This is a genomic window from Herbaspirillum chlorophenolicum, assembly GCF_001189955.1.
Lineage (GTDB): Bacteria > Pseudomonadota > Gammaproteobacteria > Burkholderiales > Burkholderiaceae_D > Herbaspirillum > Herbaspirillum chlorophenolicum.
In genome coordinates this window covers 166,077-222,194 of record NZ_LFLT01000003.1, presented here as the reverse complement: position 1 = coordinate 222,194, position 56,118 = coordinate 166,077, and the positions used below count along the sequence as shown (strand labels likewise).

The following is a 56,118-nucleotide window of genomic DNA, read 5'->3' as shown; positions in this document are numbered from 1 at the left end:
CGAGGAACCGCTGCAGCGCGCGGAAGCGGCCGGGGCGGCCGAGCAGGCGGCAGTGCATGCCGATCGACAGCATCTTGGGCGAGGCCTCGCCTTCTTCGTACAGGACATCGAAGCTGTCCTTCAGGTACTGGTAGAAATGCTCGCTGGTGTTGAAGCCTTGCGGCGTGGCAAAGCGCATGTCATTCGAGTCCAGCGCGTACGGCACCACCAGGTGCGGTTGCGTGTTGCCGTCGCTGGTCTGGACCTGGGTCCAGAAAGGCAGGTCATCGCCGTAGTAGTCGGAGTCGTAGGCGAAGCCGCCGTGTTCGACCACCAACTGGCGGGTGTTGGGCGAGTCGCGGCCGGTGTACCAGCCCAGCGGGGGGGCGCCGGTCAGTTCGCGGAAGATCTTCACGGCCTCTTGCATATGGGCGCGTTCGGTCTCGATGTCCATGCTCTGGTAATGGATCCAACGCAGGCCGTGGCAGGCGATCTCGTGGCCGAGTTCGATGAAGGCTTGCGTCACATCCGGGCAGCGCTGCAATGCCATGGCGACGCCGAATACCGTCAGCGGCAAGCCGCGCTTTTCGAACTCGCGCAGGATGCGCCATACGCCTGCGCGTGAGCCGTATTCGTAGATCGATTCCATCGACATGTGGCGCGCCGGATAGGCGGCGGCGCCGACGATTTCGGAGAGGAACTGTTCGGAGGCAGGGTCGCCGTGCAGCACGCAGTTCTCGCCGCCTTCTTCGTAATTCAGTACGAACTGCAGGGCCACGCGCGCCTGGCCGGGCCATTGCGCATGCGGCGGGTTGCGGCCGTAGCCGGCCAGGTCGCGGGGGTAGTTTGCTTGCAAAGACATGTCGTTCAATCAGGTTGCGGTAATAATCGCGCGGCCTGGCGCACAGGGGCTGGCATGCCCCGCGCCCGGACGCAGGGGAAATCTACAGTCCCTTGCCGAGCACGGCGCGCAGGTCGAACTGGTCGTCTGCGTCGGGGCGTACCCGGTCCTCGCACAAGTGCAGGTGATGTGCCATATGTTCCTGGGCGGCTTCGACATCGCCGCTTTCCAGCGCCTCCAGTACGGTTTCGTGTTCATCGAAGGAGCAGGCGTTGTGGCCCGGCGCTTCGGTCTTGGCAATCATCAGCGTGGTGCGTGAAACCAGTTTGCGCAGCGTGTCCACCAGCAGCGCATTGCCGGTCAGTTCGGCCAGCGCCAGGTGGAACTGCGCCGACAGGCGGATCCAGCGCGGCCGGTCGCCGGAGAGGTAAGACTCGCGCTCTTCCTCCACCATGCGCCGCAGACCGGCGATCTGGCGGGTGCCGGCTTCGCGGCCGACTTTTTCCAGCACGGCGTGTTCGAGGATATTGCGCAGCTCGAACATGTCGCGTACCTCGGCATGCGAAGGGCTGGCGATGAAGGCGCCGCGGTTGGCCTCAAGGTCCACCATGCCTTCGGTCGCCAGGCGCGAGAGCACCTTGCGGACGGTGTGGCGCGCCGTATCGTAGATCTGGCAGAGCGTCTGCTCGGTCAGCTTGGTGCGCGGCGGCAGGCGGTGCTCCATGATGGCGTCGTAGATGTCCTGGTACATGCGTTCCTCGACTGCCATCGAACTGTCGCGCTCGCGTGCGGCGGCCGCCGCGCGGCTGGCAGTGGGAGAGGATGGTCGGGCCGGTTTGCTGGCTTTGTTCATGATGCCCATGCTGTCAATGTGAAGTCCATCTGTGTGGATGCCGTGGCCGGTATCCGCCCGTATTATCGATCAACAATGCTGTTGGTGATCGTCGACAATCAATGGCAGCGATTTGTAACAAAATAGGGCTATTCTGCACCAAAAAGAACGCCGTGCGCTTCGATTTGGATCGTGTTTCAGCCCATTTTTGATGCTGCAACGCCGTGCAGAGCCGGTTCTTGCCTCCATGCGGTGTGGCAGGTTGCGCTGCACAGGATTGTCGCCAATTCTGTTTGCAAGAAGCGTGCTTGCCTGTCCGGCTGGGCCGAGACAAGACTGTGGACAAGAAAAAGCCCGCCTCAAGGGGCGGGCCATGCGCGGCGCACAGAGTGCTGTTTTCAGTGTTTGGCGGCGTACTGCTCCAGCTCCTGCAGCAGCGTGGCCTTGTCTTCCTCGGACAGGAAACAGGCCTCGATACCGTTGCGCGCCAGTTGCAGAACCTGTTCGCGGCTCAAGTTGAGCGCACCGGCCACGGCCTGGTAGTTGGCGGTCATGTAGCCGCCGAAATAGGCCGGATCGTCCGAATTGACCGTGACTGCGAGGCCGGCATCCAGCAGGCGGGCCAGGTTGTGGTCGGCCATGTCCTTCACCACGCACAGCTTGAGGTTGGACAACGGGCACACCGTCAGCGGAATGCGTTCCTGCGCCAGGCGCTTCATCAGCGCCGGATCTTCCTCGCTGCGCACGCCGTGGTCGATGCGTTCCACCTTGAGCACATCGAGCGCGCTGATCACATAGGCCGCCGGGCCTTCTTCGCCGGCGTGGGCCACCAGGCGGAAACCCAGTTCGCGGCAGCGCGCGTAGACGCGTTCGAATTTTTCCGGCGGATTGCCGCGCTCGGAAGAGTCGAGCCCGATACCGGTCCACAGGTCCTGGTACTGGTCACGCAGCGGCAACGCCGCTTCCAGCGTGGCGAAGGCGTCTTCTTCCGAGAGATGGCGCAGGAAGGACATGATCATGGTGCCGCCGAAACCGTCGCGGCGGCGCGCATCGCGCAGCGCGGCGGCAATGCCGGCGAACACGGTGGCGATCGGGATGCCGCGTTCGGTATGCGTCTGCGGGTCGAAGAAGATTTCGGCATGGCGCACCTTGTCGGCCTGGGCGCGCGCGATGTAGGCGGCGGTCATGTCGTAGAAATCCTGCTCGGTGCGCAGGACGTTGGCGCCGGCGTAATAAAGGTCGAGGAAGGACTGCAGGTCGCTGAAGTTATAGGCCGCGCGCAGCTCGTCGACCGAGGCATACGGCAGCGCGACCTGGTTGCGCTGGGCCAGCGCGAACATCAGTTCGGGTTCCAGCGTGCCTTCGATGTGCAGATGCAGTTCGGTTTTCGGCATGCCGGCGATGAAGCCCTCGAGCGCCTTGCCCGACGCGGATGGAGAAATGACTGCTGAGTTCATGGCTGACTACCCTTCAAGAATGGCGAGAACGATGGAAACGGCTATCGCCAAGGATACCCGCTCCAGAAACTTTGCATTATCACGCAAATCCCATACCGGGCCTACCCGGCCGCCGCCGGGGATGAACCTTATCGCCGTCGCATGTTCTGAACAGCAGGCCGCAAGGGTGGGCCGATATTGGAGATGTGAGCGGTGTAAAGATTTGGTGAAAACGCTTGTGCGCCGACAAAGCGTGTTTAAATGCAAACCTTCATGGGGGAAATGCATGCGCAAGACGATTCGGGGTTCGTTGCAATTGCTGGTGTGCACAACGGTGCTGGCCGGTATGTCCGGCTGCACCTGGATGCCGTGGACGGAGAAGGAAGATCCGACGGTGGTGCCGTTCAAGACCATCATGAGCGGTTCTTACCAGGGCTTCCTCAAGAATTGGGACGACAACCGGCAGCCGGTTTTCTGCGCGCTTATCCGCAGCCGGGCTGAGTGGGACTACTGGATGGAGCCGGCGCCGGTGATGGAAGACAAGCGCCCGGTCGGGCCCTCGACCGCGCATTTCGACACCAAGCAATATCTTGTGGTGGCCCGCACCATGCAAGCTCCTGATGCCGCCGAGCGTCCGCATGTGTTCACGCCGCTGTCGGTCAGGCTGCGCGACGGAGGGCTGCGAATCAACTACCTTTATCGCAGGCCGGCCTCCGGCGCTTCCTACCGCGTCAAGGACTACCTGATGCTGGCCATTCCCAAGGAGCGCTATACCACCGGGCCGGTGGTGTTCTACGAGAACGACCGCAAGGTGTGCGAGCTGGACCGCTGATCGCGGCGCACACAAAAAAAGCCGGAAGCGCACAACGCGCTTCCGGCTTTTTTCATGCGTCGATGCGGGATCAGGCGCCTTGGGTCATGCCGATAAATTGTTGCAGTTCCGGCGTCTTCGGATTGGTGAACAGCTCTTCCGGCGGGCCGATCTCATGCACCTTGCCCTGGTGCATGAAGACCACGCGGTCGCACACTTCGCGCGCGAAGCGCATCTCGTGCGTCACCATCAGCAGGGTCATGCCTTCCTTGGCTAGGCTGCGCACCACGGCCAGCACTTCATTGACCAGTTCCGGGTCCAGCGCCGAGGTAATTTCATCGCACAGCAGCGCCTGCGGTTCCATCGACAGCGCGCGGGCGATCGCCACGCGTTGCTGCTGGCCGCCGGAGAGCATGTCCGGGAACTCGTCGAACTTGTGGCCAAGGCCGACTTTCTCCAGGTTGGCCTTGGCCGTCACCATGGCTTCGGCTTCCGACGTGCCCTTGACGATCATTGGCGCGATCATCACGTTACGGCCCACCGAAAGATGCGGAAACAGGTTGAACTGCTGGAAGATCATGCCGACCTTCAGGCGCAGGTTGCGCAATTCCAGTTCGGAGGCGCCCAGCTTGGCGCCGGCCACGCTGATGTTGCCCTCGTCGATGGTTTCCAGGCCGTTGATGCAGCGCAGGAGGGTGGACTTGCCCGAGCCGCTCTTGCCGATGATGGCGATCACTTCGCCAGGCTCCACGTCCAGGCTGATGCCCTTCAAGACCTCGTTGTCGCCGAAGCGTTTCTTGACGTTATCAATGGCGATGAGCGGCATTGTATTTCCTTTCTAAAGACTGGCTGTACTTGGACAGCGGCCAGCAAAGCACGAAGTAGAAGAGGCCCACGATGGCAAACACCGTGAAGGGGCGGAAGGTGGCATTGGTGATCACGGAGCCGGCCTTGGACAATTCGATAAAGCCGATGATGGAGGTCACCGCGGTCGACTTGATGATCTGCACGCCGAAGCCCACGGTCGGCGCGATGGCGATACGGAAGGCCTGCGGCAGCACGATGTGGCGCATCTGCTGGAAGTAGTTCATGGCCAGCACCGACGACGCTTCCCATTGGCCCTTGGGGATCGCCTCCACGCAGCCGCGCCAGATCTCGGCCAGGTAGGATGCGCTCCAGAGGGTCAGCGCCAGGCCGGCGGCCAGCCAGGCCGGCACTTCGACGCCGAACAGGGCGATGCCGAAGAACACCAGGAACAATTGCATCAGCAGCGGGGTGCCCTGGAACAGTTCGATATACAGGCGGGCGATCTGGCGCAGCCAGTTCTGGCGCGAGGTGCGCATGAACAGGATGATCAGGCCCAGGGTGCCGCCGAGCACGAAGGTGACCAGCGACAGGACGATGGTCCAGCGCCACGCCAGCATCAGGTTGCGGACGATGTCCCAGGTGGTGAAAGAGATCATGCGTTCCTCCGGGCGGTGATGAAGTATTGGCCGATCAGGTGCAGCAGCTGGCGCAGCAGGATCGCCAGCACCAGGTAGATCAGGGTGGCCACGATATAGGCTTCGAAGGCGCGAAAGTTGCGGCCCTGGATGAAATTGGCGGCGAACGACAGTTCTTCCACCGCGATCTGCGAGCACACGGCCGAACCCAGCATGACGATCACGACCTGCGAGGACAGCGCCGGCCAGATCTTTTGCAGCGCAGGGCGCAGGATGATGTACCGGAAAATCTGCATGCGCGACATCGACAGCGACAGCGCCGCCTCGATCTGGCCCTTGGAAACGGCTTGCACGCCGGCGCGGATGATCTCGGTGCTGTAGGCGCCGAGGTTGATCACCATCGCCAGGATGGCGGCCTGGATTTCGCTGATGTGGATATTGAGCGAAGGCAGGCCGAAGAAAATGAAGAACAGCTGCACCAGGAAGGGCGTATTGCGGATGATCTCGACATAGCCGCTGACGATGGGCTTGAGCCATGCCGGCCCTTGCGTGCGCGCCCAGGCGCCGAAGATGCCGACTGCTATGCCCAGCACCCCGCCGATGGCGATCAGTTCGATCGTCGTCAGCACGCCTTTGACGATGACGTCGCCGTAGTCGAAGGTTGATAGGAAATCGAATTGATAGGCCATGTCGTGTTTGCTGCCTCAGTGTTGCTTGGGTCGCCGCGTTGCTGCTGCGGCGTTCCGGTTGTCCGCCTGCCTCCGTTTGCTGCCATTGCCCGCATCGTCGGCGCCAGGCGAAATCGCGCCGGCGATGCGTTATTGCTTTAACTCGGCTCCAGCAAGTTACAGGCCAGCCGGCAGCGGCAGGCCCAGCCACTTCTGCGAGATGGCGTTCAGGCTGCCGTCCTTCTTGGCGTCGGCCAGGATGGCGTCAACCTTGTCCTGCAGCTTCTTCTCGCCCTTGTTCAGGCCGATGAAGCATGGCGAATCCTTGATCAGGAACTTGGTTTCCGGCTTCTTGGGCGGGTTCTTGGCGATGATGGCCGCGGCCACTACGTTGCCGGTTGCCACCAATTGCACCTGGCCCGAGAGGAAGGAGCTGATGGTGCTGTTGTTGTCTTCGTAGCGCTTGACGGTGGCATCGGCCGGGATGATCTTGGTCAGTTCCAGGTCTTCCACCGAGCCGCGGGTCACCGCGATGGTCTTGCCGGCCAGGTCGGCCGCGCTCTTGACGGTCATGTCGGCCGGGCCGAACACACCGTTGAAGAACGGCGCGTAGGCGGAAGTGAAATCGATCACTTTTTCACGCTCGGCGTTCTTGCCCATGCTGGAAATCACCAGCTCCACCTTCCTGGTGGTCAGGTAAGAAATGCGGTTGGCGCTGGACACCGGAATCAGCTCCACCTTCACGCCCATTTTCTTGGCGATCAGGTTGGCCACGTCGATGTCGAAACCCTGCGGCTTCAGGTTGGAGTCGACCGAACCGAATGGTGGGAAGTCGGCCGGCACCGCCACGCGCAGCGTGCCGTTCTTATGGATATCGTCCAGCGCATCGGCGCGCGCGGCGCCGGCGGAGAACATCATGGCGCCGGCCATCAGGCCGAGCAGGAGTTTGGATAATTTCATGGCAGGTTCCCTTTACTTGACGACGTTGATGAGCGGCCCTCTCACTGCGGCCTTTTCGGTGGATGACGATGAGACATGATGTCGGTGACGGCCGCCATCTTCACGGCCCCCTCATGCGACACCGGTGCAAGTGCCTGCCGCAGCGGTTCCAGGGGATCGCTGCTGCGCACCTGATTCAGGCCGGACTCAACATGCAGCAGATGCGCCTGCATCAGTTGTTCCGCTTGTTCCAGATCGCCGCGCTCCAGCGCCTCGACGATCAGCACATGTTCCGAACACGAATCCTCCGCCTGCTCCGACGACTGGTGCAGCATGGCCGTCAGCGTGGTGCGCGCCGTCAGGTCGCGCAGCGTTTCCGACAGCAGCGAGTTGCCCAGGCATTCGCACAGGCAGACGTGGAAGTCGCCCAGCAGGTAGCTGCGCGCACCGACGTCGGCACCGGCAATCGCCGCTTCTTCACGCGCGATGTGCTCGCGCAGCTGCCCTACCGCAGCCTCCGGGATCGGCCGCATGCGCGCCTGGCGCAACAGGCCAAGCTCGATCACGCGGCGCGCCTCGAAGGCTTCGCGTGCTTCTTCCGGCGTCGGCTCGATCACGAACCAGCCGCGCCGCGCGCTGACGGTAACGATGCCGCGCGCCATCAGCCGCGTCAGCGCCTCGCGCACCAGGGTGCGCGACACGCCGAACAGGTCGGCCAGCTGCTGCTCGCCCAGGCGGGTGCCCGGCGCAAGCTGCTTGGCCAGGATCGCCTCGGTGATGCGGATCGCGATCTGCGAAGAAGATTTGACGGAAGGATTTGTGCCCATGTCCACTCATCAGCAAGTTGCGTGCCACACTGATATACAAGATTGGAATACAAAACTGCGCGACGATTATTGGCGGCGAAAGCCTTGTGTGACAAGGATTTTCAGACGGCAACGCATGTGCGAACGCACAAAATTTCCAAAAGGAAAGTTTTGTGGCGCAAATTGGCGACGTGTGGGAAAGGAGATGGTGGCGCCTTCTGGTGCGGGCCTGCGGCGGTGGTGCGCACCGTCTTTGTGCAGTGCTTCTGGAAACGAAAGAATTGTTGACTGTGCAACGAAGGCGGGCTTTTCCGCGGCAGGAAGAAACGCTCGTTCAGCCCGGGATGCCCAGCCGCCTGCTGGCCTGCCGGTATTCTTCACGGAGCTGTTCGACGATCTGCGCCGCCGGCAGTATGGCCGAGATGGCGCCGATGCCCTGGCCGCTGCCCCAGATGTCCTTCCAGCGCTTGGGCTTGCCGAAATCGACCGCCTGCTTGTCTTCCTTGACCAGGTGGTCCGGGTCGAGCCCGGCGGCGCGGATGCTCGGCTTGAGGTAATTGCCTGGCACCCCTGAAAAGTGCGGCGTATACAAAATGTCGTCGGCCGTGCCGTCGACGATCATCTGCTTGTGCAGCGGCGCGGCCGAGGATTCTTCCGAGGCGATGAAGCGCGTACCCATATAGGCCAGGTCGCACCCAAGGGCCTGCGCCGCAAGGATGCCCTGGCCGTGGCTGATGGCGCCGGCCAGCACCAGCAGGCCGTCGAAGATGGCGCGCACTTCGGACGCCAGCGCGAACGGGCTCAAGGCGCCGGCATGGCCGCCGGCCCCGGCGCAGACCAGGATCAGGCCGTCCACGCCCGCGCCGATCGCCTTCTTCGCATGCCGCAGCGTGGTGACGTCATGCAGCACGATGCCGCCATAGGCATGCACCTGTTCCACCACCCGGTCGGGCGCGTGCAAGGAGGTGATCACGATGGGCACGCGATGGCGTACGCAGGTGGCGAGATCGTCTTCCAGGCGCTGGTTGGATTGGTGCACGATCAGGTTGACCGCATAAGGCGCCACCACCGCCAGCGGGTTCCGGCGCCGGTAGGCGGCGAGTCCCTCGGCGATGCCGGTCAGCCAGGCATCCAGCTCTTCCTGCGGCCGGGCGTTGAGCGCCGGGAAGGACCCGACCACGCCGGCGCAGCATTGGGCGATCACCAGTGCCGGATTGGACACCAGGAACATCGGCGAACCGATCACGGGCAGGCGCAAACGGCCGGGCAGGGCGGCGGGCGAAGAGAGCAGCAGTTCAGTCATGGCACGGTAGGGGAAAAGTCATTTCTTGCCGAAAGCGGCGATGCGCTCCTGCATGTCCGGCCCTTTGCCGGCGTTGCGGAACACTTCATGCGCCAGCCCTGCCTCCAGCGGCAGGCCATCGGTCTCCAGCAGCAGGCGCTTGTTGGCGCGATGCGAGAACCAGGAGCCGGCCAGCAGTTCACGCGCCAGCGCTTCGACCTCGGCGTCGAACTCCTCATCGGCGAAGCAGAAGTTGGCCAGGCCGATCGCGGCCGCCTGGGCGCCGGAATAGGTGCGGCCCAGCAGCATCATCTCTTTCGCACGGGCATCGCCGACCCGGCGCGGCAGGCGCTGGCTCATGCCCCAGAGCGGCGTCAGGGCCCACTTGGCATGGGTGTCGGCGAACCTGGCCGACTGCGCGGTGGCGATCAGGTCGCCTGCCAGCGCCAGCTCCAGCGCACCGGTGTAGCAGTGGCCATGCACCGCCACGATCACCGGCTGCGGCAGGCGCGCCAGGCGGTCGATGGTGTGCGCCTGCAAATGCGGCCGCGGCAATGGCTGGCCGGCGGCGAGGTCGCGCAGATCGTTGCCGGCCGAGAAGCAGCGGCCGGCACCGCGCAGCAGCACCGCGCCGATGGTGTCGATCTGCTGCTCCAGCGCCGCCACGTGCTCGTGCAGTTCGAGGAACATCTGCACGGTGAGCGCATTCATCTTTTCCGGACGGTTCAGCGTCAGCGTGCAAAGGCCGTCGCGATCCTCGCGCAGAACCTGTACGCTCATGGCTGCGCCGCCTGCGAGGATTGCTCCTGCTGCTGGCGCGCGCCTTCATGGGTGAGCACCAGCACATCGCTGTCGCCTTCCTGCGCCACTTCGCCGCGCTGGTTGAGCAGGCGGAAGCGCCGCCCCAGCTTGCCGCTGCGGCCGCTCTTGCCGGGCTCGACCGACAGGATCTCCAGCTCCAGGTGTACTGTGTCGCCGACCACGATGGGCTGCTTGAAATTCCACTCGCGCAGGCCCAGCATGGCAATCACCGATTTCTCGAAGATGCCGATCTGGTGCAGCATCCCGGTACAGATGGCAATGCCCAGCGTGCCATGCACCAAGCGCTGGCCGTAACGCGTGCCGCGGGCGAATTCGGCGTCGGCATGGATCGGGTTCCAGTCGCCCGAGATCATCGAAAACATGGTCAGGTCGGCCTCGGTGATGGTGCGGCCGCTGCTGGTGAAAATCTGGCCGGGCTTGAAGTCTTCCAGGTAATACGAACTCATGCTGTGCTCCCTTGTTGTCGATCAGGCCGCTTCGACCAATCGTTGCAGTGCCATGTCGCGCAGTTTTACGCGCTGGATCTTGGTGCCGTTGGAACTCTGCGTGGTGGGGAATTCGTCCACCAGCCAGATGCGCGCCGGCACCTTGAAGGCGGCCAGCGCGGCCGCTGCGGCACGCACCATCTCTTGCTCCGCCGGCAGGCTGCCGGGCGTGGCAATGACGAAGGCCACCGGCCGCGCCTGGTTGGCAATGTCGACCGCCACCACCTGCACATCGGCCACGCCGGGAACGGTCTTGATCACATCTTCGATTTCCACCGGGCTGACCAAGTAGCCGCCCAAACGCATGGCATCGCCCTGGCGGGTCTGGTAGACGAAACTGCCATCCTCGCGCAGGTAGCCGACATCGCCGGTGCGGAAGAACTCCTCTGCATCGAGGGCCTTGGCGGTGGCTTCCGGGTTGTTGAGGTAGCCGATGAAGTTGGTATCGCTGCGGATTTCGATGGCGCCGCTCTGGCCAACCGGCAGCAGTTCGCCGCTGTCGACATCGCGGATACGTACTTCGGCGCCGATGCCATGGCTGGCCGGCATGCCGCCGCCCTTGATGCGTTCTTCCAGGGGCAGCGCGCGCTGCTGCAGCGAGAACAGCGCCTGCACTTCGGATGAACCGTACAGGCCGATCATCGGGATACCGCGCGCCCAGGCAGCCTGGGTATATTCGACAATGCCGGGATGGAAGCAGGCGAAGCCGAACACGCGCGCGCTGGGGAAGGGCTTGTCGCCTTGCCCGTTCTCGATGATGCGGCGGAACATCTCGTCGCTGCCGAACACATGCGTGACATGGTGGCGGTTGATCAGCCGCGCCGCGCCGGGGCCGTCGAAGGTGTCCATCACCACGATGGGCTTGCCGACGGCAAACGCCGCCATCGCCGCATTGAAGCCGAACACGCCGGCGAACGGCAGCGCCGCCAGCAGGCGCACGCCTTCTTCCGCGAAGCCGTAGGCCGGTGCCACCCGCTGGCTGTGGAGGGTTACCGTGCGCTGCGGATGCAACACCAGCTTGGGACCGGAGGTGGTTCCCGAGGTGGTGAACAGGATGCTGTGGGCGTCGGGTGACGAGACGTCTGGCGCTTCGGCGTCCGGCAGCCCGGAGAGATCGAAGGCGACAGTGGGCTTGCCCAGCACTTCAGGCGGCATGGCGGCGCCGGCAGCATCGACCACGACCACCTTCTTCAGCGTGCGGGCCGATTCAGCCGGCACGTCGTGCAGCACGGCGGGGAAATCGATCTTGCGGAAGTTCAGCTGCAGCACCAGCATGCAGGCTTCCGAGCGCTCCAGGATGTAGGCCAGCTCGTGCGAACGGTAGCGCGTGTTGACCGTCATCATGGCCGCGCCGATCCTGGCCAGGCCGAAGTACATCGCCAGCCATTCCATGCGGTTGACCAGCCAGACGGCCACGCGGTCGCCGGGCTGGATGCCTTGTTGCTGCAGCCAGGCCGCGGTGCGCGCGGCCATGCGGTCGAATTCGCGGTAAGTGATGTCGCGCTCGCCATCGATGAAGGCGACGGCATCGCCGCGTTCGGCGACATTGCGCGCCAGCAGCGCTGGCATGGTGAGGAGAAGGTCGGTAGCGGGCATATCAGTACAGCTCCATCAGTTTCGCGTTGTCGTTCAGTTCCTCGGGCAGCGCTTCGCGGATGATGGCGCCGGACTTCATCACCACCACGCGGTCCGAGATCTTCAGGGCTTCTTTCACGTTCTGTTCCACCAGCAGGATCGCCATGCCGGTGTCGCGCTGCAGTTGCCGGATCGGCTGCAGCAAATCCTGGAACAGCTTGGGCGCCAGGCCGATGGAAGGTTCGTCCATCAGCAGGCAGCGCGGGCGTGAGAGCAATGCGCGCCCGATCGACACCATCTGCTGCTGGCCGCCGGAGAGGGTGCCGGCGCGGCGTTCGTAGAACTGCTTCAAGGCCGGCAGCACCGACATCACCCAGTCCAGCCGCGCCGCGCGTTCGCCTGCGGGGACCCCGGCCGACCACAGGCCCATCTTCATGGTCTCGGCCACCGTCAGGCCGGGGAAGATGCCGCGGCCTTCCGGCACCAGCGAGATACCGGCGGCAGTCAGGCGGCGCGGCTCCACGCTCTCCAGCGCCTGACCGTCCAGCAGGATCTGGCCTTCCTGGCGCTGCACCAGGCCGAATAAAGTCTTCAACAGCGTCGACTTGCCGGCGCCGTTATGGCCGATCAGGCACAGCACTTCGGCCGGACGCAGGCCGAAGTCGAAATCGCGCAGCACCGGGCGGCCGCCATAGCCGACGACCAGGCCGCGCGTTTCCAGTACCAGCGGTTGCGGTTCGTGATTGGGTTGCGCGCTCATGTGTTCTGGTCTCCGAAATAGATGGCCGCCAGGTGCGGGTCCTTGAGCACCACCTCGGGCAGGCCGTCGGCCAGCAGTTTGCCCTGGTCGAGGAAGGCGATGCGGTCGGAAATGCCGACCACGATGTCGAGGTTGTGTTCGATGATGCACACCGTCACGCCCTTCTTCACCTCGGTGCGCAGCAGGTCGAGGAACAGTTCATAGGAACTGCGGTCCAGGCCCGAGGCCGGTTCATCGAGCAGCCAGATTTTCGCGTCGGCAGCCATGATGCGCGCCATGCTGAGGAACTTGCGCTCGGCATAGGCCAGGTCGATGGCGCGCGTATGCGCCTTGGCGGCCAGGCCGGTGCGCTTGAGGATGGCCTGTACCTTCTCGCGCCGTTCGTTGCGCGCGGCGCGCCCGCCCGGCTGCCAGATCCAGGAAGTCGGCTCCATCACGGTCAGCACGTTTTCTTCCACCGTCATGTGGTTGAACAGGCGCAGGTCCTGGAAGGTGCGGGCGATGCCCATGCGGCTGATCTGGAAATGCTTCTTGCCGACCACCGACTGGCCGCGCCAGAGGATGTCTCCCGATTCCGGCACCAGGTGGCCGGTGATCTGGTTGAACAGCGTGGTCTTGCCGGCGCCGTTGGGGCCGACCAGTGTGGTCACGATGCCTGCGCGCAAATCCAGCGAGACATCGTTGGTGACCTTCAGCCCGCCGAAGCTCTTGTTCAGGTTGCGGATCGACAGCAGCACTTCCCCGCCCGGATTCGGTCCGGCGGCCTGCAGCGCGCCGTGGTCGTGTTCGATGATGGCGTTCATGCGGCTTTCTCCTTGGCGGCGCGGGGTTTGCCGGAACCGACGATGCCGCCCGGCCGGTAGATCATCAGCAGCACCATCGCCAGCCCATAGGCGATCTGCTGGATCGAGCCGATTTCAGTCTGCGGCAGGAAGGACATGTAGCTGAACACGCCCGGCAGCAGCATCAGCAGCACGGTGCCCACGATCGGCCCGAGCAGCGTGCCGGTGCCGCCGATGATGACCATCGCCATCAGCAGCACGGACGTGTCCAGCATGAAGCTCTCGACGTTGATGAAGCCCATGTAGAACGCGTACAGCGCACCGGCCACCGCCGCCAGCATGGCAGAGATCACCACCGACATGGTCTTGATGACGGCCACGTTCTTGCCGAAGGCGTGCGCTGCGGATTCGCTGTCGCGGATGGCCTTGAGGTTGCGGCCGAAGGAGGACCGCAGCAGCACGCTGGTGACCAGCAGCACCGGGATCAGGCAGCACACCGCCAGCAGCAGGAACTGCACCGGGTCGGCCACGGCATGGCCGAAGATGTCGGCCGGCGGGATGCCGATCATGCCGCCCAGGCCGCCGGTGACCGACTTCCATTCGGAAAACACCGTCACGCCCAGCACCTGCAGGCCCAGCGAAGCGGCCACGAAGTATTCGCCGCGCACACGCAGCGCCGGCAATGCCAGCACCAGCGACAGCAGCCCGGCCACCACCATCGCCACCGGGATCACCAGGAAGATGGAAGCGCTCACGTTCAGCGCGAAATACGCCGCGCTGTAGGCGCCCACGCCGAAGAAGATGGCATGCGCGATCGAGAAGATCCCGGCATAGCCCATGATGAAGTTGAGCGTGATCGCCAGCACCGCGTTGATGCACATGAGGGTGGCGAGATTAAGGAGATAGGCGAGCATGGCAACCTCAGCTTGCAGTGGCCCGGCCGAAGAAACCGGAAGGGCGGAACAGGATGAACAGGAACAGCACGATGAAGGTGATGGCTTCGCTCCACTGCGGCTCGAACCAGGCCAGCGCCAGGTTTTCGGCCAGCCCCAGCAGCAGGCCGGCACAGGCCGCGCCGCGCAGGCTGCCGACGCCGCCGACGATGGTGGCGGCCAGGCTGATGAGCATGACGTGGTGGCCGATGGCCGGGTTCAGCCCGGAGCCGGCCGCCGACAGCAGCGCCGCCGGCACCACCAGGAACGAGCCCAGCGCAAACACCGTCATCGACAGGCGCCGCGGCGACAGGCCGTAGGCGCGCACCAGCTCGGGGTTTTCGGACAGCGCGCGCATGGCCATGCCGGTATGGGTGCGCATCAGGAACAGTTGCAGCGCGAAGAAAAACACCAGCGCGATGACGATCGCGATGCCGGCCAGCGGCGAGACGAACAGGCCGGGCAGCATTTCGATGCTGCGCGAGAGCGGCGTATTGACCGACACGAAGCTGCGCCCGAACAGCATGCCGCACAGGTTTTGCACCACGATGCCCACACCGAAGGAGGCGACGAAGACGGTGAAGAAGGAGCCTTCGTGCTTCTGGATCGGCACGTAGACGAAGCGGTTCAGCGCCAGGCCGAACAGGACCGCCGCCGCGCAAGCGCCCAGTACCGCGACCGTCCAGTGCAGCTGCATGATCGCCAGCAGGTCGTAGAACACATAGGCGGCGATGGTGAAGGTCGAGCCGTGCGCGAAGTGGAAGATGCGGGTGGAACCGAAGATCAGCGAAAAGCCGACCGCGATCAGCGCATACAGCGCGCCTACCTGCACCCCATTGATCAATAGCTGTAGCAGCAGCATGTCTTTGTCCTTGCACCGCCGCCCCGCATGTGCGGGGCCGGCGGCATCATTGCATCCGAAGCGGAATGGTCCTGGTCACTTGGCCGCGGCGCTGACCACCTTGCCGCCCTTGCCGTCGATCTCGTTGATTTGCATCGGCATGGTCACGGTGCCGTTCTCGGCGAAGGTCACCTTGCCGCCGACCAGGTCGAAGGTCTTGGTTTCGATACGCTGCTTCAACAGGTTCTCGCCGGTGACCGGCTGGCCCTTCTTGACCAGTTGCTGCGCCAGCAGGCCGAACATGCGCACCGCGTTGTAGTAGTTGGCGATGTAGGCGGTCGGCATCTTGTTGTACTTCTTCTTGTAGTCGTCGACGAAGCGCTTGGTCACCGGATCCTGCGAATTCCAGTCGATGTTCTGCGAGGTATAGAGCGAACCGGCAGCCTCAGGCTGGGCATTGATCTCGGGGATCGAGAAGGCCGTGTAGCTGGCGAACTGCTGCTTGATGCCGTTATCGCGGAATTGCTTGACGATCTGCGACTGCTGCGACCCGTAGGAGGCGATGTAGATCACGTCCGGATTGGCCGCACGCACGCGCGCGGCGATGCCGCCGAATTGCTGCGCTGTGGCGGGGACGGACAGCGCTTCGACCAGCTTGCCGCCGGCGGCGGGCAGCGCGCTTTCCATTTCCTTGCGGATGGCTTGTCCGAGCGGGTCGTCGATATAGACCAGCACGAAGTTCTTCATCTTGCGCTCGTTGACCAGATACGGAATGATGGCGCGCACTTCATAGTTGGCCAGCGGGATGATGTTCCAGAAATAGGGACCCAGTTCCGCCAGGTCGGGGCCGACGCCGCCGCCGTTGACTGCCACCGTCTTGGTGCGGCTGGCGATGGTGGAGATCGCCTTGGATACGCCGGTGAACGCCGACAGCACGTACGGCACCTTCTGCACGTTGACCAGTTTGTTCATGCCGATCACGCCCTGCTGCGGCAGCGCCTGGCTGTCTTCGTACTGGATAGCCAGCTTGCCGCCCAGGAGATTGTCTGCATTGATGTGCTCGGCCGCGAGGTTGGCGCCGGAGCCGAAGATGTCGCCGTAAGAGGCGTTCGGGCCGCTCATCGGGAACAGTGCGCCGATGGTCACATCGGCGGCATGGGATGCGGCCGAGGCCGCCAGTGCGCAGGCCAGGACGCCCGCTTGGATTGCCTTGCTGAACTTGATCATCTTCATCTCCTTTTGTGGTCGGCGCCGTTCCCGCGGCAGCCGTCTTTTTCTTCATGCCCGGCCAGGCGATTGCGTGCCGCGCCGGCCAATTGCCGTTGTACTTGCTGCTGTCTTTGCTGCTGCCTGCGGTTTACCGTCCTTTGAATACGGCACTGCGCTTTTCGCGGAATGCGGCCGCGCCTTCCTGGTAATCGTCGGTATCGCCGAGCAGGCGCTGCGATGCCGTTTCCAGATCCAGTTGCTGCGCCAGGGTGTTGGTCTGGGCCGCGTAAATGGCTTGCTTGGTCAGGGCCAGCGCGCGCGTGGCCGATTGCGCCAGTTGCGCCACCAGTGCACGGCTGGCGGCGTCGAATTCCTCATCCGGCACGCAGCGCCAGATCAGGCCCCAGTCGGCGGCTTGCTGCGCATCCAGCTTGTCGTTGAGCAGGCACAGCGCCATCGCGCGCGCCGTGCCGATGCGCTGCGGCAGGAACTGCGAGCCGCCGCCATCGGGCATTAAACCCAATTTGGTGAAACCCTGCAGGAAGTAGGCCGACTGTTTGGCGATCACGATGTCGCAGGCCAGCACCAATGTCGCGCCCACGCCCACCGCCAATCCGTTCATGGCGCACACTACCGGCGCCGGCAGCGCGCGCAGACGCAGCATCAGCGGCTTGTAATAACGTTCCAGCGCCGCGCCCATGTCGCGCTTCTGGCCTGGCGGCAGCGGCTTGCGGTCGCCCTGGTCCTGGCCGGCGCAAAAGGCGCGGCCGGCGCCGGTGATGACCAGCACGCGCAGCGCCGGGTCATGCTCGATGCGGTCGAGAAAAGCAGCGATGGCATCGTGGATCGCATCGTTGACGCTGTTGAGCCGGTCCGGCCGGTTCAGCGTGATCGTCGCCACGCCATCGGCGAACTCGCACAGTACGGGAGGCTGCTCCATATTCCTGGCTCCGTTCTCAGCCGCGCAAGTGAGCGCTGGCGCGGTCTTCGATTTCATGCCACAACTGGTAGGACATCGGCGACTGCGATTCCTCCAGGATGTGGCCCACCAGGCCAATCGCGCGCGCCATCACGCCGAAGCCGCGCACGATCTTCCAGGGGAAGCCGAACTCGCAGCAGATCGCACCCAGCGCGCCGGTGGCGTTGATCGGCAAGACCTTGCCGGTGGCGCGTTCGGCTTCAACCTGGATCAACTGCACCAGCTTGATGTACTTGCCGGCCATGCCATTTTCTTCGGCAAGCTGGAACAGGCGCGGCGTGCGCGGATCGATCGGCTTGTGTACCGGATGGCCCAGGCCGGGGATGGCCTGCTTGCGGGCGCGGAAGTCGGCCACGGTCTTTGCGGCCAGCGCCTGCAGGTCGGGATGGTCGCCCGCACCGTCAAAGGCTTCATACAGCATCTTTGCCGAACCTTCGGTGGTGCCGACGAACACCGTGCCCAGCCCGCACAGGCCCGCGGCCACCGCCGCCTGCAGCGATTCGGGCGCGCCGGCGTAAGTCATGCGGGCGGCGATGGCGCTGGGGGTGATGCCGTGCTCGACCAGCGTGATCAGCAGCGCGTTGAACATGCGCGACTGCTCCGGCGTGGCGGTCTTGCCGGTCAGTTGCAGATAGGCGAAATCGCCCAGGTTCATCTTGCCGAGAATTTCGTTGGGAAGATCCTTGCCGCGCACCACGATGCGGTCGGGGGTGCTGTAGGCGATGTCGGATCTGATGTCTGCTGTCTTGCCGGTCATGTCGTTCTCCGTTGTTCTTGCGATGTAGGGGGATCAGGCGGCGATTTCAGCCGTGCCGTTGGCTAGCACGACCTGGTTGCGTTCGACCGCGCGCGACTGGAACTGCAGTTGCGCGCCGTCGCGCCAGATCTCGGTCCTGATGGTTTCGCCGGGATAGACCGGCGCTGAAAAACGTGTGGCGAGCGCGCGCAAGCGGCTGGCGTCGTAACCGCAGCAGCTGCGCACCAGCGCATGGCAAGCCACGCCGTAAGTGGCCAGCCCATGCAGGATGGGTGAAGAAAAGCCGGCGCGGCGCGCGGTCTGCGGATCGGCATGCAGCGGATTGCGGTCGGCCGACAGGCGATAGACCAGCGCGCTTTCGGGGCGCGTCGGCAATTCGCACACCAGGTCGGGCTCGCGCTGGGGCACGGCCGGCATGGCGGGCGGCGATTCGTCGCTCGGCTGGCCCTGTTCGGCAAAGCCGCCATCGCCGCGGCAAAAGCTGGTCTGCTCGACGGTGGCCAGCAACTCGCCAGACCGGTCGCGCAGTTCGCGCTCGACGATCAGCAGGGCGCCCTTGTCGCGGCCCTTGTCGATCACCGACTTCACGCGCGATACGCCGGTGCCCGTACCCGCCGACGGCAGCGGGCGATGCAGGCGCAGGCGCTGCTCCCCGTGCACTACCTTCAGCAGGTCGACGCCGGCTTCCGGCGCGCCCATCCACAGGCCGGGGTGCGCCAGTATCACGGCCATGCTGGGCATGGCCTGCAGGTTTTTCTCATAGACGAAGCGCAGCGCGCCTTCGCCATCATGCGACGCCGCTGCGGCGCCGACGCCGATGCCCAGCGCGTACAGCATGCTGTCGTCTTCGCCGTAGCTGTGCTGCAGCACCGGGAAGTTCCAGTTCTTCAGCTTGTGATAGTCGATGGCCATGGGCGTCGTCCTTGTGATCGAGAATGACGGCGGCTTATACCGGGTCCCACTGGAACACGTCGGCCGAACGGTCCAGCGGGATGAAGCAGGCCTTCAACGCCGGGATCGCATGCTCGGCTACCGTCTGCGGCGTCCAGCCTTCGGCGCGGTGGATCGAGCGCAGCGGGCGCGGCTGGCTCATCAGGAAGATCTCGTTGTTGCGCACCGTGAAGACCTGGCCGTTGACATCGGCCGCGGCATCGCTGGCGAGGTAGGCCGCCAGCGGCGCGATTTTGTCCGGCGTCATCTGCTTGATCTTTTCCACGCGCGCCTGCTGCTCTTCGTTCTTGACCGGGATCGAGCTGATCATGCGGCTCCAGGCGAAGGGGGCGATGCAGTTGGAACGCACGTTGAATTTCTGCATGTCCAGCGCAATCGATTTGGACAGCGCGGTCAGGCCCAGCTTGGCGGCCGAATAGTTGGCCTGGCCCAGGTTGCCGATCAGGCCGGAGGTGGAGGTCATGTGCACCAGGCTGCCCGATTGCTGTTCGCGGAAATGCACGGCGGCGGCGCGGCTGACGTTGTAGGCGCCGTATAGGTGCACCTTGAGTACGGCATCCCATTCGTCGCCGCTCATCTTGTGGAACAGTGCATCGCGCAGGATGCCGGCGTTGTTGACGACGCAATCGATGCGGCCGAAGGTTTGCACTGCCTGTTCGACGATGCGTTCGGCGCTGGCGGCATCGGCCACGCTGTCGGTGTTGGGCGCGGCGCGGCCGCCGGCGGCCTTGATCTCATCGGCGACCTGTTGCGCGGGGCCGGTACTGGCGCCCTCGCCGGTGAGCGAAGCGCCGATGTCGTTGACCACCACGGCGGCGCCCTGACGCGCCATCGCCAGCGCGATCTCGCGCCCGATGCCGCCGCCCGAGCCGGTGACGATGACTACCTTGCCTTCCAACATGCGTGTATTGCTCATGGCTGTCTTTCCCTGTTCGGAAACGATGGGCAAGGCTGCGCCCTGCGGGCGTTCTCGCATTCTCGTTTCGGTTGGCTGGTGGCGGCGGCGCGCCTGCATGGATTGCCGCCTTCGCTTCTTCCGCGCTGCTGTCGGGCGGAAAAAACGTGTCTCTCTTGCGATGTTTCTTGGTGTTCTGCCGGCGGGTAGTGCGGCGTCGTCATGGACGCTTCCGGTGCTGCGATGTGCGTATAGTCTGGAAGCGGGGAAAGGGTGTCAAGCAGGGTTTTGACGGTGTTCCGTACAACGAAATATCGTTAGCCCTTCCAAAACATGATGTGACAGGTTCGGGTATTGCATCGCTGCATCGTGCACTGCGGGATAAACCGGTGGAGACGGCGTGAATTGAATAAAGGCAGGCGCTATGCGGGCCTGTTGCGGCTTTTTCCGTTGCTGGTACGACGACTGGCGCGGCGCAGCAAGGCGTGTTCGCCATTCAAAACGGTATTGAATATTTCAAAGTACGGAACATAAAATATTCATTGGTTGACCCTGCCGCGGCGGCTGCCGCATGGTGTCGGCAGAGCGCGAAAAATACGCTTGCAGGTTCGCGTGCGGCAGCGCGCGGAAAAAACGGACGCGCATCCACACGCAGATGCGCGGCAAGGAGACTCAATGAATTTCGCCATCTTGTTTGCACCGCATGGCTTGCGGCATGAAGGGCGCGCATGAAGACGGCCGTGCGCAAGCCGGCGCGGCGCGTCAAGGATGTGCGCATCGTGCTGCGTGCGCCCAATCCCCCTGAATACCGCGACGGCAATACCCCGGTGCGGGCCGATGCGTCGGCACAAGGCACCATCAAGCCGATCGAACGCGGCTTTGCCGTGCTCGATGCCTTTCTCGGCGAGGCCGACTGGCTGGCCAACCAGGACATTGCGCTGCGCACCGGTTTGCCCAAGGCCACCGTCTCGCGCCTGGCACAGACCCTCACCGCGCTGGGCTACCTGACCTACAGCGAGCAGCGCCGCAAATACCGGCTGGCGGTATCGGTGCTCACGCTCGGTTTCGCCGCCATGGTCGATACCGACGTGGTGCTGCAGGCGCGCCCGCTGATGCAGAAACTGGCCGACGACAACGGCGTGTTCGTCGCGCTGGCCGGCCGCGACGGCCTGGACATGATCTTCTTTGAAAACTGCCATAGCGCATCCAATACCGCCACCGTCGGCCTGGGCGTGGGCGAACATATGCCGATGGCGTCGTCGCCGGTCGGGTGGGCATTGCTGGCTTGCCTGCACGAGAACGAGCGCGGCTACCTGCTGGACCACATGCGGCCCTACCACAAGCGCGACGAGTGGATGGCGGTGCGCCAGAAGCTGACCGATGCCGAAACCCAGATCGGCGAAAAATCGTATTGCGTCTCTACCGGCGACTGGGGGCCGGACATCACCGTGGTGGCCACGCCGCTGAAACTGGCCGACCGCTTGCCGATGGTGCTTCTGTGCGCCGGGCAGTCGCGCACGCTGACCAAGGCGCGGGTGGAACAGAAGGCCGGCCCGCAATTGCTGGCGATGCGGCGGAAGTTGCAGGAAATGGAGGCGCAGCGTGCGCAGGCTTGATCTATCGAAGCGGCACAATGGGCGCGCCGAAGACGCCGCCTTGCCCGATGTGGTGCATGACGATGCCGCGGCCGGAACGGAAGCATCGGCCGGCACCCATACGCTGGAGCGCGCACTCAAGCTGCTTAAGGTATTCCATGGCAGCGCCAAGCCGCTCACACATGCCGAACTGGTACGCCGTACCGGCTATTCGAAAGCGTCGGTGTCGCGCCTGACTGCGACCCTGGTGGCGCTGGGCTACCTCGACCGCGCTCCGGACGGCGTGCGCGTGCAGATTGGCGTGCGCGGCCTGCGGCTGGGCCATAAATATCTCGCCAACAGCCCGGTGCCCGAGATCGCGCGACCCATCATGCAGGATTTCGCCGACCGCTATGACATGTCGGTCGGATTGGCCGTGGCCGACCAGCTCGACATGGTCTACATCCAGTACTGCAACAGCAGCAAGATCGCCACCCTGCGCTTGGGCGTGGGGCGGACGGTGCCGATGGCGCTCAGTTCCATCGGCCGCGCCTATGTGTGGTCGCAGCCGCCGGAGCAGCGCCAGCGTTTGCTGTTTTCGATCTGGAAGAAAAGCGGCGAACACGGTCCGCAGGTGGTGGCGAAGATGGAGCGTGCCTTCGGTGATCTCGACACCCACGGCTATTGCCTGGCGGCCGGCGAATACCAGCGCGACACCTTCGCCATCAGCGTGCCGCTGGCGCTGGGCGATCCGCCCATGATGATGGGGCTGAACTGCAGCGCAGTGGGGCCCTTGCCCGATCGGCTGATGATCCGCGATGAGCTGGCGCCGGCGCTGATGAAGACTGCGCGCCTGTTGAAACTGGAACTCGATGCGGTTGACAGCAGCTTGTTCTGACAGCTGCCCTTGCCATTCACGGTTGGTTATTGCGGCAGCTGCTGCGCTTTCCATTTCTTCCATAACCGGCGAATCTTTTCTTCGCCGTCGCCCACTTGCGCGGCCAGGAAGCCGCGCGCATAGCCGATGCCGGAAGCCAGCGCCGGGTGCTTGGCCTGCAGTTCGTCCAGCAGGTTGTTGGCGACCGTGATGTCGTTGAGCAGGCCGAGTTGGTCTTGCAGGCGCGATAGCGCCTTGAGGTAGGGCTTGCTGTTCTTTTCGCGGTACAGTGCCTGGAAGAATTCGGTGTCGTAGCGCATCTTCTTGGCAGCGATGCGGGCACGGTGGCGCGAGCGGGGATCGTCTTCCATCTTGCTGCCGCGCTTTTTCATGCGCTTCTCATCATGGCGCAGCATCTCCCGCGCGAAGCGGGAGAGCGGCTGTGCCAGCGCCGCCAGTTGTTCCACGGTCATCGTTTCGCGCCATTGCGCGGCCAGCATCCAGCGGCTCAAATGCAGTGCCAGTGCCGTGTAGCGGGGCGATGCCACAACCTGTACCGCGGCCTTGTGCATGGTCCGCGCCTGCCTGTACGCCGCGTCCCGAACCACATCCAGGCTGGTTGCATCGGCCTGTCCGGACGGCACCGATGCCAGGGTGGCGCCGGCCAGCACATCCCAATCGCGTGCGGCGCCAATGTGCGTGGACAACCATTCGAATTCGTCCGCCAGTCCATCCGGCAGCGCGATCACTTCGCGAAACAGCGTGAAGGCCGAACGCAGGCGGCGCAGGCCTACCCGCATCTGGTGCAGGCGTTCCACATCCTGGGCATCGCCATCGGCGATGTCGTTGGCCTGGATCTGTTCCACGCAGTTGCCGACGATGGCGATGAAGGCTTGTTCCACGCTCATCTTCTTCGACAGCGCCAGCGCGGCCGCCCTGGCGGCGCTGCTGGCGGGCGCGCTGCCAGCGGCCCGGTGGTACAGCGTGTAGCCGCGCTGGGCCTTGCTCTGGATGCCGATGCGCAGCGGAATGTCTTGCATCAGCGCCAGCGCGAAATCGAACAGCGCCAGCGGGTTGCCGGCCTTGAGTTCGAGTTCGATCTCGCACACGTCGGTCTTCAGGTCGCCATGTTCGACCGTGCCACGGTCGAGCACGAACTCCACTTCGACGCCATCGGGCAGGGCCAGGTCCCACAGCATGCGTTTGATCCGGGTGGCGAAGATGGGGCGGATCCGTTCGGCCACGCCGGGCGTCAAGACCTTCCTTGCCCATTTGGCGTTGGCCGGCACCATCTCGCGCAGGGCCGCGAGGTCAGGCTGTTCGCCCGCTACCTGCGACTCCCATTCGTTGCGCTGGTGCAGGCCGCCCTGCACGCCGCCGCCGGCTTTCAGGGTCTGGATGTATTCGTCGCCGGTGCGCCGTACGCGCAGGCCGGCATCATTGCGGCGCAAGTCGTTGCCGGGAGTATCGAAGTACACGCCGGTCTGGTCCTTGGTGCGTGGCGCGGCCGATGCATGGCGTGCCAGCAGCGGATGCCTGATCAGCGCCTTGACGTGTCCGGGGGCGAGCAGCAGTTTCAGTTCGGTTTCCATGGTCGTGGGGAATAGGTAGGAGGGGATTCAGGCAGCCTGGCGCTCGGCGATATAGCGCGCCGGTGGTTTGCCAAGGGCTTTCCTGAACATGGTGATGAAGGCGCTGACCGACTCGTAGCCCAGTTCTTGCGACACGCGCTGCACCGACGATCCGGAGGCCAGCTGCTGCAGCGCCACCATGATGTGGATCTGCTGGCGCCAGCGGCCGAAGGTCATGCCGGTCTCGGCCAGCACGAAGCGCGCGAAGCTGCGTTCGCTCATGGCACAGTGCGCGGCCCAGTCGGCCACGGTGCTGCGGTCGGACGGTTGTTCGGCCAGCGCGCGCGCCACGCCGCGCAGCCGCGAATGCGAAGGGATGGGCAAGTGCAGGGGCAGGTTCTGCGTCTTCACCTGTTCCAGCTCTTCGGTCAGCAGCGCGGCCAGGCGGGCGGTGCGGCTGCTTGCGGTGTAGTCCTGCGGCAGGTCGGCCAGGTGCCGGATCATCTGCACCACCAGGGCGTTGAGTTCGAGCGTGCAGCAGGATTGCGGCATCGACGCCGCCTCCGGCGCGACGAACAGGAAACACACCTGGCCGTCGGCGGTGACGCGGTTGCTGTGTGCGATGCCGCCGGGTATCCACACCCCCGACTGCGGCGGCACGATCCACATGCCCTGCGACGTTTCGCAGGTCACCGCACCGTGCAGCGCGACCACCAGTTGCCCTTTGCTGTGCGTATGGAACGGCACTTCGCATTCGTTTTCGCTGGTGTGCACGCGCAGCGCCACCACCGCAGGTTCCAGGCAGTCGGGGTCGAAATCGATGAGGCAGGCGCGCAAGGTGGACATGGTCAGGGCTATCCGCGATTGGCAGTTTTTAGCAATATCTTGGCATTGTAGCCAAATACATGAAGGACCGGATTGCGTAAGCTGGCATATCCATTGATCCAGCTCACATCCATGCAGAACTCTTCCGCCCCGTCTTCCACTTCGCCATCATCAGGCCGTACCGCCATCCAGGGCGCGGGCCTGCTCATTGTCGGCATCCTGCTGATCGCCGCCAACCTGCGTGCGCCGGTGACCGGCGTGGGGCCGCTGTTGGGCCTGTTGCAGCAGGCCTTCGGCCTGGGCGCCGGCGCTGCCGGCCTGCTGGTGACGCTGCCGTTGCTGTGCTTTGCGCTGGTGTCGCCGCTGTCGGCGTGGGCGGCGCGCGATCTTGGATTGGAGCGCACGCTGTTTCTCGCGCTGGCGCTGATCGCTGCCGGTATCGTGCTGCGTTCGGCCGGTTCGCTCACTGCGTTGCTGGTTGGCACCTGCGTGATCGGCTGCGGCATCGCGGCCGGCAATGTACTGCTGCCCAGCCTGTTGAAGCGCGATTTCCCCGATGACATGACGCGCCTGACCGCGATCTACGCCATCACCATGGGCGGTGCTTCGGCGCTGGGTTCGGTGTGTGCGGTGCCGCTGGCGCAGGCGCTGGGATGGTCATGGGCGCTGACCGCTTTCATCGTGCTGCCGCTGGCGGCGATGCTGGCGTGGCTGCCGCAATTGCGCCGGCACACCGCGCCGGCATCGGCCTCGCGCGCCAGGGGCGGCGCCATGTGGCGTTCGGCGCTGGCCTGGCAGGTGACGCTGTTCCTCGGTTTCAATTCCTTCGTCTATTACGTGGTGACGGCATGGCTGCCCTCCATCCTTTCCGCCTCCGGCTACAGTGCGGTGGCGGCCGGCAATTTGCACGGCCTGTTGCAACTGGCATCGGCGCTGCCGGGCTTGCTGCTGGTGCCGCTGGTGCGTCGCCTGAAAGACCAGCGCCTGCTTGCCGCCGGCATGGCGGCCTGCACGGTGCTTTCGGTGCTGGGATTGATCGCGGCGCCCGGGCTGGCCATGGCATGGGTACCGCTGTTCGGCTTCGGTACCGGTGCGGTGTTCATCCTCGGCCTGTCCTTTGTCGGCCTGCGCGTTGCCACGCCGCAGCAGGCGGCGGCGCTGTCGGCCATGGCGCAAAGCGTCGGCTACCTGATGGCCGCTACCGGCCCCAGTCTGGTCGGCCGCATCCACGACGCCGCTGGCAACTGGAACCTGGTGCTGGGTATCTGCGCGCTGCTGTCGGTGCTGATGGGAATCTTTGGTATGCTCGCCGGCCGCGCCGGGAAAGTCATCGGCGCCGCGCATACCGGTTGAGAGGATAACCATGCAGCACGCCACCCTGGACGACATCGAACAACTTGCCTGGCAATGCCTGGCCGAAGGCGCGGGTCCGGGGCTGTCGCCGTTCACGATGTGGCAGCTTGCCACGGCCGGCCTGGACGGTGCGCCGCAGGCCAGGACAGTGGTGTTGCGCGGCGCCGACCGCGCATCGCGCCGGGTGGTATTCCATACCGACCTGCGTTCGGCCAAGGTGGCTGAACTGCGCCGCGAGCCGCGCGTGTCGATGGTGGCCTGCGACTTGCCCAACTACCGCCAGATCCGGTTGGAGGGCAGGGCGACGATCCATGCGGATGACACAGTTTCACGCGCCGCCTGGAGTGCCGGCCGGCCGCATACGCTGATCCTCTACCAGACCCCGTACGCACCCGGCACGCCGATGGCGGCGCCGGAGCTGGCGCATGTGCCGGACGATGCGGATCCTGCCTTGGGGTATGCCAATTTCGCGGTGGTCAACGTGGATTTGTCGCGTATCGAATACCTGGACATTTCGCCTGGGGCGCATCGGCGGGTGGCGATGGACTTGTCCGGGACGGATGTTGTATCGCAGTGGATCGCGCCTTGAGGGATATCCGGGCGCGCGGCGCTCAATACTACAGGCTCCGTTCTATCGAGGCCCGATAACCCGCCGGCAGGTTTTCCGGAAGCGCATTCGCCGCAAACAATCCCATTCGTTTGTGTTCATGGCTGATGATGTCCGGGGCAAAGTCGCCGATGAGCGTGCAGCCGTAGGTGGCGATAAATACCCGCTTGCCGGGGACCACCTCGAACATCCAGGCATCGATGATGGCGCCCACTTCCACGCGCAAGTTCAGTTCTTCCCCGATTTCCCGCGCAAGGCATTGCTGCGGCGTTTCGCCGGATTCGATCCGGCCGCCCGGCAGTTCCCATTCGTTGCGTTCGTTTTCCAGCAGGACGATTTTGCCGTCCGGCGCCTGCAGCACGCCTTTGATGGAGACCGGATACATGTGGGTGGTTTCCTGTTCAGCGCTTGGCGGCTCGGCTTGCGGCCTTGACGGCGACACCGGACTTGCGCGCACGGCCCGCCAGTTGTCCGCCCTTGTAGGGCACACGGCCAGAGGGCACCACTACCGCGGCAGTTTCGACATGGCCTTCCTGGTCGTCGAAGAACATATGGGCGCCGAAGGCTTGCAGCACGTCGGTTTTCTTCAGGCCGCCGAGGAAGAACGCTTCGTCGACGTTGACGTTCCAGGTGCGCAGCGTATGGATCACGCGCTGGTGCGCCGGGCTGTTGCGCGCGGTGACGATGGCGATGCGCACCGGGCATTCCTTGGGCGGGAACTGTTTCTGGATGGCCGACAGCGCCAGCAGCAGCTTGGCGAACGGGCCTTCCTTCATGGCTTTCTTGCGGTGGCGCTGTTCGTGTTTGGCGAAGGCCTCCAGGCCCTTCTCGGCGAAGATGCGCTCGGACTCCGGCGAGAACAGTACGGCGTCGCCGTCGAAGGCGATGCGGATCTGGTTTTCCGGCGCGCTGTATTCAACCGGTGCGGTGTAGAGCTGGGCGGCGGCGACGCCGGCGTCGATGGCTTCCTGCACGTCGCCGGTGTCGCGCGAGAGGAACAGGTCGATCTTGAAGGCCTTGAGGTAAGGCGCGGTCGGACCGCCGCCGGTGAAGGCCGCACGGCTGATGTCGAGCTTGTGGGCAGCGATGGCGTTGAAGGCGCGCAAGCCGGTGTCGGGCGTATTGCGCGAAATGACCACCACTTCCACCAGGCGGCGTTCGGGAATCAGGTCGTTGAGCCTGAGCAGCGCCTTGACCAGCGGGAAGGCCGTGCCTGGTTCCAGTGCGTCATTCTCGTGTGTGCGCTGGTAGTCGGCGTAGACATCTACCCCTTGCTCGTCGTAGATGGCGTTTTCTGCCTCGAGGTCGAACAGGGCGCGCGAGGAGATTCCGATGACGAGTTTGTCTGAAAGGTCGTAGGGCATGAAGGCATTTCCGTAACTGGCTGGCGAACCGTGATTGTAGAGCGGTGCCGGATCTTGCGTTGGCCTTGTGGGCTGGTTTATCAGGCCTGGTGGTGCGGCCCGGGAGAATGGAAGTCGGCTAAACCTCCAGTTATACGAAATTTTAATGTCTGGAGCGAACCTGCCGATATAACTGATTAACGTCGCTCAATTGTTTTTATTTAGTCCAATTCGAGGCCGTTTCTCCCGGCAAAAAGAAAAAATCGCGTTGCCGAGTTATCGATAAATTTGTATGATGACCGGATAACCTTACGATAACGACGCGAGACAGCATGTTTCAGAAAATCCCCGCACAGGCGCTGAGCGACACAGTTGCCCGGCAACTGCTGGAAAACATCGATGCCGGCGCTTTTCCCCGTGGCAGCAAGCTGCCGACCGAAGTGGTGCTGGCGCAGGAGTTCGGTGTCAGCCGCACGGTGGTGCGCGAGGCGATTTCGCGCCTGAAGCATGAGGGCGTGGTGGAGCCGCGCCAGGGCAGCGGCGTTTTCGTGACGGAGCAGGCGGGCATCAAGCCGCTGCGCATTGACTATGCTGAAGTAAGTTCGCCCGATGCGGTGCTGCAGATCGTTGAGCTGCGCCGCGCCATCGAGGCGGAAGTGGCGGCCCAGGCGGCCAAGCGCCGCACCGATGAAGACATCGCCGCCATCGACGCGGCGCTGGCGCGCATCGGTTCGGATGTGGCTGCCGGCGGCGACGGCGTGGAAGCCGATGTGGCTTTCCACCGCGCGCTGGCGCAGGCCACGCGCAATCCTTACTTCATCAAGACACTGGAGTTCCTCTCGCAATACCTGGAGGCGGCCACGGCGGTCACGCGCGGCAACGAAGCCCGCTACGAGGATTTCTCGCGCCAGGTGCGCGAGGAGCACGAAGCCATCGTCGAGGCGATCCGCGCCGGTGACGAGATGGCGGCGCGCAACGCGGCGCAGGCGCATATGTTCAATGCGGCGCGCCGGCTGAGCCAGGGCCAGAGCTAGTCCTGGCGCGCAAGGATTTTGGAACAGGCGACGCCGGCCCCGAGCCGGCGTCACATCATCAACCGGCGTAGCGGTCTGCATCACGATAATTGCAGCGGCGCCTTTTGCTTCTCAGTGGAGACAACAATGTCGAAGAATGTAGGTGTGATCGGTTTGGGTGCGATGGGCTTCGGCGTCGCCAGTTCCCTGTTGCGTGCCGGTTTCAATGTGCATGCCTGTGATGTGCGCCGCGAAGTGCTGGACAAGTTCGCCGCTGCCGGCGGCGTGGCCTGCGCTAATCCGGCCGAGCTGGCCAAGTCGGTCGATGTGGTGATCACGCTGGTGGTCAACGCCGCCCAGACCGACGCCGTGCTGTTCGGCGAGAACGGCGTGGTATCCACCTTGAAGCCGGGCAGCGTGGTGATCTCCAGCGCTACCGTGGCGCCGGACTTCGCCGTCGAACTGGGCAAGCGCCTGGGCGAGAAGGGCCTGCTGCTGCTGGACGCGCCGGTCTCCGGCGGCGCCGCGCGCGCGGCTTCCGGCGAAATGACCATGATGACCTCCGGCCCCGACGAGGTGTACGCCAGGATTGAAGACGTGCTGCAAGGCATGGCCGGCAAGGTCTACCGCCTGGGCAACGTGCACGGCATCGGCTCCAAGGTCAAGATCATCAACCAGTTGCTGGCCGGCGTGCACATCGCCGCCTCGGCTGAAGCGATGGCACTGGGCCTGCGCGAAGGCGTGAACCCGGACGCGCTGTACGACGTCATCACCCACAGCGCCGGCAATTCCTGGATGTTCGAGAACCGCGTGCCGCACATCCTGAACGGCGACTACACGCCGCTGTCGGCCGTCGATATCTTCGTCAAGGACCTGGGGCTGGTGCTCGATACCGCCCGCCGCAGCAAGTTCCCGTTGCCGCTGTCGGCGGCTGCCCACCAGATGTTCATGATGGCGTCCACTGCGGGCCACGGCGGCGAGGATGATTCGGCCGTGATCAAGATCTTCCCGGGCATCGACCTGCCCCCGGCCAAGGCCAAGTAACGCTTATCAGCATCGAACAGATTCCGGAGACCATCATGTCCCAAGCTAAACCTCTCCTCGGCTGCATCGCCGACGACTTCACCGGCGCCACCGACCTGGCCAACATGCTGGTGCGCGGCGGCATGCGCACCGTGCAAACCATCGGCGTGCCGGCCGAGATGCCCGCCGTCGCCGCCGACGCGCTGGTGATCGCACTCAAGTCGCGCACCATCCCCGCCGCCGACGCCATCGAGCAATCGCTGGCCGCGCTGCGCTGGCTGCAGCAGCAGGGCTGCACGCAGTTCTTCTTCAAGTACTGCTCCACTTTCGATTCCACCGACGCCGGCAACATCGGCCAGGTGACCGATGCATTGATGAAGGAATTGGGCGTGGACTTCACCATCGCCTGCCCGGCCTTCCCGGAAAATGGCCGCACCATCTACCGCGGCTACCTGTTCGTGGCCGATGTGCTGCTGAACGAATCCGGCATGGAGAACCATCCGCTCACACCGATGACCGATGCCAACCTGGTGCGCGTACTGCAGCGCCAGACCGGATCCAAGGTCGGCCTGGTGCGCTACGACGCTGTTGCGCGCGGCGCGGCTGCCGTGCAGGACCGCTTTGCCGCGCTGCGCGCCGATGGCGTGAAGATGGCGATTGCCGACGCGGTCTCCGATAAGGACTTGTTCACGCTGGGCGAAGCCTGCGCCGAACTGAAGCTGATCACTGGCGGCTCCGGCGTGGCCCTGGGCCTGCCCGAGAATTTCCGCCGCGCCGGTCTCTTGCACGCGGTTGGCGAAGCGGCGCAGTTGCCCAAGGTCGACGGCCTGTCCGTGGTGCTGGCCGGCAGCGCTTCCAAGGCCACCAACGCCCAGGTCGCCGAATGGAAGGCCAAGCGCCCGTCGTTCCGCATTGACCCGCTGGCGCTGGCGCGCGGCGAAGACGTGGTCGGCCTGGCGCTGGCTTTCGCCGACGAACGCATCAAGAACGAGCCGGTGCTGATCTACGCCACCGCCACCCCGGACGAAGTCAAGGCGGTGCAGAAGGAACTGGGCGTGGCCAAGGCCGGCCATATCGTCGAGCAGGCGCTGGCCTCGATTGCTTCGGGTTTGAAGCAGCGCGGCGTGCGCCAGTTCGTGGTGGCCGGCGGCGAGACCTCCGGCGCGGTGGTACAGGCGCTGGACGTGCGCGCGCTGCGCATCGGCCCGCAGATCGATCCGGGCGTGCCGGCCACGGCTACGCTGGATGAGCAGCCGGTTGCCCTGGCGCTGAAGTCGGGCAATTTCGGCACTGTCGATTTCTTCGAGAAGGCGCTGCGTGTATTGGCGGGGAAGACGGCATGAGCGTTGAAGCCAAACTGCGCGAAGAGATCTGCCGCATCGGCGCATCGCTCTACCAGCGCGGCTACACCGTCGGCTCGGCCGGCAACATCAGCGCACGGCTGGACGACGGCTGGCTGATCACGCCGACCGACGCCTGCCTCGGTTTCCTCGACCCGGCAGCGATCTCCAAGGTCGACGCCGGCGGCAACTGGGTGGCCGGCGACAAGCCGTCCAAGACCCTGGTGCTGCACCGTGCGGTGTATGACAACAACCCCGAGATGCATGCGGTGGTGCACACCCATTCCACCCACCTGGTCAGCCTGACCATCAAGGGCGTGTGGAAGGAAGAGGATGTGCTGCCGCCGATCACGCCTTACTACGTGATGAAGGTCGGCCATATCCCGCTGATCAAATATGCCCGTCCCGGTGCGCCGGAAGTGGCCGAACAGGTCGCCAGGATCGCCACCAAGGTGCGCGGCGTGCTGCTGGAGCGGCTTGGTCCGGTGGTGTGGGAAAGCTCGGTGTCCAAGGCCGCCTTCGCGCTGGAAGAGCTGGAAGAGACTGCCAAGCTGTGGCACTTGTCCGGCGGTGCCACGGGGTTGGAAGAGCCGGCCCTGCAAGAGCTGAGGGACGTATTCAAGGCGCGCTGGTAATCGGCGGGTCAAAACAAGCGCATCAAAACGTTAGCAACAAGCATGGCGGCGCTATCTGCGCCGCCATCCGTCTCCATGCCGATAGCCAACGGTTGGAGATGCAAGAGCCGGCACAAGACCGGACGATCAATGTTGAGAAAGCAGTCTGTCGTTTGCCCGCCTATACGCATCCGGGTGCAATAAGTGGAGCAGCACTTCATAGCGCCCGCGATGCAAGCCAGCCGATAACCGCCCGTTCATATTGAATCCATAAATTGCCTGCATGCGAATGCAGGCACCAAGCAACCAGCGGCCGCCACGAATGGCCGAATACTTCTTAGGGAGATGTCGTAGCATGACCACCGCAACAACCACTGGCGTCGCAAGCAGCGCCAACGATCAGTCCAAGGACGGGCTGTACAAGAAAGTCTTTTGGCGCATCATGCCGTTCCTGATGCTGTGCTATGTGATCGCTTATCTCGATCGCGTCAACGTCGGCTTCGCCAAGCTGCAGATGTCGGTCGACCTGGGTTTCTCGGAAACCGTGTTCGGCCTGGGCGCCGGCCTGTTCTTCATCGGCTACTTCCTGTTTGAAGTGCCCAGCAATGTCCTGATGCACAAGGTCGGCGCGCGCATCTGGATCGCCCGCATCATGGTCACCTGGGGCATCCTGTCGGCCGTCTTCATGTTCGTGCAGACCCCGACCCAGTTCTACGTCCTGCGCTTCCTGCTGGGCCTGGCTGAGGCGGGCTTCTATCCCGGCATCATCCTGTACCTGACCTACTGGTTCCCGTCGCACCGCCGCGCCAAGGTGATCGCGGTGTTCATGTCCGGCATCCCGGTCGCCGGCATCCTGGGCAACCCGCTGTCGGGCTGGATCATGGATGCCTTCCATGGCAGCAGCGGCATGCAGGGCTGGCAGTGGATGTTCGTGATCGAAGCGATCCCGGCCGTGCTGATCGGCCTGGTCACGCTGTTCTACCTGGATAACGACGTCAAGAGCGCCAAGTGGCTGACCGACGATGAGAAGAAGGTCCTGCAAGCCGACATCGACGGCGACCAGAAGGGCAAGGAAAGCGGTCACAGCTTCGGCGACATCGTCAAGGATGCGCGCGTGTGGCTGATGTGCCTGATTTACTTCTCCTTTGTCATGGGCCAGTACGGCCTGACGCTGTGGATGCCGACCCTGGTCAAGGCTACCGGCGTGACCGGCAACCTGCAGATCGGCCTGCTGTCGGCCATTCCGTTCGGTTGCGCCATCGTCGCCATGAACCTGATCGGCCGCAGCGCCGACCGCAAGCGTGAGCGCCGTTGGCACCTGGTGGTGCCGGCCATGATGGGTTGCGTCGGTTTCATCGGTGCGGCGCTGTTCGCCGATAACACCGTGATCTCGATCGCTTCGCTGTCGCTGGCTGCCGCCGGTGTGCTGACCTGCGCACCGCTGTTCTGGTCGCTGCCGACTTCGTTCCTGTCGGGCGCCGCCGCAGCGGTCGGTATCGCTGCCATCAATTCGGTGGGCAACCTGGCGGGCTTCGTCAGCCCTTACCTGATCGGTTACTTCAAGGACCTGACCAAGAGCAACGCGATCGGCATGTACATGCTGGCCGTGATGCTGGTGGTCGGTGCGATTGCTACACTGGTGACCAAGCCTGGCGTGGTCAACAAGTAAGACGAGCAACAATAAAGCCCGCACGCGAATGCCTGCGGGCTTTTCAGTTTTTCACCCGGCCTGTCTTTCGCAGTTCGCAAAAAGCGGGCAGGCACATCAACATTCAAGGAGAGCACGATGCTGCGTTTTGCCGCCAACCTGAGCATGATGTATGTCGAACATGACTTCCTGGACCGTTTCGCCGCCGCGGCGAAGGACGGCTTCCCGGGTGTCGAATTCCTGTTCCCGTACGACTACCAGCCTGAGGAAATCAAGTCCCGCCTGGACGCCAACGGCCTGACCCAGGCGCTGTTCAACGCGCCCCCGGGCGACTGGGCTGCCGGCGAGCGCGGCATCGCTTCGCTGCCTGGCCGCGAAGACGAATTCAAGCGCAGCATCGAAACCGCGCTGAAGTACGCTTCGGTGATCGGCAACAAGACGCTGCACGTCATGGCAGGCCTGATCAAGCCGGAGCAAGACCGCGCCAGGCACCGTGCGGTGTACATGGATAACCTGTCCTACGCCGCCCACCAGGCCGAATCGGCCGGCATCACTGTGGTGATCGAGCCGATCAACACCCGCAACATTCCGGGCTTCTTCCTGAACCGCCAGGATGATGCGCAGGCCATCTGCGCCGAAATCGGCGCCGAGAACCTGAAGGTGCAGTTCGACTGTTACCACTGCCAGATCGTCGAAGGCGACGTTGCCGTCAAGTTGAAGCGCGACATGGCCGGCATCGGCCACATCCAGATCGCCGGCGTGCCTGAGCGCCACGAGCCGGACGTGGGCGAGCTGAACTATCCCTACTTGCTTAAGCTGATCGACACGCTCGGCTACCAGGGCTGGATCGGCTGCGAATACAATCCTGCCGGCGCCACCTCGGCCGGCCTGGGCTGGCTCAAGGCAATCGCTGCACAGGGATTGACCCAGTTGAAGGCTTGATCGGAGCAGTTGCTGTATGGCCGCATATGGGCCACAAACAAAAAAGCGGAACGCATGCGTTCCGCTTTTTTCTTATGCATCAGGCAGGCGCGCAGGCGCTGCCGCCATCACACAGGCACGTTTTTGGCCTGCTCGGTCACCGAGTCCTTATTGCGGCATTTCACGCAGGTTGCGTAATGCCATATGGCCGACGCCAGTGGATGCATGCCTTCCTTCCGGCCGCATTGGCGGCAAATCAGATTGCCCTGTTCAGGGATGTTCATTATTGATCCAGGTCGAATGAAGGAGGCTGTCTGCGCATGCGAATGCATGAGCCCGGCGGCAACGCTCAGGCTTGCGATTCTACTTGCTGTTGCACATCTTTGCCCGCGGGTTTTTTGCCTTGTGGATTTTTCCCGTGTAAAGGGGCGGTTCAGGGCGGGGCAACTGCGCATCCATTTACCCTTATTGGTGCAATGGGTTTGGGTTTTTGTGCCCCCGGAGCGGCCGGGGTGAGGGATATCCGTCATCGCCAGCATCGGCGCAACATGTTAAGCTTGCCGCCTCAACATGACCCAATCCCGGTTCGCTCTGATGGAGACGTTTTTGTACAGGCATCGCTCAAATGCCGGAGACAGGAATCGGACAGGCAGTTGAATCCGGCAGGCACACTGAGCCGGGCTTAGTGTGCGTTGTGGCCATCGTCGGCCACACCCGGCAAGTGTTGCGCCCCCGACGGTTGGCGCAGCGCGGGCGGAATGGCAGGAATGCTGCGCTTGACCTTTCAGGTCGGCCAGCCCTGGCGTCTGCGAAGCCGGTTGTCTGAAATCCCCAAGTTCATGCAGGTATGCGCCATCGGTGACGAAAGTGCGCTTTTTTGCCGTTGCATCCTGCATTTGTCATTTGTGCAAGCTTGGGGGACGGATCTCACTTCATCAAACATGGATTAGACAATGTTGAAAAAATCCTTCCTGGCATTGCTGGGTTTTGTATTTGCGCTGGTGCTGGCACCGGCGTCGCAGGCGGCCGACGTCAAGAAAGTCGACGTGCTGCTGATCGGTGGCGGCATCATGAGCTCCACGCTGGCGGTCTGGCTCAATGAGCTGGAACCTGGCTGGTCGATGGAAATGGTCGAACGCCTGGACGGCGTCGCCCAGGAAAGCTCCAACGGCTGGAACAACGCCGGTACCGGCCACTCGGCGCTGGCCGAGCTGAACTACACGCCGGAGAACAAGGATGGCAAGATCGAGATCGCCAAGGCGATCGAGATCAACGAAGCCTTCCAGATCTCGCGCCAGTTCTGGGCCTGGCAGGTCAAGAACAAGGTGCTGAAGAATCCGCGTTCGTTCATCAACTCGACCCCGCACATGAGCTTCATCTGGGGCGACGACAATGTGGCCTACCTGAAGAAGCGCTATGAAGCGCTGCAGGCCAGCCCGCTGTTTGCCGGCATGCAGTATTCGGAAGACCACGAGCAGATCAAGAAGTGGGTGCCGCTGATGATGGAAGGGCGCGATCCCAAGCAGAAGCTGGCCGCCACCTGGACGCCGCTGGGCACCGACGTCAACTTCGGTGAAATCACCCGCCAGTTCGCCGGCTACCTGCAGACCCGTCCCAATTTCACGCTCAAGCTCTCCAGCGAAGTGCGCGATATCAAGCGTAATGCCGATGGCACCTGGCGTATCGGTTACAAGAACCTGAAGGATGGCACCACCACCGAGACCGACGCCAAGTTCGTCTTTATCGGCGCCGGCGGCGGCGCACTGAAGCTGCTGCAAAAGTCCGGCATTCCCGAAGCGCGTGAATACGCAGGCTTCCCGGTAGGCGGCTCCTTCCTGGTGACCGACAACCCGGCTGTGGCCGAGCGCCACCTGGCGAAGGCCTATGGCAAGGCCTCGGTCGGCGCGCCGCCGATGTCGGTGCCGCACCTTGATACTCGCGTATTGGACGGCAAGCGCGTGATCCTGTTCGGCCCCTTCGCGACCTTCTCCACCAAGTTCCTCAAGGAAGGCTCGTATTGGGACCTGTTCTCCACCACCACCACGCACAATGCCTGGCCGATGGCGAAGGTCGGCATCGCCGAATACCCGCTGGTGGAATACCTGGCCGGCCAGCTGATGCTGTCGGATGACGAGCGTTTCGCGGCGCTCAAGGAATATTTCCCCAATGCAAAGAAGGAAGACTGGCGCCTGTGGCAAGCCGGCCAGCGCGTGCAGATCATCAAGCGCGATGAAGACAAGGGCGGCGTGCTGAAGCTGGGCACCGAGATCGTCGCTGCAAAGGACGGCAGCATCGCCGGTCTGCTGGGGGCATCGCCGGGCGCATCGACCGCTGCGCCGATCATGCTCACCGTGCTGGAAAAAGTGTTCAAGGACAAGGTTGCCACACCCGCATGGCAAGCCCGGATCCGCGAGATCGTGCCGAGCTACGGCACCAAGCTGAACGACCATCCCGACCAGGTCGCCAAGGAATGGGCCTACACCAGCGACGTGCTGCAACTGGCGCCGCCCCCGGCCATCGCACCTAAACTGGTGCAGCCCGACGCCGGTCGTGCCAGCATGAACAAGCCGAAGGAAAACGCGGCAGCCGACATGGCGCTGTGACCGTGATGCTTTGATATCTGGCACATAAAAGTAAAGGCAGCCCAGGCTGTAATGCCGTCCAGTGGATCACTGGACGGCATTTTTATTTGTACTGTTGCAACGTGCCGCCCGCCAGAATTTACTCATCAGTAGCGCAGTGCGCATTGGCGAAATAGTGAATTTCCACGATAAAAAAATACAACAGATGCCATTTTAATTTTTTGATCTCATCTAAAAAATTGCTTCTATAAACAAAGGTGAAGTCATGAAGAATCAGAAGCATTAATGTCTGTGCATCCGACTGAAAGTACGGATCCTCAAGACTATTTTTATAGAAGGATGTCAAATGAAAAAATCTCTGCTGGCACTAGCCGTTCTCGGCGCGTTCGCAGGTGCTGCTCATGCACAAAGCTCCGTCACCATCTACGGTATCGTTGATACTGGCGTTGTCTACCAAAGCAAGGTAGCGACCAGCACTGGTGGCACTGGCAGCAAATTTTCTCTCAACTCGGGTGTCATCCAGGGTTCGCGCATCGGCTTCAAGGGTGCTGAAGATCTGGGCGGCGGCCTGAAGGCAGTGTTCAATCTGGAAGTCGGATTTGCCAACGACACCGGCGCCCTGCAAGGCTCCGATGCATCGACTTCTTCGAACCTGTTCCGTCGCAAGTCGGTCGTCGGTCTGTCCGGTGGCTTCGGTAGCGTATTGCTGGGTCGCCAAACCGACTTCGCCGATACCATTTCCTCTTACACCTCCGTCAACGACTTCGGTGGCTGGACCGGTAACGTGGGCCACAACCTGGATCGCCTGGAAGGTACCCGTACCAACAACTCGATCAGCTATACCACCAACAACCTGAGTGGCTTTACCGGTAACCTGATCTACGGTTTCGGCGAAACCGCTGGTCAAACTTCCGCCGGCCAGGCTTTCGGCGCCGGCTTGAAGTACGACAACGGTCCCCTGGGTCTGGGCCTGAACTACTACCAGTCCAAGGCGAACGGCTCGGGCTACTCGGCTGACACCAGCCTGATCCCATCGTCGAGCACCACCGCTTCGGTCAACACTCAGGCCGGTACTGCTGGCAGCACTGCTTTCAAGGGCTGGAACCTGGTGGCTTCGTACCAGTTTGGTCCGGCACGCGTGTACGGCAACTGGTCGCGCGTCAAGCAAGACCTGAACACCCAGGCTAACCTGACCGCTGCCGGCGTTGGCTCGCTGGGTACATTGACCAACCGTACCCTGGCGCGCGCAAACAAGGCTGACGTGTACGAAATCGGTACCGCTTACGACCTGAGCCCGTCGCTGAAACTGCTGGCTGCAGTGGACCGCACCAATGCGCAGTTCGACGGCGTGTCGGGCAAGGGCAAGCTGACCCAGCTCAGCCTCGGTACCGACTACTGGCTGTCCAAGCGTACCGACCTGTATGCCTTCCTGGCGTACACGAAGGCTACCGATATCGTCAACACCGGCGTGGCTGACAGCAGCGGTACCGATGGTAACCAAGGCGCCGTGGCCGTGGGTATCCGTCACAAGTTCTAATGCATCGGTCGTCATTCAGACGACAGTAGTCAGGACGTAAAAAAAGAGGGGGCACTGCATGATTCTTCATGCAGTGCCCTTCTTGTTTTCTATTCGCGAGAATCAGGAAATCGATTTTCGCTATCGCAATTACCAGCTCAGCAATAAGCGGGAAAGCCAATTCGGTGGAGCCGCTTCAACGTCGGATATCGCGCATTGGTGGCGCGTTTCTGACAGCTTTGTCATGTTGGATTTCGACGATGTCTTTGCACTTCTGAATGGTGATAGCGGCCTTCTATCGGAGCTTCTTAACAACCATCAGGCATTGGTAAGAGTCCATTTCGCCATTGAATTATCGGCACCAGTCACTGCCAAAATATCGCTGCCATCAAGCTTGGCGCTGATGGCAATTCCGGGTAACTGGAGCCACCAAACCGAACCACGTGCCTGACGCGACTTCATCGTCCATCGATCCCCAGGGCACAGAAATCCGACGCAACGATTTGCGCCGGCGGGGATTCTTTTGTCTTTGATTTTGTGAATCCAGTCGTCGTTACACGGACATTCATGTTGGAGAGATCTGATGCCGCACTACCTCGACCGTTCTGCGCATCTCCCCAGCCCCCATCTTCACTACGCTCACGAAAGCAACAGGTAACCACATGGCGACACGAGAAGAATTGGCCGTTATCAAAGCAGCACGGGCAGGAGAATCGAGGGCCCAACTGGCATTGGGAAGCCGCTACCTATATGGTGGAACAGGCCTGCCCAGAAGCAACGGTACTGCATTCTATTGGTTGAAGCGGGCGGCGCAACAAGGCGTCGATGATGCCTGGATGATGATCGGGCGCAATATCTCCTATGAACAGGTCAAGGATCTGTCATCCCCGCGCGAAGCCGCGATATGGTATGAGAAGGCGTTCGATGCGGGCATTACCCATGCCGGACTCACGTTTGCCCGCCTGGTCCTGGACAACACGGAGCAGTTCGACAGCAACAGCCATGCAAGGGCCATCGGCGCCTTGTCTTTCCTGGCCAGCAAAGACGATCATCAGGCGCAGTGGCTGCTTGCGCAGCAAATGCAGATGCATGGTCATGATGAGGATGACGACGACGATGCTATTGAGAAAAACCTGAAGTCGATCTTGCATGACGGCGCCTTCAGGCTTGAAGAACGCCTGATCACTGAGGCAGCGCATGCAGGCATTGAGCAAGCGCAATATGCCTTGCTGGATAAGGCCTGGAAAAAATCCGACTACGCGGGTTTTGCCCGCGATGCCGTTGTGCTGGTCGAGAAGCTGTTTGCGCGAAACTCCGTCGCGGTCGCGCAAATAGAAAAGGATGCGGATGTCACCAGCGGCATCTTCCTCTCATCCGAAGAGTCGACCCTGCTGCTGCGGTTTGCGCAATGGCGACTGCAGGCACAGAAGCCTGACCCGATCGAGATAGGGCATATCCTGGAATTGGCCGCCCTGGCTGGCAACACCGAGGCACAGTTCGAGCTCGGCCTCCTCTGCGCGAAGATTGATCGCCAGGGCAACAGGGTATTCATGGAGCATGGCCTGGCAAATTTCAAGAAAGCGCTCAACTGGCTGACGCTGGCCGGCGACGGCGGATCGGCGCTGGCATGGCATGCGCTGGCCAGAATCTATTCGCGTTCGATCTATTCGCAGCGCAACCTGGATGTCGCCTTGCAATACCTGGAAAAGGCCGCCGACATGGGCCTGGTGGAGGCGCAATACGAGTTCGCGCAGATCTCCTGGAGAAACCGCCGCGACGATAAGCTCAACGATGTCAGGGCGCTGTATTGGTGGCAAAAGGCGGCGGAGAAGGGAAATGAAAATGCCAAGGCCGCCCTGGAGGCATTTTCGGCCGGCTCCAATTTGAAGACTTGGGCCAAGGCTGCAATGGAGCACCTGAACGATAAATTCAGGAATGCGAATCCGTTTCTCAGTGCGCGGGTTGAACTGGCGGCGACGTTCGGGTTGACCAAGCCGGAAGCCTTGCTGATCGATGTCAAGAATGCTGACTATGGCCATTGCCTGGTGGTCGATATTTGCGGTTACTACGCAAGAAGCAAGCGTCGTCTGGTGGCCATCGAGACGGAGGAGCAACGTACTATATTGAATCGCATCGGCCGGTTGTTCAGTGATGTCGATTGCAGTTTCAACGGCCTTGAGGGGAATTACCGGCAGCGCCAATATCGCCTGAAGACGTCGTTTCCTGAAATCGCATAGGGCCGTGGGTAGGAGAGCTTGCTAACGCCGAAATGAAAAACGCCAACCGATGATGGTTGGCGTTTTGCTTGGGATATTCGTGATGGCCTGGAGCAGAATTGCATCACTGACGCAAGGATTTCAAGTACTTAGCAATTGGTATAAATCGATGCGTTGTATAAAAAGTGCTTCATAAATTCGAGAGCCCGGAACGAAAAAAGGACTTACATTTCTGTAAGTCCTTTTTCATTACTGCTTGTTCTTGGTGGCCCGGGGCGGAATCGAACCACCGACACAAGGATTTTCAATCCTCTGCTCTACCGACTGAGCTACCAGGCCAAGACGCAAGATTATAGCAAAGAAAAAAAATACTGCAAGGCCTTTCTCATAAATTGTTTATGAGGTGGCGTTTATAATGCGACTCATGACTTCCAATGCCCAATTCATGACTGCTTCGCCGGCTGCGGCCGGTACCGATATCTGCATCGTCGGCAATGGCGCGGTAGGCAAGACCGCTGTGCTTGGACTGGCGCAGGCGGGTTTGCGGGTGACGTTGCTGGCGCCGCCGTCGCGTCCGGCGCCGGACGATGAGGCCAGCTGGGATGTGCGCGTGTATGCGTTGAACCATACCGCGCGCCGGCTGCTGTCTTCGGTGCGCGTGTGGGAGGCGATGGATGCCGGGCGCATCGCGCCTGTGGACAACATGACGGTGCAGGGAGACGGTGCATCGGAGCAGGGCGGTGCGGGTTTGCTGTCGTTCGATGCCTACGGTGCGCGCACCGATGCGCTGGCGTGGATTGTCGAAGACCGCAATCTGGATGCCGCACTCAATGCCGCGCTGCGTTTCGCGCCCAATGTGAAACTGGTACAGGGCAGGGCGACTGCGCTGTCGGTTTCGGTGGAGGCGGCTACGCTCACGCTCGACTCCGGCGAGAGTATTTCGGCGCCGCTGGTGGTGGGCGCCGATGGTGGCCATTCGTGGGTGCGTGGCCAGTGCGATATCGGGCTCGATTATCGCGCGTACGGCCAGCGCGCCATGGTCACCAATTTCAGTTGCGAGAAGCCGCATCTGGGTGTGGCCTACCAATGGTTCAGCCCGGCCGAGGGCGTGGTTGCGCTGCTGCCGTTGCCGGGCAACCGCGTCTCGCTGGTGTGGTCGGCGCCGGATGCGCTGGCCGAGCAATTGCTGCGTTTGCCGTTGTCTGAGCTGGCGCAGCGGCTGGCGATCTGGGCCGCGCCGGTGCTGGGGGCGCTTGCGCCCTTGCAGCCGGAAGTGGTCAAGGCGTTCCCGCTGGCGCTGATCAAGCCGCACGCGATGATTGCCGATCGCGTGGCGCTGATCGGCGATGCCGCGCATGTCGTGCATCCGATGGCCGGCCACGGCATGAACCTGGGCTTTGCCGACGTCTCCACGCTGATCGACACGCTGGCCGCGCGCGAGCCGCAATACGATTGCGGCGACAGCCGTGTGCTGCGCCGCTATGCCCGTGCGCGCAAGGAAGAAGTCTTGCTGATGCAACTGGCCACCGATGGCTTGAACCGCATTTTTTCCACCGATGCCGAACCGCTGCGCATTGCGCGCAACATCGGGATGAACCTGGTCAACCACCTGCCTGTCTTAAAGCGTCGGCTGATCGCGCACGCGCTGGGCAAGTGAGGCAGGCCGATTTGAGGTAAGGTAACGCGCTTGTGCGGCTACGGCGGTTGTATCGTTTGTGCCGTTTGTTCCATTTATCAACCAATTCCCATGAGGTGACCGTCAGGGCAGGTGTGGCGCGGCTTCCAGGCCGATGCCCCCAGGATTGCCCGGACGTTTGATTTGAATCAGGACCACTATGAATAATTTTCTGACCACCGGCCCGGCGCGCACGCTGCGCCACATTGGCATGGCCGTGGCTGTACTGGCATCGACAGTGGCGGGTGTTTCCGCCCATGCGCAGGCCGAAGCGGCCGACAGCACCGAGGCCACTATCAAGAAGCTGATCGAACCGCGCCTGGGCCAGGGCGCCAAGGTCGATGCCGTGACCAAGACGCCATACTCCGGCCTGTATGAGATCCAGATCGACGGCGACGTGATCTATACCGACGCCAAGGCGCAATACCTGTTCATCGGCCGCGTGGTCGATTCGCAGACCTACCGCGACTTCACCAAGGAAAAGATCGAGGCCATCAACAAGGTGCCTTTCGCCGGCCTGCCGCTGGACAAGGCGATCAAGACCGTCAAGGGCAACGGCAAGCGCGTGATCGCGATCTTCGAGGATCCGAACTGCATCTACTGCAAGCGCCTGCACAAGACGCTGCAGGAAGTCGACAACACCACTGTCTATACTTTCCAGTACAACATCCTGTCGCCGGACTCCATCGTCAAGTCGCGCAACATCTGGTGCGCGCCCAATCCGAGCAAGGCCTGGAGCGACTGGATGGTCAACGGCAAGGAAGCGCCGGCGGCTGCCGCCAGCTGCAACGCGCCGCATGACGACGTGCTGGCGCTGGGCAAGAAGATGAAGATCACCGGTACGCCGACCATCATCTTCACCGACGGCTCGCGCGTGCCTGGCGCGATTGACGCCAAGGCGCTGGAACAGAAGCTGTCCTCGCTCAAGTAAGCAGGCAATGAAAAGGGGCGTCCGCATGGCGGGCGCCCCTTGTTTTTTTATTCGCTCGCGCGCGTCCAACCGGACGGCACGCGTATTCACTTGCTCGTGTGCAGCTCCATCATTGCCGCTTCGAACTTTCCCTGGCACAGCAGCGGGATGACGTTCAGGCTCTTGTCCAGCGCCTCGTTGATCAGCGCCTGTTCTTCCTTGCGCGGACGGTGCAGCACGAAGTCCGCCACCGGCTGCTGCAAGCCGAGCGTGCGCGGATGGCCGATGCCCAGCCGCAGGCGCCAGTAGTCTTGCGTGCCCAGCGCCGCGGTGATGTCCTTCAAGCCGTTGTGGCCACCGGACGAGCCGCCTTTCTTGATGCGCGCCACACCGGGCGCCAGGTCGAGTTCGTCATGCGCCACCAGCACTTCATCGGGCGCGATCTTGTAGAAGCGCGCGAGCGCGCCGACCGACTGGCCGGAGCGGTTCATGTAGGTCTGCGGCTCCAGCAGCCAGACTTCGTTGCCGGCGATCGATGTCTTGCCGGCCAGCGCGTTGAAACGCGCCTCGCGCGCCAGGCGCACCGGGCCGGCCAGGTTGTCGACCAGCCAGAAGCCTGCGTTGTGCCGGGTTTGTTCGTATTCCGGGCCGGGGTTGCCGAGGCCGACGATGAGGCGAATGGACATGTTGCAAAAATGGACAGAAGTGCGACGTTGAAACGGCGATTATCCCGAGTTTGCCGTTCCGCGTCCAATGTCAAGATTGGCGCACGCGGTTGAATTGCGTATCATCCAACGCTTGTTTTTCTTTACTGTTGACTGGGTTTCACAATGCTGCCTTCTATCGAACAACGACTCGCCCTTGAACTCGTCGCCAAGCCGGTTCAGGTCGCTGCCGCCGTCGCCTTGCTGGACGAAGGTGCGACCGTCCCCTTCATCGCCCGCTACCGCAAGGAAGTGACCGGCGGCCTGGACGACACCCAGCTGCGTCTTCTGGAAGAGCGCCTGCGCTACCTGCGCGAGCTGGAAGCCCGCCGCGCCGCGATCATCGCCTCGATCGAAGAGCAGGGCAAGATGACGCCCGTGCTGCTGGACGCCATCGTCCACGCGGAAGACAAGACCCGCCTGGAAGACCTCTACCTGCCCTACAAGCCCAAGCGCCGCACCAAGGCGCAGATTGCGGCCGAAGCAGGCCTGACCGAGCTGGCCGATGCGCTCTTGAACGACCCGACGCTTAATCCCGAAGAGGAAGCCGCCAAGTACCTCAAGCCGGCCTTCACCACCGACAACGGCGACAACCCCGGCGTGGCCGACACCAAGGCGGCGCTGGACGGCGCGCGCCAGATACTGATGGAGCGTTTCTCGGAAGATGCCGAGCTGCTGCAAAACCTGCGCGAATACCTGACCGAACACGGCGTGGTCGAGTCCAAAGTGGTGGAAGGCAAGCAGGACGCCGGCGAGAAGTTCGCCGACTACTTCGATTACTCGGAAACCATCGGCACCATTCCATCGCACCGCGCGCTGGCGCTGTTCCGCGGCCGCCGCGAAGAGATGCTCAACGTGGTGCTGCGCCTGGACAGTGAAGAAGAAAAGCCGAAGTGGGATGCCCCGCACAACCCGTGCGAAGGCCGCATTGCCTCGCGCTTCGGCGTCTCCAACAAGGGCCGCGCCGCGGACAAGTGGCTCTCCGATACGGTGCGCTGGGCCTGGCGCGTGAAGGTGTTCATGCACCTGGAAACCGAACTGATGACCAAGCTGCGCGAGGAAGCCGAAGCGGAGGCCATCAACGTCTTCGCCCGCAACCTGAAGGCACTGCTGCTGGCCGCACCCGCCGGTCCACGCGCCACCATGGGCCTGGATCCGGGCTTGCGCACCGGCGTCAAGGTCGCCATCGTGGATGCCACCGGCAAGGTGGTGGCTACCGATACCATTTATCCGCACCAGCCGCGCAACGACTGGAATGGTTCGCTGCACTCGCTGTCGCAGCTGGCCGAGAAGCACAATGTGTCGCTGATCTCGATCGGCAACGGCACCGCTTCGCGCGAGACCGACAAGCTGGCGCAAGACCTGATCAAGCTGCGCCCGGAACTGAAGCTGACCAAGATCGTGGTGTCGGAAGCGGGCGCCTCGGTGTACTCGGCCTCCGAATTCGCTTCCAAGGAACTGCCGGACCTGGATGTGTCGATCCGTGGCGCGGTATCGATTGCCCGCCGCCTGCAGGATCCGTTGGCCGAGCTGGTCAAGATCGATCCCAAGTCGATCGGTGTGGGTCAATACCAGCACGATGTGAGCCAGACGCAGTTGGCGCGCTCGCTGGACGCAGTGGTGGAAGACTGCGTGAACGCCGTCGGCGTGGATGTGAATACCGCCTCGGCGCCGCTCTTGGCGCGCGTGTCTGGCCTGAACGCCAGCGTGGCGCAGAGCATCGTTTCCTACCGCGACATGAAGGGCATGTTCGTCTCGCGCGCCGGACTGCGCGATGTGCCGCGTTTGGGCGACAAGACTTTCGAACAAGCGGCGGGCTTCCTGCGCGTGATGAACGGCGAGAACCCGCTGGACGCCTCTGCGGTACACCCGGAATCGTATCCGCTGGTGGAAAAGATCCTGGCCGATATCAAGAAGGACGTGAAGAGCGTGGTCGGCCAGACTGCGCTGTTGAAGGGCTTGTCGCCGGCCAAATACGCCGATGAGAAATTCGGTGTGCCGACCGTTACCGACATCCTCAAGGAACTTGACAAGCCGGGCCGCGATCCGCGTCCGGAGTTCACCACCGCTACCTTCAAGGAGGGGGTGGAAGAGATCAAGGACCTGCGCCCGGACATGATCCTGGAAGGCGTGGTGACCAACGTCGCGGCTTTTGGCGCCTTCGTCGACATCGGCGTGCACCAGGATGGCCTGGTGCATATCTCGGCGTTGTCGAATACCTTCGTCAAGGATCCGCACACCGTGGTCAAGGCCGGCCAGGTGGTCAAGGTCAAGGTGCTGGAAGTGGATGAGAAGCGCAAGCGCATCGCGCTGACCATGCGCCTGAACGATACTGCGCCGGCGCCGGGTGCGCGCAATGAGCAGCGTGGCGACCGCAACGATTCGCGCCGCCTGTCTCAGCACCAGAACCAGCGCTCGCGCGAGCAGGCGCCGGCCGGCAATGCGATGGCGGCGGCGTTTGCCAAGCTGAAGGGATGAGTCGTTCCGTTGCTTGATGCCGCATCGCGTCTATAAAAAAGAAAACAGGCTGTTCCCGCAAAGGAACAGCCTGTTTTTTATTGCCTTGCCGATGAACGATCAGGCGGTGGTGCTGATGCGCGTCTGGCTCACCGAGATCGACACGCTCACAGTCGTCTGGCTGGCGACCACGGTGCCACCGCTGCCGTCGCTATTGCCGGCGCCGGTATTGTCGCCATCCTGCTTGCCGCCCTTGACCTTGGCAATGAAGTCGGCCAGCGACTTTTGCACCAGGTCATAGGTCTTGTCGATGTTGCTGGCGATGTCGCCGTTGAGCACGCTCAGGCTGTCGAGAATGCCGCGCGCTTCCTTGAAGCCCTGGTCGACGCCTTTGAAGATCATGGCCATGTAGTCGTCGACATTGGTGGCGTCGTCCTTGTTCGGGTTGCGCTGCTTGTACAGTTCGAACATGTTGGTGATGAACGAGACGATACGGCCCGCCGTGCCCTCGGGAGAGTTGTCCTGCGACATGGCGTTCTGGATGGCGTTGTCGCCCATCTGGGGGCGCAGCACGTCGTTGATGTTTTCGATGGCGCTTTTGTAGACCAGCGCCAGCGGATCGTTCTGCGAGTTGATCGACACTTCCAGCGAAGCCTGCAGGATGGAAACGTTGAGCTGGGCCTTGGAGCCGGATTCGGTCAGCAGGTTGGCCTTTTGCGCTTCGGCGATCTTGTCGTTGGACGACGCGGTGGCTGGCGGGTTGGCCGAATCGGCGGAAGAAGTGGTAGTGGGCAACAAGGACTTGGTGTCGACGCTGCTGGTGGTGGTGCTGATGGACATAACGGTCTCCTGTGCTAGGACCGCACTCAGAAAAAAGGAGGAGGGATGGCAGTCCTTTTTCAACTTACGGCATGCAAACCTTAATCTGAAGGTCAGAAGAGCAACTTATGATGCAAGAATTTAGTTATTTAATCGAGACAATACGTATCGTTTTGTCTGAAGTTGCCGGATTTTAATAATTTTCCGGCCTTGCTTGCAAGACCCGTATTGTTGCTCAGCGGTCAACAGCATTGCTTCCACGTGACCGCATTCCTCGCTGTCGGCTAATGGATGAACGCGCCGGTCCTGGTGATGGTAGTGAGGTCGACATACGTGGAACCGTGGTGGTTCGAATCGGAAAAATTGATTCGGTACCCGGGGTTTTTATAGTTGTGTTCATTGATGCTTTCCAGGGCGGCAATCAGTTTCTCTCGCGTCGGAGCGCGCCCCGCTCGCTTGATGCCTTCGGTCAGCACTTTGGCGGCAATGAACCCTTCCAGCCCGAGATAGCTGAATGTGTCGACGTGGAGCTTGCGCATCGCCTGCTGGTATTCACGGACGATGGGAGATTGCGCTTTCCATGGAAAAGGCATGACCTGCGAGACGATCAGCCCGGGCACGATTTCCTGTGGGCTGTTGAGCAGCGAACTGTACACCAGCGAACTGGAATAAAAATAACCGTGGTAGCCCTTGGCGCGCATGGCCTTGATCAAGGCGGTATTGAATGCCTGGGAAATGCTCATGATCAGGACAATGTCCGGCCGCGATTGGATGAGATTGCCGGCGATGTCCTTCATGTCTTGCCCGGCGCCCTCCTCGGCGGCGACGAGTTCGATGTCGCCAGGGCTGGCGCGAATCATTGCCTGTATGGCAGTTTTGCGTGTTGCGCCGTCTTCTTCGGTAAACATGGCAACGCGCTTTAATCCCATTCCCGGGAAGCGTGAAAACAGATACATGTATTCGTCGGTATAGCTGGCGCGGATCGTGAATACGTGGCGATTGAATGCCTTGTAGACGATGCTGTTGCCGGTAACCGGCGCGAAAAATGGGGCGCCGCTTTCATTGACGACGGATTGCACGACGCTGCTGGTTTTCCAGCCGACATAACCGAACAGCGCCAGCGCCTTGTCGGCTTGCAGCAGTTGTTGCGTGTTCTGGATCGCCAGCAGGGGATTGTTCCCGTCATCCATCGTGATCAGCCTTATCCGGCGTCCGTGGATGCCCCCGTTGTTGTTGACCTGCGCGAAGTAGGCATGGGCCCCAGCGAGGAACGGGCGTGTGACGTGCGCGTGCTGGCCGCTCAGGTCGGCGGATTGTCCGATGACGATGTCGTCGCCGTTGGCGGAAGTGCCAGGTTGCAGGTTGCTGCCTGCGGCCTTGCCTGTCATGCCGGCGAGTACCGCGACTCCGATCAGAAGTAGCGCAAGCGTTCGCATCATGATCTCCTTATCGGCGCGTCACAGGAAATTCCTGATGTTATCAACGCCGGACAGGAGCACAACGGCCATTAGCCGCAGCGACGGGAATAGCGATTAAATCTCGTATTTATTTAGAACGCATCTCACGCCTATTGATGAAATGAGTGCTAGGTCTCTTCCATCAGGAACAGGCGCCGGTGTTCGCGTATCGCGTAGCGGTCGGTCATGCCGGCGATGTAATCGGCAACCTGGCGCGCCTGCTTGTGCAGGCGCTGCGCGTCGTCGGCGATGTCCTTGACCTGGTAGGCCGGCGGCAGCAGGTTGGGCTGGCCGATGAAGGCGTGGAACATCTCGTTGATGATGCGGCGCGCCTTGGCAGTCATGCGGTTGACCTGGTAGTGCCGGTAGAGCTTCTCGCGCAGGAATTTCTTCAAGATGGCGGCCTCGGCTGCCATGGCGTCGGAAAATGCAATCAGGCGTGGCGCGCTGCGCACGTCGTCGATGTCGCGCGGCGCCGCATCGGCGATGCGCGCCTGCGAGGTGTCGATCAGGTCGACGATGAGGGCGTTGATCATGCGGCGCACCGTTTCGTGGATCACGCGGCGGCCGGTGATGCCGGGGTAGGCCTGTTCGACTTCGCGCAGGTGGCGCGCGAAGAAATCCACCTCGCACATCTGCGCCATGCCCAGCAGGTTGGAGCGCAGGCCATCGTCGATGTCGTGGTTGTTGTAGGCGATCTCGTCGGCCAGGTTGGCCAGTTGCGCCTCCAGCGAAGGCTGCTTCCTGTCGATGAAGCGCTGGCCGATGTCGCTCAGCTGCTTTGCGTTGTGCAGCGAGCAGTGCTTGAGGATGCCCTCGCGCGTCTCGAAGGTCAGGTTCAGGCCGTCGAAGGCGGCGTAGTGCTGCTCCAGCTCATCCACCACGCGCAGGCTTTGCAGGTTGTGCTCGAAACCGCCGTGCTCCTTCATGCAGTCGTTGAGCTCATCCTGGCCGGCGTGGCCGAAGGGCGTGTGGCCGAGGTCGTGGGCCAGCGAGATGGCTTCCACCAGGTCTTCGTTGAGCTGGAGGTTGCGTGCGCACGAGCGCGCGATCTGCGCGACTTCGATGCTGTGGGTCAGGCGCGTGCGGAACAGGTCGCCCTCGTGGTTGACGAAGACCTGGGTCTTGTATTCGAGGCGGCGGAAGGCGGTGGAGTGGACGATGCGGTCGCGGTCGCGCTGGAATTCGCTGCGCGAACCGGGGGGAGTTTCATCGAAGCGCCGGCCCCTTGAATTCGCCGAATTGGCTGCGTAAGGGGCAAGGTGGGGTGGCGCTTCGAAACTCATGTCACTCTCCGGTGCAGGCCGCCAGGGTTTGCATCAGCAATTCCTGCGGCGCATTGGTAATCAGCGGGCTTCCCAGCGGCTTGATCAGGATGAACTTGATCTGCCCGCCTTCGTTTTTCTTGTCGACTTCCATCAGTTCCAGCCAGCGCTGCTCGCCCAGGTCAGGCGCCGTTGTCGGCAGGCCGGCGGCAGCGGTCACGGCGCGGATGCGTTCGCGTGTGGCGGCGTCGATGTAGCCCAGGCGGTGCGACAGGTCGGCCGCCATCACCATGCCGCAGCCGACTGCTTCGCCGTGCAGCCATTGGCCGTAGCCCAGGCCGTTCTCGATGGCGTGGCCGAAGGTGTGGCCGAAGTTGAGGATGGCGCGCAGGCCGCCTTCGCGTTCGTCCTGGCGCACCACATCGGCCTTGATCTCGCAGGAGCGCTGGATGGCGTAGGCCAGCGCAGCGTCGTCCTTGGCGACCAGCCTGGCCATGTTGGCCTCGATCCAGTCGAAGAAGGGGGCGTCGGTGATGGCGCCGTGCTTGATTACCTCGGCAATGCCGGCGGCGAGTTCGCGCGGCGGCAGCGTGTGCAGCGTGGCGGTGTCGGCGATCACCGCTTGCGGCTGGTAGAACGCGCCGATCATGTTCTTGCCCAGCGGATGGTTGATGCCTGTCTTGCCGCCCACCGACGAGTCCACCTGCGACAGCAGCGTGGTCGGCACCTGGACGAACGGCACGCCGCGCATGTAGGAGGCCGCGGCGAAGCCGGTCAGGTCGCCGATCACGCCGCCGCCCAGGGCGATCAACGTGGTCTTGCGGTCGCATTTCTCGGCCAGCAGCACGTCGAAGATCTTCATCAGGCTGGCCCAGTTCTTTTCGCCCTCGCCGTCTGGCAGCACGATCTCGGTGACCTGCTTGCCGGCTGCGCGCAGGGCGGCGCTGACTTTTTCCAGATACAGCGGGCCGACCTTGTCGTTGGTGACCACGGCGGCGCGCTTGCCCTTGACGAACTGTTGCAGCAGGGACGGATCGTCCAGCAGGCCGCGGCCGATGATGATGGGATAGCTGCGTTCGCCCAAGTCGACTTCGAGGGCGATCGGTGCGGCGGCGGTATTGGCTGGGTTCATGCTGCGTGTGTTCTGGTGGTAGCCGGCGCTGGTGACGCTGGCAAAAGTGGTGATCGAGGAGGAGGCGGAAAAGACAACGCCGCTCTCACTTGAGACCAGTGTCGCGCTTTCGCGTTCGATGGTCACAGTATCGCTGGCAAAGACATCGGCCTCGGCCTGCTTGGGCGAAAGCTCCAGGTGGCTCATGATGGTCTGCACCAGGAACTGCACATTGGGGCGGTTGGTTTCGACGATGAAATCCGCCACTTCACGGTACAGCGGTTCGCGCTGGCGGGACAGCTCTTCCAGTTTGCGGCGCGGATCGGCGGTCTGCAGCAGCGGTCGGTTCTTGTCGCGGCCGGTGCGCTGGAGGATCTGGTTGATGCTGGCGCGCAGGTAGACCACGGTGCCATGGCGCTTGAGGTTCTCGCGGTTCTCGGCGCTCAGGACGGCGCCGCCGCCGGTGGCCAGCACGATATCGGATTGCGCGGAGAGGTCGCGAATGACTTCGGCTTCGCGGCGGCGGAAGCTCTCTTCGCCCTCGATCTCGAAGATGACCGGGATCGATGCACCGGTGCGCGCTTCGATTTCGTGGTCCGAATCGACGAAGCGCTTGTTCAGCTTCTTGGCCAGGGCGCGGCCTATGGTTGTCTTGCCGGAACCCATGAGGCCGACAAGAAAGATGCTTCCACTCATATCAAAAATTCTGCGCTGCAGGCAAAGGTTCGTGATGCCGCCCGGCCCGGACGATGCGGGAGGCTGCCGGAGGCCAGCACCGGCGCGGCTTTGCGGGCGAATTCGGGCTGAAACCCGGACCCAAACAGCGATTTTACCGTCCTTGCCGCCTTGCCGGGGAAAAAATGCCGCCGATGCGGCGGGCCGGCCCCGGAGGAGATCGTCAACAAGTTCTCAGTATGCGGCGCGCTGCGCCGCCACCACGCGCGGCGTCAGGAAGATCAGCAGCTCGGTCTTGTCCTGCACCCGTGCGCTGTGCTTGAACAGGTGGCCCAATACCGGGATGTCGCCCAGCAGCGGCACCTTGGCTTCGCGCTGGTGTTCGGTCTGGGTGTAAATGCCGCCGATCACCACGGTGCCGCCATCTTCGACCTCCACCTGGGTCTTCACATGCTTGGTGTTGATCGCCAGGCCGCCGGGCGTGGCGGTACCGCGGCTGTCCTTGTTGACATCCACGCTGAGGATGACATTGCCATCGGGCGTGATCTGCGGCGTCACTTCCAGCTTCAGGTTGGCTTTCTTGAACGCGGTGGCAGTTGCGCCGCTGCTGGTGGATTGCTGGTAGGGAATTTCCTCGCCCTGTTCGATCAGCGCGGTTTGCTGGTCGGCGGTGATCACGCGCGGGCTGGAAACGATCTTGCCGCGCCCTTCGGATTCCAGTGCCGATAGCTCGATGCTGAGGAAGCGGTGCGCGGCCGCGTTGAACAGCGTGAACGCAAAGCTGCCCGGCAAGGAGCCGCCCATGGGCTGGGCCGGGAGATTGATGGCGGAGTCCTTGAGGAAGGTGCCGGGCGAGGGTGGCGTCTGCCCGCTCAGCTCGCCCACGCTGCCGTAGGAATTGCCGATGGCAGCGCCGCTGGTCTTGGCCGACAGGCCCAGTTTCACGCCGAGGTTGCGTCCGAAGCTGTCGTCGGCCTCGACGATGCGCGCCTCGATCAGCACCTGGCGCGCAGCCACGTCGATGCGTTCGAGCAGTTTGCGGATGTTGGCCAGTACGGCGATGGTATCGGTGACGAACAACTGGTTGGTGCGGGCATCGACCACCGCGCTGCCGCGCCGCGAGAGCAGCGCATTGCGGCGTTCGGCTAGCACCGCGCCATCTTCGCCGATGCCGAACGCGCGGCGGAAGGTGTCGGCGCGCTGGTAGTTGAGCTGGAAGACCTCGGCATGCAGGGGTTCGAGGTCGGCAATCATGGCTTTTTGTTCCAGCTCCTGTTTCTCGCGCGCCAGCATTTCTTCGCGCGGCGCGATCCAGACGATGTTGCCGTTGCGCCGCATGCCCAGGCCTCGCGCCTGCATGATGATGTCCAGCGCCTGGTCCCAGGGGACGTCCTTGAGGCGCAGGCTGAGCTGGCCGCCGACGGCATCGCTGGCGATGATGTTGAGCCCGGTGAAGTCGGCCAGCACTTGCAGCGCCGAGCGCACGTCGATGTTCTGGAAATTCATCGACAGTTTGTCGCCCTGGTAATTGCGCTCGGTTGCCGGCCGTTGCGGATGCGGCGCTGCCGGCAGCACGTCGATCAACAGGCGGCGTCCGCTCTGGTAGGCGTTGTAGCGCCATAGACCATGCGGCTCGATGATCAGCCGCGTGCCGCCTTCATGGCGCATGGCGGTGTAACGCGCCACCGGCGTGGCGAAGTCGCCGACATCGAGGCGCCGCTGCAGCGGAGCGGGCAACTGTACGCCGGGAATGTCGGCGACGATTTGCTGGCCCGACTGGCGGACATTGACCGTGGTTTGCGCCGATGGCAGTTCCAGTGCGATTTGCCCTTCACCGGCCGGCCCGCGGCGAAAGTCGATGCCGGCCAGCAAGGGTTGCGCGTCTTCATGCCGTTCAGGATTTTTCTGCCGTTCGCGCAGCACGATGCGCAGCCGACGTCCATCGTAGTGCAGTTGGTGTGCCGTGCTTTGTTTGAGTTCCAGCAGCAGGCGCAGGCGTTGGTCGTCGGCGGCAAGGATGGCCTTGTGCATGACGCCTGCGCCACGCATGCTCCGGCTGACATCGCCGGCGGTGGTGCGGGGGAAATCAAGTACCAGGCGCGGCGGATTGATGGTCGAGAATTCGCCAACCTGAAGAGGCGTGAGTGGATGCGCGAAATCCAGTTCGACGATGGCCGCATCGTCTTCCTGCTTCACGCTGATCGATTCAAGCCGGTTTTCTTCCGCGTTGGAGATGTCCGCCGCAGTCAATGGAAAAGGCCGGAGCATGCAGCCCAGCAGGATGAGAAAACAGCAGGCCATCGGCATCATGCGTCCGCTCATGGGCGCACCAACTGGCGTTGTCTTGGTTGGCGCACTTTGTTCGCCAACGGCTGTGTATCGGATGCTGATTCTTGTGGATCACCGCGCCCTACCGCCAATACCTGCGTCGCGCCCCGGCTGGTGACTTTCACCGACTGTTCATCGACGTGTACTATGCGTCCCAACTCCGCAGGGAGCTCGTCACCGACGCGCACGCGCAAACTGCGGCCGTCTATCTGCAGCACGGCATAGGCGGAGGTTTCCTGCACCAGTGTGCCAAGTACCCGGATATGCGGCTCGGATTTCTCGGCTGGCCTGGCTTGATTCAGCCCGGTACCGTTACCGGTTTCTTCCTCGATATGTGCAGTTGCCTGCCGATGTGCGGCTCGCCGTTGCACCATGCCGAATGGATCGGCAGGCACATCCGTCGGGATGATGGCCTCGGTGTCGGTTTGTTCCGGCTGAGAGGGTGCCGGCGCCTGCACGCGGGAGATGGCGTCGTGCCTGGCTTGGGCAATCCAGGCGCGGACGGCCTCGGTTTGATCTGCAGCGCCGCAGCCGGCCAGTAGCCCGGTTGCGAATAAATACACCGGCAAGCAAGCCGGGAGGAGGGAAACGAATGTTGGCGTCATTTTTTGGTATGGGCGTCCGGATCGCGCAGCGCGGCGGCAAGGACGGCTTTCATCAGCAAGGTCTGGCTGCCTTCGCGGGCAGTATGGACGGCGAGTTCCATCGATTCGAACTGCACCGGAAGCGGGGGACGGGTAACCAGTTCCACGAACTGCAACAGGCCTGCGTACTCGCCACTCATGTTGATCTCGGCGTGGGCGGTGGGCTGGCCGACGGGATGGGCTGGCGTCAGCGGCTTGAACGATTCCATCTCCAGGCCGCATTCTTCTGCGCGGCGTGCCAGCTTGAGTTGCAATAGGCCGGCGCCGGAATGGCTGTCTTCCGGCCATAGCTGGTCTTGCACGGTCAGTAATTGCATGCCGAGGAGGTTCTCCTGTGAGCGCAGCACAGGGAGTTCCGATACTTTTGACAACGCGGTAGCCAGGCGCGATTGCAAGCTGTGGCGAAGATTTTCCGCAGCCTGGCGCAATGCGCTGCGCTCTTGCACATACAGGAAAAGCCCGGTGGCGGAGTAGGCCAGCGCCACGGCCAGCAGCAGGATGGTGCGTGCCGCCAGAGGCCAATGCGCAGGGTGCGCCAGCAGTGCGGACTGGCGTTTCATCGTTGCCTGCTGGCATCGGCCGGTTCATCGCCGCGCAATTGCGGCAATGACAAGGGCAGCGACAAGGTGAAGTCATAGCGCCCGTTGCCGGCATTCTTGTCCATGATCCGCATATCCTGGATGGAGACAGGTTCCATACCGGCATGGCGCAGGGCATTGGCGTATGCATGGATATCGCGTACGTCTCCTGCGTGGCCACGCAGTTCGCCTGCGCGCGGCTGCAGGGCGATTCGGTACAGCCTGATTTCCGGTATTGCGGCGACGGAGGCGGCGCGCAATAGTGATGCGGCTTGCGTGCGCAGGGCGGCCTGGCGGTTGAGTGCCGCCAGACGGGATTGGATGTCCGCAATGCGGGCCTTGCTTGACGCAAGTTGATCCAGTTGCGGCTGCAGTGTTTGCAGTTCGTTGTTCAGCAAGCGATTGGCCATGCCGATGCTGTCCGTTTGGGCATCGATACGGACAGCCA

General features: G+C 62.8%; 53 protein-coding genes and 1 tRNA gene (2 of these 54 running past the window's edge). 18 read left to right on the top strand and 36 right to left on the bottom strand.

Annotation, left to right across the window (positions count from 1 at the left end; genetic code table 11):
• The 3 genes from puuE to AKL28_RS04100 all read right to left on the bottom strand — a co-directional run.
• Positions 1-841, bottom strand: the 5' portion of a protein-coding gene (gene puuE, locus AKL28_RS04110) for an allantoinase PuuE (RefSeq protein WP_050466775.1). The gene continues 92 nt to the left of window position 1, outside the view; 841 of the gene's 933 nt are visible here — the first part of the coding sequence; its start codon is at positions 839-841; its stop codon lies beyond the left edge, outside the window.
• A gap of 82 nt (positions 842-923) precedes the next feature.
• Positions 924-1,673: a GntR family transcriptional regulator gene (locus AKL28_RS04105; RefSeq protein ID WP_050466806.1), complete on the bottom strand. Its 750-nt coding sequence runs from the start codon at positions 1,671-1,673 to the stop codon at positions 924-926.
• Positions 1,674-2,050: 377 nt separating this feature from the next.
• On the bottom strand, positions 2,051-3,109 hold the full coding sequence (locus AKL28_RS04100) for an adenosine deaminase (protein ID WP_050466774.1): 1,059 nt from the start codon (positions 3,107-3,109) through the stop codon (positions 2,051-2,053).
• A 265-nt stretch (positions 3,110-3,374) separates the two neighbouring features.
• Here AKL28_RS04100 and AKL28_RS04095 point away from each other — a divergent pair, with 265 nt between their 5' ends.
• Entirely contained in the window at positions 3,375-3,920 is a 546-nt protein-coding gene (locus AKL28_RS04095) for a hypothetical protein (RefSeq protein ID WP_050466773.1), read from the top strand.
• Positions 3,921-3,990: 70 nt separating this feature from the next.
• Here AKL28_RS04095 and AKL28_RS04090 read toward each other — a convergent pair whose 3' ends face one another.
• The 18 genes from AKL28_RS04090 to AKL28_RS04005 form a co-directional block, all read right to left on the bottom strand.
• A complete protein-coding gene (locus AKL28_RS04090; RefSeq protein ID WP_050466772.1) occupies positions 3,991-4,725 on the bottom strand; it encodes an amino acid ABC transporter ATP-binding protein in 735 nt (244 codons plus the stop codon).
• Entirely contained in the window at positions 4,706-5,362 is a 657-nt protein-coding gene (locus AKL28_RS04085) for an amino acid ABC transporter permease (protein WP_050466771.1), read from the bottom strand. Before AKL28_RS04085 ends, AKL28_RS04090 begins: the two co-directional genes overlap by 20 nt.
• The gene (locus AKL28_RS04080) at positions 5,359-6,030 is read right to left on the bottom strand and encodes an amino acid ABC transporter permease (RefSeq protein WP_050466770.1); all 672 of its coding nucleotides are present in this window, start codon (positions 6,028-6,030) and stop codon (positions 5,359-5,361) included. Before AKL28_RS04080 ends, AKL28_RS04085 begins: the two co-directional genes overlap by 4 nt.
• A gap of 156 nt (positions 6,031-6,186) precedes the next feature.
• Positions 6,187-6,969, bottom strand: coding sequence for a transporter substrate-binding domain-containing protein (locus tag AKL28_RS04075; protein ID WP_050466769.1), 783 nt, complete (start codon positions 6,967-6,969; stop codon positions 6,187-6,189).
• Positions 6,970-7,010: 41 nt separating this feature from the next.
• Complete coding sequence (locus AKL28_RS04070) at positions 7,011-7,775, bottom strand: GntR family transcriptional regulator (RefSeq protein WP_050466768.1); 765 nt, start codon at positions 7,773-7,775, stop codon at positions 7,011-7,013.
• Positions 7,776-8,088: 313 nt separating this feature from the next.
• On the bottom strand, positions 8,089-9,057 hold the full coding sequence (locus tag AKL28_RS04065; protein WP_050466767.1) for an NAD(P)H-dependent flavin oxidoreductase: 969 nt from the start codon (positions 9,055-9,057) through the stop codon (positions 8,089-8,091).
• Between the two features lie 18 nt (positions 9,058-9,075).
• Positions 9,076-9,816, bottom strand: coding sequence for an enoyl-CoA hydratase/isomerase family protein (locus AKL28_RS04060; RefSeq protein ID WP_050466766.1), 741 nt, complete (start codon positions 9,814-9,816; stop codon positions 9,076-9,078).
• Positions 9,813-10,304 (bottom strand): MaoC/PaaZ C-terminal domain-containing protein, encoded by a 492-nt coding sequence (locus AKL28_RS04055; protein ID WP_050466765.1) that lies wholly within the window; start codon positions 10,302-10,304, stop codon positions 9,813-9,815. Before AKL28_RS04055 ends, AKL28_RS04060 begins: the two co-directional genes overlap by 4 nt.
• A gap of 21 nt (positions 10,305-10,325) precedes the next feature.
• Positions 10,326-11,939, bottom strand: coding sequence for an AMP-binding protein (locus AKL28_RS04050; protein WP_050466764.1), 1,614 nt, complete (start codon positions 11,937-11,939; stop codon positions 10,326-10,328).
• Position 11,940: 1 nt separating this feature from the next.
• Positions 11,941-12,678, bottom strand: coding sequence for an ABC transporter ATP-binding protein (locus AKL28_RS04045; protein WP_050466763.1), 738 nt, complete (start codon positions 12,676-12,678; stop codon positions 11,941-11,943).
• Positions 12,675-13,481: an ABC transporter ATP-binding protein gene (locus AKL28_RS04040; protein WP_050466762.1), complete on the bottom strand. Its 807-nt coding sequence runs from the start codon at positions 13,479-13,481 to the stop codon at positions 12,675-12,677. The genes AKL28_RS04045 and AKL28_RS04040 overlap by 4 nt, the downstream gene beginning before the upstream one ends.
• Positions 13,478-14,374, bottom strand: coding sequence for a branched-chain amino acid ABC transporter permease (locus tag AKL28_RS04035; protein WP_050466761.1), 897 nt, complete (start codon positions 14,372-14,374; stop codon positions 13,478-13,480). The genes AKL28_RS04040 and AKL28_RS04035 overlap by 4 nt, the downstream gene beginning before the upstream one ends.
• A 7-nt stretch (positions 14,375-14,381) precedes the next feature.
• Entirely contained in the window at positions 14,382-15,254 is an 873-nt protein-coding gene (locus tag AKL28_RS04030) for a branched-chain amino acid ABC transporter permease (RefSeq protein ID WP_050466760.1), read from the bottom strand.
• 75 nt (positions 15,255-15,329) lie between these two features.
• Positions 15,330-16,460 carry an ABC transporter substrate-binding protein gene (locus AKL28_RS04025; protein ID WP_050466759.1) on the bottom strand — a complete coding sequence of 377 codons (1,131 nt, stop codon included), beginning with the start codon at positions 16,458-16,460 and terminating at the stop codon, positions 15,330-15,332.
• Positions 16,461-16,590: 130 nt separating this feature from the next.
• Entirely contained in the window at positions 16,591-17,382 is a 792-nt protein-coding gene (locus tag AKL28_RS04020; RefSeq protein ID WP_050466758.1) for an enoyl-CoA hydratase-related protein, read from the bottom strand.
• Between the two features lie 16 nt (positions 17,383-17,398).
• The gene (locus AKL28_RS04015; protein WP_050466757.1) at positions 17,399-18,178 is read right to left on the bottom strand and encodes a citryl-CoA lyase; all 780 of its coding nucleotides are present in this window, start codon (positions 18,176-18,178) and stop codon (positions 17,399-17,401) included.
• Positions 18,179-18,211: 33 nt separating this feature from the next.
• The gene (locus AKL28_RS04010) at positions 18,212-19,090 is read right to left on the bottom strand and encodes a MaoC/PaaZ C-terminal domain-containing protein (RefSeq protein WP_050466756.1); all 879 of its coding nucleotides are present in this window, start codon (positions 19,088-19,090) and stop codon (positions 18,212-18,214) included.
• A gap of 34 nt (positions 19,091-19,124) precedes the next feature.
• Complete coding sequence (locus AKL28_RS04005) at positions 19,125-20,030, bottom strand: SDR family oxidoreductase (protein ID WP_050466805.1); 906 nt, start codon at positions 20,028-20,030, stop codon at positions 19,125-19,127.
• Between the two features lie 722 nt (positions 20,031-20,752).
• Here AKL28_RS04005 and AKL28_RS04000 point away from each other — a divergent pair.
• The gene (locus AKL28_RS04000; RefSeq protein WP_050466755.1) at positions 20,753-21,640 is read left to right on the top strand and encodes an IclR family transcriptional regulator; all 888 of its coding nucleotides are present in this window, start codon (positions 20,753-20,755) and stop codon (positions 21,638-21,640) included.
• A complete protein-coding gene (locus AKL28_RS03995; protein WP_050466754.1) occupies positions 21,627-22,496 on the top strand; it encodes an IclR family transcriptional regulator in 870 nt (289 codons plus the stop codon). Before AKL28_RS04000 ends, AKL28_RS03995 begins: the two co-directional genes overlap by 14 nt.
• A gap of 26 nt (positions 22,497-22,522) precedes the next feature.
• On the opposite strand, the gene AKL28_RS03990 is transcribed toward AKL28_RS03995, so the two are convergent.
• Together AKL28_RS03990 and AKL28_RS03985 are read right to left on the bottom strand one after the other, a co-directional pair.
• Positions 22,523-24,067 (bottom strand): CYTH and CHAD domain-containing protein, encoded by a 1,545-nt coding sequence (locus AKL28_RS03990; RefSeq protein ID WP_050466753.1) that lies wholly within the window; start codon positions 24,065-24,067, stop codon positions 22,523-22,525.
• A 27-nt stretch (positions 24,068-24,094) separates the two neighbouring features.
• Complete coding sequence (locus AKL28_RS03985; protein WP_050466752.1) at positions 24,095-24,892, bottom strand: AraC family transcriptional regulator; 798 nt, start codon at positions 24,890-24,892, stop codon at positions 24,095-24,097.
• Positions 24,893-25,003: 111 nt separating this feature from the next.
• Between AKL28_RS03985 and AKL28_RS03980 the strand changes: the two genes are divergently transcribed.
• Together AKL28_RS03980 and AKL28_RS03975 are read left to right on the top strand one after the other, a co-directional pair.
• Entirely contained in the window at positions 25,004-26,224 is a 1,221-nt protein-coding gene (locus AKL28_RS03980) for an MFS transporter (protein ID WP_082221351.1), read from the top strand.
• 10 nt (positions 26,225-26,234) lie between these two features.
• A complete protein-coding gene (locus AKL28_RS03975) occupies positions 26,235-26,813 on the top strand; it encodes a pyridoxamine 5'-phosphate oxidase family protein (RefSeq protein ID WP_050466751.1) in 579 nt (192 codons plus the stop codon).
• A gap of 28 nt (positions 26,814-26,841) precedes the next feature.
• Here AKL28_RS03975 and AKL28_RS03970 read toward each other — a convergent pair whose 3' ends face one another.
• Positions 26,842-27,216: an NUDIX hydrolase gene (locus AKL28_RS03970; RefSeq protein ID WP_050466750.1), complete on the bottom strand. Its 375-nt coding sequence runs from the start codon at positions 27,214-27,216 to the stop codon at positions 26,842-26,844.
• A gap of 16 nt (positions 27,217-27,232) precedes the next feature.
• Positions 27,233-28,195, bottom strand: a complete 963-nt coding sequence (locus AKL28_RS03965) for a 5'-nucleotidase (protein WP_050466749.1) — start codon at positions 28,193-28,195, stop codon at positions 27,233-27,235.
• Positions 28,196-28,506: 311 nt separating this feature from the next.
• Here AKL28_RS03965 and AKL28_RS03960 point away from each other — a divergent pair, with 311 nt between their 5' ends.
• The 6 genes from AKL28_RS03960 to otnI all read left to right on the top strand — a co-directional run bounded on the left by AKL28_RS03960 (position 28,507) and on the right by otnI (position 34,754).
• Entirely contained in the window at positions 28,507-29,208 is a 702-nt protein-coding gene (locus AKL28_RS03960; protein ID WP_050466748.1) for a FadR/GntR family transcriptional regulator, read from the top strand.
• Positions 29,209-29,322: 114 nt separating this feature from the next.
• Positions 29,323-30,231, top strand: a complete 909-nt coding sequence (gene ltnD / locus AKL28_RS03955; protein WP_269432168.1) for an L-threonate dehydrogenase — start codon at positions 29,323-29,325, stop codon at positions 30,229-30,231.
• A gap of 35 nt (positions 30,232-30,266) precedes the next feature.
• Entirely contained in the window at positions 30,267-31,553 is a 1,287-nt protein-coding gene (gene otnK, locus AKL28_RS03950; RefSeq protein WP_050466746.1) for a 3-oxo-tetronate kinase, read from the top strand.
• The gene (gene otnC, locus AKL28_RS03945) at positions 31,550-32,185 is read left to right on the top strand and encodes a 3-oxo-tetronate 4-phosphate decarboxylase (protein ID WP_050466745.1); all 636 of its coding nucleotides are present in this window, start codon (positions 31,550-31,552) and stop codon (positions 32,183-32,185) included. Before otnK ends, otnC begins: the two co-directional genes overlap by 4 nt.
• A 334-nt stretch (positions 32,186-32,519) precedes the next feature.
• Positions 32,520-33,833, top strand: coding sequence for an MFS transporter (locus AKL28_RS03940; RefSeq protein WP_050466744.1), 1,314 nt, complete (start codon positions 32,520-32,522; stop codon positions 33,831-33,833).
• A gap of 117 nt (positions 33,834-33,950) precedes the next feature.
• Positions 33,951-34,754: a 2-oxo-tetronate isomerase gene (gene otnI, locus AKL28_RS03935; RefSeq protein WP_050466743.1), complete on the top strand. Its 804-nt coding sequence runs from the start codon at positions 33,951-33,953 to the stop codon at positions 34,752-34,754.
• 107 nt (positions 34,755-34,861) lie between these two features.
• Here otnI and AKL28_RS24790 read toward each other — a convergent pair whose 3' ends face one another.
• The gene (locus tag AKL28_RS24790; protein WP_197091040.1) at positions 34,862-35,017 is read right to left on the bottom strand and encodes a hypothetical protein; all 156 of its coding nucleotides are present in this window, start codon (positions 35,015-35,017) and stop codon (positions 34,862-34,864) included.
• Positions 35,018-35,686: 669 nt separating this feature from the next.
• Here AKL28_RS24790 and mqo point away from each other — a divergent pair.
• The 4 genes from mqo to AKL28_RS03910 all read left to right on the top strand — a co-directional run bounded on the left by mqo (position 35,687) and on the right by AKL28_RS03910 (position 41,068).
• The gene (gene mqo / locus AKL28_RS03930) at positions 35,687-37,336 is read left to right on the top strand and encodes a malate dehydrogenase (quinone) (RefSeq protein WP_050466742.1); all 1,650 of its coding nucleotides are present in this window, start codon (positions 35,687-35,689) and stop codon (positions 37,334-37,336) included.
• A gap of 325 nt (positions 37,337-37,661) precedes the next feature.
• Positions 37,662-38,852 carry a porin gene (locus AKL28_RS03920; RefSeq protein WP_050466740.1) on the top strand — a complete coding sequence of 397 codons (1,191 nt, stop codon included), beginning with the start codon at positions 37,662-37,664 and terminating at the stop codon, positions 38,850-38,852.
• Between the two features lie 58 nt (positions 38,853-38,910).
• Complete coding sequence (locus tag AKL28_RS03915; protein ID WP_050466739.1) at positions 38,911-39,282, top strand: hypothetical protein; 372 nt, start codon at positions 38,911-38,913, stop codon at positions 39,280-39,282.
• A 211-nt stretch (positions 39,283-39,493) separates the two neighbouring features.
• Entirely contained in the window at positions 39,494-41,068 is a 1,575-nt protein-coding gene (locus AKL28_RS03910; RefSeq protein WP_050466738.1) for a tetratricopeptide repeat protein, read from the top strand.
• Between the two features lie 242 nt (positions 41,069-41,310).
• Here the strand turns inward: AKL28_RS03910 and AKL28_RS03905 are convergent.
• Positions 41,311-41,386: transfer RNA gene (locus AKL28_RS03905), tRNA-Phe, on the bottom strand.
• Positions 41,387-41,462: 76 nt separating this feature from the next.
• Here AKL28_RS03905 and AKL28_RS03900 point away from each other — a divergent pair.
• Positions 41,463-42,704 carry a UbiH/UbiF family hydroxylase gene (locus AKL28_RS03900; RefSeq protein ID WP_414735684.1) on the top strand — a complete coding sequence of 414 codons (1,242 nt, stop codon included), beginning with the start codon at positions 41,463-41,465 and terminating at the stop codon, positions 42,702-42,704.
• A gap of 178 nt (positions 42,705-42,882) precedes the next feature.
• Positions 42,883-43,653, top strand: coding sequence for a DsbC family protein (locus AKL28_RS03895; protein WP_050466736.1), 771 nt, complete (start codon positions 42,883-42,885; stop codon positions 43,651-43,653).
• Positions 43,654-43,739: 86 nt separating this feature from the next.
• Here the strand turns inward: AKL28_RS03895 and pth are convergent, their stop codons facing one another.
• Positions 43,740-44,318: an aminoacyl-tRNA hydrolase gene (gene pth, locus AKL28_RS03890; RefSeq protein ID WP_050466735.1), complete on the bottom strand. Its 579-nt coding sequence runs from the start codon at positions 44,316-44,318 to the stop codon at positions 43,740-43,742.
• A gap of 144 nt (positions 44,319-44,462) precedes the next feature.
• On the opposite strand from pth, the gene AKL28_RS03885 reads away from it, so the two are divergent.
• Positions 44,463-46,814: a Tex family protein gene (locus tag AKL28_RS03885; RefSeq protein WP_050466734.1), complete on the top strand. Its 2,352-nt coding sequence runs from the start codon at positions 44,463-44,465 to the stop codon at positions 46,812-46,814.
• A 99-nt stretch (positions 46,815-46,913) separates the two neighbouring features.
• Here AKL28_RS03885 and AKL28_RS03880 read toward each other — a convergent pair whose 3' ends face one another.
• From AKL28_RS03880 to AKL28_RS03845, 8 genes are all read right to left on the bottom strand, one after another.
• The gene (locus tag AKL28_RS03880; protein ID WP_050466733.1) at positions 46,914-47,633 is read right to left on the bottom strand and encodes a DUF5610 domain-containing protein; all 720 of its coding nucleotides are present in this window, start codon (positions 47,631-47,633) and stop codon (positions 46,914-46,916) included.
• A gap of 263 nt (positions 47,634-47,896) precedes the next feature.
• Positions 47,897-49,051 carry an ABC transporter substrate-binding protein gene (locus AKL28_RS03875; protein ID WP_050466732.1) on the bottom strand — a complete coding sequence of 385 codons (1,155 nt, stop codon included), beginning with the start codon at positions 49,049-49,051 and terminating at the stop codon, positions 47,897-47,899.
• Positions 49,052-49,197: 146 nt separating this feature from the next.
• Complete coding sequence (locus tag AKL28_RS03870) at positions 49,198-50,355, bottom strand: deoxyguanosinetriphosphate triphosphohydrolase (protein ID WP_050466731.1); 1,158 nt, start codon at positions 50,353-50,355, stop codon at positions 49,198-49,200.
• A gap of 1 nt (position 50,356) precedes the next feature.
• Positions 50,357-52,141 carry a bifunctional shikimate kinase/3-dehydroquinate synthase AroKB gene (gene aroKB / locus AKL28_RS03865; protein WP_050466730.1) on the bottom strand — a complete coding sequence of 595 codons (1,785 nt, stop codon included), beginning with the start codon at positions 52,139-52,141 and terminating at the stop codon, positions 50,357-50,359.
• A 213-nt stretch (positions 52,142-52,354) separates the two neighbouring features.
• Positions 52,355-54,442 (bottom strand): type IV pilus secretin PilQ, encoded by a 2,088-nt coding sequence (locus AKL28_RS03860; protein ID WP_231602329.1) that lies wholly within the window; start codon positions 54,440-54,442, stop codon positions 52,355-52,357.
• Positions 54,439-55,053: a pilus assembly protein PilP gene (locus tag AKL28_RS24325; protein WP_156226222.1), complete on the bottom strand. Its 615-nt coding sequence runs from the start codon at positions 55,051-55,053 to the stop codon at positions 54,439-54,441. The genes AKL28_RS03860 and AKL28_RS24325 overlap by 4 nt, the downstream gene beginning before the upstream one ends.
• Entirely contained in the window at positions 55,050-55,652 is a 603-nt protein-coding gene (pilO, locus tag AKL28_RS03850; RefSeq protein ID WP_050466728.1) for a type 4a pilus biogenesis protein PilO, read from the bottom strand. The genes AKL28_RS24325 and pilO overlap by 4 nt, the downstream gene beginning before the upstream one ends.
• A protein-coding gene (locus tag AKL28_RS03845; protein WP_061286658.1) for a hypothetical protein crosses the window boundary here: on the bottom strand, positions 55,649-56,118 show its 3' portion. 127 nt of this gene lie beyond the right edge of the window; 470 of the gene's 597 nt are visible here — the last part of the coding sequence; the start codon falls outside the window, past its right edge; its stop codon occupies positions 55,649-55,651. Before AKL28_RS03845 ends, pilO begins: the two co-directional genes overlap by 4 nt.

Bases quoted from the DNA above. Each gene is read 5' to 3' on its own strand.
- AKL28_RS04105 (WP_050466806.1), bottom strand. From the start codon at position 1,673: ATGAACAAAGCCAGCAAACCGGCCCGACCATCCTCTCCCACTGCCAGC.
- AKL28_RS04100 (WP_050466774.1), bottom strand. From the start codon at position 3,109: ATGAACTCAGCAGTCATTTCTCCATCCGCGTCGGGCAAGGCGCTCGAG.
- AKL28_RS04095 (WP_050466773.1), top strand. From the start codon at position 3,375: ATGCGCAAGACGATTCGGGGTTCGTTGCAATTGCTGGTGTGCACAACG.
- AKL28_RS04090 (WP_050466772.1), bottom strand. From the start codon at position 4,725: ATGCCGCTCATCGCCATTGATAACGTCAAGAAACGCTTCGGCGACAAC.
- AKL28_RS04085 (WP_050466771.1), bottom strand. From the start codon at position 5,362: ATGATCTCTTTCACCACCTGGGACATCGTCCGCAACCTGATGCTGGCG.
- AKL28_RS04080 (WP_050466770.1), bottom strand. From the start codon at position 6,030: ATGGCCTATCAATTCGATTTCCTATCAACCTTCGACTACGGCGACGTC.
- AKL28_RS04075 (WP_050466769.1), bottom strand. From the start codon at position 6,969: ATGAAATTATCCAAACTCCTGCTCGGCCTGATGGCCGGCGCCATGATG.
- AKL28_RS04070 (WP_050466768.1), bottom strand. From the start codon at position 7,775: ATGGGCACAAATCCTTCCGTCAAATCTTCTTCGCAGATCGCGATCCGC.
- AKL28_RS04065 (WP_050466767.1), bottom strand. From the start codon at position 9,057: ATGACTGAACTGCTGCTCTCTTCGCCCGCCGCCCTGCCCGGCCGTTTG.
- AKL28_RS04060 (WP_050466766.1), bottom strand. From the start codon at position 9,816: ATGAGCGTACAGGTTCTGCGCGAGGATCGCGACGGCCTTTGCACGCTG.
- AKL28_RS04055 (WP_050466765.1), bottom strand. From the start codon at position 10,304: ATGAGTTCGTATTACCTGGAAGACTTCAAGCCCGGCCAGATTTTCACC.
- AKL28_RS04050 (WP_050466764.1), bottom strand. From the start codon at position 11,939: ATGCCCGCTACCGACCTTCTCCTCACCATGCCAGCGCTGCTGGCGCGC.
- AKL28_RS04045 (WP_050466763.1), bottom strand. From the start codon at position 12,678: ATGAGCGCGCAACCCAATCACGAACCGCAACCGCTGGTACTGGAAACG.
- AKL28_RS04040 (WP_050466762.1), bottom strand. From the start codon at position 13,481: ATGAACGCCATCATCGAACACGACCACGGCGCGCTGCAGGCCGCCGGA.
- AKL28_RS04035 (WP_050466761.1), bottom strand. From the start codon at position 14,374: ATGCTCGCCTATCTCCTTAATCTCGCCACCCTCATGTGCATCAACGCG.
- AKL28_RS04030 (WP_050466760.1), bottom strand. From the start codon at position 15,254: ATGCTGCTGCTACAGCTATTGATCAATGGGGTGCAGGTAGGCGCGCTG.
- AKL28_RS04025 (WP_050466759.1), bottom strand. From the start codon at position 16,460: ATGATCAAGTTCAGCAAGGCAATCCAAGCGGGCGTCCTGGCCTGCGCA.
- AKL28_RS04020 (WP_050466758.1), bottom strand. From the start codon at position 17,382: ATGGAGCAGCCTCCCGTACTGTGCGAGTTCGCCGATGGCGTGGCGACG.
- AKL28_RS04015 (WP_050466757.1), bottom strand. From the start codon at position 18,178: ATGACCGGCAAGACAGCAGACATCAGATCCGACATCGCCTACAGCACC.
- AKL28_RS04010 (WP_050466756.1), bottom strand. From the start codon at position 19,090: ATGGCCATCGACTATCACAAGCTGAAGAACTGGAACTTCCCGGTGCTG.
- AKL28_RS04005 (WP_050466805.1), bottom strand. From the start codon at position 20,030: ATGTTGGAAGGCAAGGTAGTCATCGTCACCGGCTCGGGCGGCGGCATC.
- AKL28_RS04000 (WP_050466755.1), top strand. From the start codon at position 20,753: ATGAAGACGGCCGTGCGCAAGCCGGCGCGGCGCGTCAAGGATGTGCGC.
- AKL28_RS03990 (WP_050466753.1), bottom strand. From the start codon at position 24,067: ATGGAAACCGAACTGAAACTGCTGCTCGCCCCCGGACACGTCAAGGCG.
- AKL28_RS03985 (WP_050466752.1), bottom strand. From the start codon at position 24,892: ATGTCCACCTTGCGCGCCTGCCTCATCGATTTCGACCCCGACTGCCTG.
- AKL28_RS03980 (WP_082221351.1), top strand. From the start codon at position 25,004: ATGCAGAACTCTTCCGCCCCGTCTTCCACTTCGCCATCATCAGGCCGT.
- AKL28_RS03975 (WP_050466751.1), top strand. From the start codon at position 26,235: ATGCAGCACGCCACCCTGGACGACATCGAACAACTTGCCTGGCAATGC.
- AKL28_RS03970 (WP_050466750.1), bottom strand. From the start codon at position 27,216: ATGTATCCGGTCTCCATCAAAGGCGTGCTGCAGGCGCCGGACGGCAAA.
- AKL28_RS03965 (WP_050466749.1), bottom strand. From the start codon at position 28,195: ATGCCCTACGACCTTTCAGACAAACTCGTCATCGGAATCTCCTCGCGC.
- AKL28_RS03960 (WP_050466748.1), top strand. From the start codon at position 28,507: ATGTTTCAGAAAATCCCCGCACAGGCGCTGAGCGACACAGTTGCCCGG.
- otnK (WP_050466746.1), top strand. From the start codon at position 30,267: ATGTCCCAAGCTAAACCTCTCCTCGGCTGCATCGCCGACGACTTCACC.
- otnC (WP_050466745.1), top strand. From the start codon at position 31,550: ATGAGCGTTGAAGCCAAACTGCGCGAAGAGATCTGCCGCATCGGCGCA.
- AKL28_RS03940 (WP_050466744.1), top strand. From the start codon at position 32,520: ATGACCACCGCAACAACCACTGGCGTCGCAAGCAGCGCCAACGATCAG.
- otnI (WP_050466743.1), top strand. From the start codon at position 33,951: ATGCTGCGTTTTGCCGCCAACCTGAGCATGATGTATGTCGAACATGAC.
- AKL28_RS24790 (WP_197091040.1), bottom strand. From the start codon at position 35,017: ATGAACATCCCTGAACAGGGCAATCTGATTTGCCGCCAATGCGGCCGG.
- mqo (WP_050466742.1), top strand. From the start codon at position 35,687: ATGTTGAAAAAATCCTTCCTGGCATTGCTGGGTTTTGTATTTGCGCTG.
- AKL28_RS03920 (WP_050466740.1), top strand. From the start codon at position 37,662: ATGAAAAAATCTCTGCTGGCACTAGCCGTTCTCGGCGCGTTCGCAGGT.
- AKL28_RS03915 (WP_050466739.1), top strand. From the start codon at position 38,911: ATGATTCTTCATGCAGTGCCCTTCTTGTTTTCTATTCGCGAGAATCAG.
- AKL28_RS03910 (WP_050466738.1), top strand. From the start codon at position 39,494: ATGGCGACACGAGAAGAATTGGCCGTTATCAAAGCAGCACGGGCAGGA.
- AKL28_RS03900 (WP_414735684.1), top strand. From the start codon at position 41,463: ATGCGACTCATGACTTCCAATGCCCAATTCATGACTGCTTCGCCGGCT.
- AKL28_RS03895 (WP_050466736.1), top strand. From the start codon at position 42,883: ATGAATAATTTTCTGACCACCGGCCCGGCGCGCACGCTGCGCCACATT.
- pth (WP_050466735.1), bottom strand. From the start codon at position 44,318: ATGTCCATTCGCCTCATCGTCGGCCTCGGCAACCCCGGCCCGGAATAC.
- AKL28_RS03885 (WP_050466734.1), top strand. From the start codon at position 44,463: ATGCTGCCTTCTATCGAACAACGACTCGCCCTTGAACTCGTCGCCAAG.
- AKL28_RS03880 (WP_050466733.1), bottom strand. From the start codon at position 47,633: ATGTCCATCAGCACCACCACCAGCAGCGTCGACACCAAGTCCTTGTTG.
- AKL28_RS03875 (WP_050466732.1), bottom strand. From the start codon at position 49,051: ATGATGCGAACGCTTGCGCTACTTCTGATCGGAGTCGCGGTACTCGCC.
- AKL28_RS03870 (WP_050466731.1), bottom strand. From the start codon at position 50,355: ATGAGTTTCGAAGCGCCACCCCACCTTGCCCCTTACGCAGCCAATTCG.
- aroKB (WP_050466730.1), bottom strand. From the start codon at position 52,141: ATGAGTGGAAGCATCTTTCTTGTCGGCCTCATGGGTTCCGGCAAGACA.
- AKL28_RS03860 (WP_231602329.1), bottom strand. From the start codon at position 54,442: ATGAGCGGACGCATGATGCCGATGGCCTGCTGTTTTCTCATCCTGCTG.
- AKL28_RS24325 (WP_156226222.1), bottom strand. From the start codon at position 55,053: ATGACGCCAACATTCGTTTCCCTCCTCCCGGCTTGCTTGCCGGTGTAT.
- pilO (WP_050466728.1), bottom strand. From the start codon at position 55,652: ATGAAACGCCAGTCCGCACTGCTGGCGCACCCTGCGCATTGGCCTCTG.